The organism is Rhodococcus sp. KRD162 (assembly GCF_017168335.1).
GTDB lineage: Bacteria > Actinomycetota > Actinomycetes > Mycobacteriales > Mycobacteriaceae > Rhodococcoides.
This window is the reverse complement of record NZ_JABFAU010000003.1, coordinates 869590-927260: the sequence shown is the minus strand read 5'-3', so window position 1 is coordinate 927260 and position 57671 is coordinate 869590. Positions and strand designations below refer to the sequence as shown.

Below are 57671 nucleotides of genomic sequence, written 5' to 3'. Positions count from 1 at the left end.
CTGCAATCCCGATGCATCGGATTCGGTGTCCCTGGACGAAGTACTCGAACTACTGCATCTGGGTGGGCGCAGTGTGCCCCACGTGGTCATGATGATGGTGCCCGAACCGTGGGAGAACCACCGCACGATGGACCCGCGGGTGCGAGCGTTCTACCAGTTCCACTCCTCGATGATGGAGGCATGGGACGGGCCGGCCTGTGTGACGTTCACCGACGGTAGCTACGTCGGAGCGGTTCTGGACCGCAACGGTCTTCGGCCAGGGCGGTGGTGGCAGACGGTCGACGGGCGAGTGATTCTCGCAAGCGAAGCCGGTGTACTCGATGTGCCGCAATCCGAGGTCGTGGCCAAGGGACGCCTCGAGCCCGGAAAGATGTTCCTGATAGATACCGCCGCGGGCCGATTGGTTCCCGATGACGAGATCAAGCTCCAATTGGCAACCGAACACCCCTACCAGGAGTGGCTGCATGCCGGCCTGCTGGAAATCAAGAGCTTGCCCGAGCGCGCACACGTCCAGTACAACCACGAGTCCGTGGTTCGTAGGCAGGTCGCATTCGGATACACCGAGGAAGACCTTCGCGTCGTACTGACGCCGATGGCCGCTTCCGGGGGAGAACCACTGGGTTCGATGGGTACCGACACACCTTCTGCGGTGATGTCGCAGCGCTCACGCCAGCTCTACGACTACTTCATCGAACTGTTCGCCCAGGTCACCAATCCACCGCTCGATTCGATCCGTGAGGAGATCGTGACCTCGCTCTCGCGGGTAATGGGTCCGGAGCAGAATTTGCTCGAGCCCACCGCGGCATCGTGCAGGCAGATCGTGTTGCCGTGGCCGGTGCTCGACAACGACGAGCTCAACAAGATCATTCACATCAACGAGGACGGGGACCATCCCGGACTGTCGGCGACGGTACTGCGCGGCCTGTACGAGGTCGAACGCGGCGGTGACGGTCTCGCCGAGGCGATCGAGGAGCTGCGCGCCGGGGCATCGGAGGCGATCGCCGCCGGATACCGCACGCTGATCATCTCCGACCGCGATTCGGACCACACTCGGGCACCGATCCCGTCACTGCTCGCCACCTCGGCGGTGCACCATCATCTCGTTCGCACCAAGGAGCGCACCAAGGTCGCCCTCGTCGTCGAATCCGGGGACGCGCGCGAGGTCCATCACCTGGCGCTGCTCATCGGATTCGGTGCCGCAGCAGTCAACCCGTATCTGGCGATGGAGTCGATCGAGGATCTGGTGGGTGAGGGCGAACTGACCGGGGTCGAGCGGACCGTCGCAGTGCGCAACTACCTGTACGGGCTCGGCAAGGGTGTGCTGAAGGTGATGTCCAAGATGGGCATCTCGACTGTCGGTTCGTACACCGGAGCCCAGGTTTTCGAAGCCGTCGGTCTCGACCGCGAGGTGGTGCGCGAGTACTTCAAAGGAACTGCGTCCAAGCTCGGCGGCGTCGGTCTCGACGTGCTCGCCGAGGAGGTCAAGGTGCGCCATCGGCGGGCATACCCCGAGAATCCGACCGACCGTGTGCACCGTCGGCTCGAGATCGGCGGCGAGTATCAGTTCCGGCGCGAGGGAGAGCTGCATCTGTTCACACCCGAGACGGTGTTCCTGTTGCAGCACGCCACGCGGACCGGCCGATACGACGTATTTCAGAAGTACACCGACGAGGTGGATCGGCTCGCCCGTGAAGGAGGTGCCCTGCGCGGCATGTTCGAGTTCAAAGACGGTGTGCGGCCTCCGGTGCCCCTCGACGAGGTGGAGTCCGTCGAGTCGATCGTCACCCGGTTCAACACCGGTGCGATGAGCTACGGATCGATCTCCGCCGAAGCCCACGAGACGATGGCCGTTGCGATGAACAACCTCGGCGCGCGATCCAACTCGGGCGAAGGCGGCGAGGACATCGATCGCCTCTACGACTCGAGTCGCCGGAGCGCTGTCAAACAGGTCGCCAGTGGTCGGTTCGGCGTCACCAGCGACTATCTCGTCAATGCCACGGATATTCAGATCAAGATGGCGCAGGGTGCCAAGCCCGGTGAGGGCGGTCAGTTGCCCGGCTACAAGGTGTATCCGTGGGTGGCGAAGACCCGGCATTCGACGCCGGGCGTCGGGCTGATTTCGCCGCCCCCGCACCATGACATCTATTCCATCGAGGATCTCGCACAGCTGATTCACGATCTCAAGAACGCCAACGAGAACGCACGCGTGCACGTCAAGCTCGTCAGTTCCGTCGGCGTCGGGACCGTGGCGACCGGTGTCAGTAAGGCGCACGCCGATGTCGTGCTGATCTCCGGATACGACGGTGGAACCGGCGCGGCTCCGTTGACCTCGCTCAAACATGCCGGTGCTCCGTGGGAGATCGGGCTTGCCGACGCCCAGCAGACGCTGGTCCTCAACGGCTTGCGTGATCGCATCACCGTGCAGTGCGACGGAGGACTGCGGACCGGTCGAGACGTCATCGTGGCGGCACTGCTCGGTGCGGAAGAGTTCGGCTTCTCGACGGCTCCACTGATCGTGGCGGGTTGCATCATGATGCGCGTCTGTCATCTCGACACGTGCCCGGTGGGCGTTGCGACGCAGAACCCGGAACTACGCAAGCGGTTCACCGGCAAACCCGAGTTCCTCGAGGACTTCTTCAAGTTCATCGCCGAGGACGTGCGAAAGTACCTCGCGCAGCTCGGATTCCGCAGTATCGACGAAGCAGTCGGCCACGCCGATGTGCTCGAGACTGCGGCAGGGGTTGCGCACTGGAAGAGCAAGGGGCTCGATCTGGCTCCGATCTTCGCGATGCCCGTCGACCGACAGGGCGCACCGATGACGCAGCGTCGACGCCTACGCGAGCAGGACCACGGCCTCGATCTCGCGCTCGATCGGACGCTGATCCAGTTGGCCGAGGGAGCGCTGGAGGACTCGCATCCGGTTCGCCTCGAGCTTCCGGTACGTAACGTCAATCGCACCGTGGGCACACTTCTGGGCTCCGAGGTCACTCGACGCTACGGTGCGGGTGGTCTGCCGGACGACACGATTCACATCGCCTTCACCGGATCGGCCGGACAGTCGCTGGGAGCATTCCTGCCGCCGGGCATCACCTTGGATCTGGTCGGCGACGCGAACGATTATGTGGGCAAGGGCTTGTCCGGGGGCCGGATCGTCGTGCGACCCGCTCCGGATGCGCTGTTCGTCGCCGAGGACAACGTGATCGCAGGCAACACCATTCTGTACGGAGCGACGTCGGGCGAGGTGTACCTGCGGGGCAAAGCAGGGGAGCGGTTCGCGGTCCGGAACTCGGGAGCGGTGGCGGTGAACGAGGGGGTGGGCGACCACGCTTTCGAGTACATGACCGGCGGCAGGGTCGTCGTACTCGGACCGACCGGCCGCAACATGGCGGCGGGGATGTCGGGCGGCATCGCGTTCGTCCTCGGTCTGGATCCGGCCGACGTGAACATGGCGATGGTCGAACTGCAGGTCCCCGACCCGGACGATCTGATGTGGCTGCGCGAGACCGTCGACAAGCATCGACGATGGACGGGCTCCACTGTCGCGACCTCGTTGTTGGCCGACTGGCCCCGCCGGTCTGCACTGTTCACCAAAATCATGCCCGTCGACTACCAGCGGGTGCTGGAAGCGACTCGAATGGCGCGTGCCGAAGGGCGCGACGTCGATGCTGCGATCATGGAGGCTGCACGTGGCTGATCCACAAGGATTTCTCAAAGTCGTCAAACGCGATGCTGCCAAGCGTCCGATCAGTGAGCGGGTCAAGGACTGGAACGAGGTGTACTCGCACCAGCCGACGAGCGAACGTGCAGCGGAGGTCTCCGATCAGGCGCGTCGGTGTATGGATTGCGGAATTCCGTTCTGTCACTCGGGAACTGCAGGTTGCCCACTGGGAAATCTGATTCCCGAATGGAATGATCTGGTGCGCCGTGGTCGCTGGGATGCGGCGAGCGATCGACTGCATGCGACCAACAATTTCCCGGAATTCACCGGCCGGGTGTGCCCCGCACCGTGCGAATCGGCGTGTGTGCTCTCGATCTCCGAGGCGGCCACCGGTGGCAGCGTCACGATCAAGCGGGTCGAGCAGACGATCGCAGATCTGGCATGGGAAGAGGGCAGTGTCGTCCCACAGCCGCCGACGATCTCGACCGGTAAGCGGGTTGCTGTCGTCGGATCGGGGCCGGCGGGATTGGCTGCGGCGCAACAACTCACGCGCGCGGGCCATGACGTCACCGTGTACGAGCGGGATGATCGCCTCGGCGGACTGCTCCGATACGGCATTCCGGAATTCAAGCTCGAAAAATCGGTACTCGACCAGCGTCTGATGCAGATGCGAGCCGAGGGAACGCATTTCGTCACCGATTGCGAGGTGGGTATCGACTTCACGGTCGAACAGCTGCGCACATCGTTCGACGCGGTGGTGCTCGCCGTCGGAGCTCTCCGGGCCCGCGACAATACCGAGGTGATCGGCCGCGGCCTGGACGGAATTCACCTGGCGATGGAGCACCTGGTGCCGTCGAACAAGGAGTGCGAAGGCGACGGACCCACGACGATCTCCGCTGCGGACAAGCACGTGGTGATCATCGGCGGCGGTGACACCGGAGCCGACTGCTTGGGTACCGCTCACCGGCAAGGCGCGGCGTCGGTCACCCAACTCGACTACAACCCGGCGCTACCGGGGGCGCGAGACGACAGTCTCTCACCGTGGCCCTCGTGGCCCCTGGTGCTGCGCACGTCACCCGCGCACGCCGAGGGCGGCGTCGTACGTCATCAGGTTGCGGTTCAGCGATTTCTCGGCGACGAGCGCGGGCATGTTCGCGCCATGGTGCTCGCCGAGGTCGAGGTGCAGCGCGACGCGGACGGTCGACGGATCGTCACGCCCATCGGTGAGGAGGTCGAATTGCCCTGTGATCTGGCGTTGTTCGCCATCGGATTCGAGGGTGTCGAGCACGGTCCGCTGCTCGAGGAGTACGGCCTGACGCCGACCAAGCGGGGTGCGCTCTCGTGTGGTCCCGATTGGCAGACCACGGCACCCGGGGTGTTCGTCTGTGGAGATGCGCATCGCGGCGCTTCGTTGGTCGTATGGGCGATCGCAGAAGGTCGATCGGCGGCCCACGGTGTCGATGCTTTTCTCACCGGGCACTCGGAATTGCCGTCGCCGGTGCACCCGACTGCCCTGCCTCTCGCGGTGGTGTGACTCCCGTCTCTGAACCGGTACAGGCGGCTTCAGCAGCATCGCAGCGAGGCTACCGATCGGTAGTATTCAGCTGGACGTGTCTGCGATAGAGAACGCGGCCTCCAGCGGCTAGGCTCGCTTTCGTGAGCCGACGTACGAAGATTGTCTGCACCCTTGGACCCGCAACCGCAACCACAGAGCGCATCCGCGAACTCGTCGAGAGTGGAATGGATGTCGCACGACTGAATTTCAGCCATGGCGATCACCCCGATCACCAAGCCAACTACGAGAGGGTCCGGGCCGCCTCGGACTCCACCGGCAAAGCGGTGGGCATTCTTGCCGACCTGCAGGGACCGAAAATTCGTCTCGGCCGCTTCGCCGAGGGCTCGACCACGTGGGCGAGCGGTGAACTCGTCCGCATCACCGTCGAGGACTGCGAAGGCACTCACGACCGGGTGTCGACCACGTACAAGGAGCTGGCCCAGGACGCCAAGGAAGGCGATCGCCTTCTCGTCGACGACGGCAAGGTGGGCCTCGTGGTCACCGGCGTCGAGGGCAACGACGTGCTGTGCCGTGTCACCGAAGGCGGACCGGTCAGCAACAACAAGGGCGTTTCTCTGCCCGGTATGGACGTATCCGTTCCAGCTATGAGTGAGAAGGACATCGCGGATCTCGAGTTCGCGCTCGCTCTCGGTGTCGATTTCATCGCGCTGTCGTTCGTGCGTTCGCCCGCGGATGTCGAACTCGTGCACGCCGTGATGGATCGCGTGGGTCGTCGAGTTCCCGTCATCGCCAAGCTGGAGAAGCCCGAAGCGGTCGACAATCTCGAAGCGATCGTGCTCGCGTTCGATGCGATCATGGTCGCTCGCGGGGACCTCGGCGTCGAGTTGCCACTCGAACAGGTGCCGCTGGTGCAGAAGCGCGCGATCCAGATCGCCCGCGCCAATGCCAAGCCCGTCATCGTCGCGACTCAGATGCTCGAATCGATGATCGAGAACTCTCGTCCCACGCGCGCCGAGGCGTCCGATGTCGCCAACGCGGTGCTCGACGGCACCGACGCGGTCATGCTCTCCGGTGAGACCTCGGTCGGCAAGTACGTCATGGACACGGTGCGGACCATGGCCCGCATCGTCGAGACAGTCGAGACCGAGGGCGACAGTGTGCCGCCGTTGACGCACGTCCCGCGCACCAAGCGTGGAGTGATCTCCTACGCTGCCCGCGATATCGGTGAGCGCCTGGACGCGAAGGCACTCGTGGCCTTCACCCAGTCCGGTGACACCGTTCGACGGTTGGCTCGCTTGCACACCAAGCTGCCGTTGCTTGCGTTCACCTCCATCTCCGAGGTACGCAGCCAGCTGTCGCTGAGCTGGGGAACCGAAACGTTCCTCGTTCCCGACGTCGGATCGACCGATGCGATGGTCAAAGAGGTCGACAAGGCGCTTCTCGAGCTCGGTCGATACAACAAGGGCGATCAGGTCGTGATCGTGGCCGGTGCGCCTCCCGGCACAGTAGGCTCGACCAACTTGATCCATGTGCACCGAATCGGAGAAGAGGACCGGTAAGTGGTCGAAGCGGGGGGAAACGGCGGCAGCGAGAGCGCGCCGAGCAGTACAGCGGTGAAGACTGATCTCGAGACACTCCTCGATCTCCTCGCACTCGAGGAGATCGAGGAGGACGTGTTCGTCGGTGTTCACCCGGAGAAGGTGGGGAGCCGAACGTTCGGGGGGCAACTGGTCGCTCAGGCCCTGATCGCGGCAGGCCGCACCGTGTCCGGCACCTCGCGCGACGTCCACGCGATCAACGCGCACTTCATTCGCGGTGGTGACGTCCACAAGCCGATCGAGTACCGCGTCGGTCGTCAACGCGACGGCCGCGCCTTCGCCAACCGTCAGGTCACCGCAGTGCAGGACGGTAACGAGCTGTTCGTGATGCTTGCTGCCTTCCAGGACTTCGGGAAAGGCCTGGAGCACAGTGTCGAGGTTCCCGAGGTTCCGTACCCCGACGCGCTGCCACCCCTGGGCGATCATTTCGTCGGCTACGAGGATCGACTGCAGATGTTCGTCGACGCCCTCAAGCCGATCGACATGCGATACGCGAATGATCCGGCGTGGATCATGCACGGCACCGGGGAGAAGCTCAATCACAATCGGGTGTGGATGAAGGCCGACGGGGCTCTACCCGACGACCCGATCTTTCACGCCGCGACCATGGGCTACGCGTCGGACACCACGGTGCTCGATTCGATCATCACCACCCACGGACTGTCATGGGGACTCGATCGCATCGTCGCGGCGACGGTCAACCACTCCATCTGGTTCCACCGGCCCTTCAGATTCGACGAGTGGGCTCTCTACGCCACCGAATCACCGGTCGCTGCCGGTTCTCGTGGCCTGGCCACGGGTCGATTCTTCTCGATGGACGGTCAGTTGCTGGCCACCGTCGTGCAGGAAGGGCTCATCCGGCACTTCCCGAAGCGGGTGCGGGCCTGAGCGCAGCCGACCATGCGCGGATTTTCGCATCGCCGCTCAGTGCGGCATGCGCAGGACTGGTCGACGGCAGGCGGGTGAAGCTCACGTGGGGAAGCGTTTCCGGTTTCCCCACGTACCGGCGGTAGCTCTCGGCCGCTTTGGCCCCGTTGAAGAACACCCTGTCGATACTCGCGTACTCCGCGAACAATCCATCGAAATCGTTGGTGACGATGGACGATTCGACTATCGCCGAGTCGAGACTGCCCTGGCGCGTGCACAGCTTCAGCACGTCCCAGACGGCGATCCCGTGGCTTCGAAGTCGCGCGGTGCGCGCGTCGTACGGGAGATCTAGGCCGGCACCGAACAGGCTTCCCATGATCGGCCAGAACGCACTTCGCGGATGGGCGTAGTACTGCTGCGCCTCCAGCGACGCGACACCGGGCATGGAGCCCAGAATCAGGGTTGTGGCGTTCCGGTCGACGATGGGCGCGAAACTGTGCACGACGTTCATGGCGCGATTACAGCAAACCCCTGGCGAGGCATCGGAGAGGGGGCCACAATGGAGGTCATGTTGGATCCACGTGTACTCGACAACAACGAACTCGAAGCCGAACTCGCTGCATTGCGCCGCGGGCGTGACGCGTCGATGGACGAAGGTGCCCGGAACGTCTCGACCGCCGACACCGATCACCTCATCGCGCGGTTCGAGGAAGAAATCCGTAAGCGGCACCAGGATTCGGAATCGGATCAGCCCAACGCCGATCTGCCCTGACCCAGGATCAGCGCGGCGCAGGCCCCCGCCGCGGCGACGGTGCGGACGTTGTTCCACAGAACCCACTTCGTGGTGAACCCTTCCCACGTCGCCACTGCTGCTGCACTGGACGAATCGGCGGCAGCCAAGGCGTCGTTCAGCGGCACGTTCAGCGTGACCGTCACCGCGAAGCAGCCCACCACGTACAAGACGGCACCGGCGACGATCAATGCCCACCGGCCGCTGTCGGTGAACGGACTCAGCACGGCTGCCACCACGCAGGACAGCGCGGTGCCCATGAAGAGGATCAGAAAGAGCGGATTGAGGATCGCGGAATTGGCGCTCTGCATCGACGCCATTGCGATCGGAACCGGAAGGGTTTTCAATCCGGGCAGCACACTGATCGAGAACGCCAGCAGTACTCCCGCCATCAACGCTGATCCAATTGCGCCGAGAAGTGTTGTTGCCGAGGCTATTCGGTCGATCATGGCACGGGAACCGGTGCCGGGATCGAGTTCGCGAACTCGTCGAAGGAGGGCTCGGCGCTGTTTTGTGTCTCGGCGACGTGAGATCCAACCCGATCGGTCGCTCCCGGAATCGTGATCATGACGGCGTTCCTTCCGTTCGGCTCCTGTGGTGACTCCATCCACTCTGAACGTGCGCAGCTGGATGAACAATGATCTTTCGGCTCGAAAAGATGTCCAATCGTCCAGGCTGTGGGACGATCGATACATGCGAGGACTCGACCCGTGGAAGTCGCCCGATCGTCTCGGGGAAGCGCTGCACTTTCTGCGAATGACCGGATCGTTCTACTGCAGATCCGAACTGGCCGGGTCGTGGGGCTTGGAATTGCCGGCCATGGAGGACGCGCTCTGGTTTCACACCGTCGTCAGCGGTCGTTGTCGGTTGTCGGTGCCCGGCAATCCCACTCGCGATCTCGTTCCCGGTGACTTCGCGCTGGTTCCGCACGGCCGCGGGCACGTGCTCGCCAGCGATGACGATGCTGCGGAGAGTGCACCTGTCGTCTACGACCTTCCGCACGACTATGTCAGCGATCGATATGCGGTCATCCGCAGCGGCACCGGCGAACCGAGTGCGACGCTCATGTGCGGCGCAGTGCGACTGGACCATCCGGCGGCGCAGCAACTGATCGGAGTGTTGCCTGCGCTTGTCGTCATCGAGGCGGATTCGGGCCCGCGGCAGTCGCGGATGCAGTCGCTGCTGGCCATGGTTGCCGACGAGGCGACCTCGCTCGAGCCCGGGGGAGAAGCGATCATCACCAGGCTGTCCGATGTGCTGGTGATCCAGGCTCTGCGGTCGTGGATGGCGGACGACGAGCGGGCACGGTCCGGATGGCTCGGCGCACTCACGGATTCTCGGATCGGGGCCGCGCTCGCCCTCATTCATCGAAACCCCGACGCGCAGTGGACGGTTGCCGCGCTGGCTGCCGAGGTGAAGATGTCTCGTTCGGCCTTCTCTGCTCGATTCACCGAGCTGGTCGGTGAATCGGTGATGCGCTACCTGTCGATGTGGCGGATGCAGATCGCCCAGGACAGCCTTCGGTCGGGCGATGTTTCGGTGGCCGAATTGGCACGGCGTAGCGGATATCTCTCGGAGGCGGCGTTCAGCAAGGCATTCAAACGCGAAACCGGGGTCTCCCCGGGGAGTGTGCGTCGTCGTCGGGAGGGCTCGCTGACGGCAGGCTGACCGACGGGCTGTGGTCAGTCGAACAAGTGGCGTAGGTAGCTGTTCGGATCATCGAGATAGCGTCGCCAATGCTGCACCAATTCCAGCTCGTCCCAGGTGCTTCGGCGTAGTCCGTGCTCGCCCACTTCGACGATGTCCGCGCCCGGTGTGGACGCCAGGATCGGGGAATGAGTGGCACACACGATCTGTGCGCCTTCCTCGCCGAGCTCGGACATCAACGCAATCAACTGCAGGCAAGCAGTGAACGACAGCGCTGATTCGGGTTCGTCCAGAACGTAGAAACCGGGCTCGGCCAACATGGCACCGAACATGGCCAGAAAGCCTTCGCCGTGACTCATCTCGGCCGTGTTCTCGTCCCAGAATCCCGGCACGCCGCCGAGGTGTTCAGCCATGTCGAATGCGGTCTCGGCGCGGAGAAAGAAGCCGCGCTTGTGCAGTCGTGGGCCGCGTAGCATTCGCGAACCCCGAGGCGTCGTCTCCAGCTCGAGTACCTCACCGAGGGCGCTGGTCACCTCATCCGGTCGACGCGATTGCTGCGCCGCCCGTCCGCCTCTGGCATCGATTCCGAAACCCTCGGCGATCGCCTCGACGAGGGTCGACTTACCGGAACCGTTGTCGCCGACCACAATCGTGACCGGTGCCAGGAATTCGAGTCCGTTGCGAGCAAGGTCGGCAACGGCAGGCACAGTGAAGGGCCAGCCCGCCCCGATGTCCTCGGCGTCGACATAGGCGCGTTCGACGAACATGATTCAGGCGGTGACCAGGCGGTCGACGTAACCGGTCTCATGGCTGGTGTCGGCGCTGCAGGTGTAGTACACCCACTGGGCGGACCGGTCCGCCGAGTCACCGAAGCGATGGTCGACTTTCTGCGCGCACAAGCTGCCCGCGCTGGTGTCATGGCATCGGAGACTGCTGGGTATGTACATCACCCCACTGTAGGCGCGATCGAGGGCGGCGATGACCGCTCCCCGGCCTTCCGAGTTGTCGTGGTGCCCTCGGTGAGACTCGAACTCACACTGGACGGGTTTTGAATCCGTTTCCTCTGCCAATTGGGATACGAGGGCTGGCGTCTTTCAAGCAACGATTGACGAGTTTAGAAGATGCGCTTTCGGAGCCGTGCACCGGTACCCTTCAGATGCTCGACGGCCCTGATGGGCAACGACTGTCAAAGGAGACCGATACAGATGAATGCTCCTGGTGCGCACGGTACTGGCAAGCCCCCGCTTCGCGTGGTGGTTGCGGAGGACGAATCCCTGATCCGGCTCGACCTGGTGGAGATGCTCCGCGAGGAGGGCTACGACGTGGTGGGTGAAGCGGCGGACGGTGAGCAGGCGGTGGAGTTGACTGTCGAGTTGCGCCCCGATCTGGTCATCATGGACGTCAAGATGCCGCGCCGCGACGGCATCGACGCGGCGTCGGAGATCGCCGAGAAGCGCATCGCGCCGGTCGTCATTCTGACCGCGTTCAGTCAACGAGAACTCGTGGAGAAGGCCCGTGATGCCGGGGCCATGGCGTATCTGGTCAAGCCGTTCACCAAGGCCGATCTGATGCCCGCGGTGGAGCTTGCAGCCAGTCGTTTCAGCGAGATCTCGGCTCTCGAATCCGAGATTGCGGATCTGCAGGATCGGCTCGAGACACGGAAGCTGATCGAGAAGGCCAAGGGCATTCTCATGGTTTCGCACTCGCTCACAGAACCGCAGGCGTTCAAGTGGATTCAGCGCGCGGCGATGGACCGGCGAACGACGATGAAGGCCGTTGCCGAGGTCGTGATCGAGACACTCGGTACTCCTGCGAACAAGCCTGCGGCAGAGGGCTGATTCGACGCCCAAAGCTACGGCCACGTAAAACTTCGCCTCGGTAGGTCACAGTCAGGTCACGAGCGTCGTTCTAGGCCTTACGGATCGGCTTCGAGCACTACCGTCTGATCCACACGTGAGCCACATGTACCTCAGGTGAGCTTCATCGAAGAGCGATTTCAAGGAGAACCTAGATGGCAATTCGGACCTATGTCCGCACGGCTGCGGTGCTGAGCGTCACCTCGCTCGCCCTGTTCGGCTGTTCGTCGAGCGATGACTCCAGCTCGACCGACTCCGCCGGGGGCGGCGACACGTCGGCCGCCGAGACCGTATCCACCGACTGCACGCCCGAACAGGCGACAGCGGGGTCCACACCGGACACCTCGCCGCTGGTGGTCGGGACCTTGCTGCCCGAGACGGGAACACTTGCCTTCCTCGGCCCGCCCGAAATCGCAGGCGTCCAGCTCGCCATCAACGATGTGAACGGTGCCGGTGGCGTCCTCGATCAGCCCGTCACCCTCATCCCGGGTGACTCGGGCGACACGACGACCGACACCGCGAACACCACAGTGGACCGCCTGCTCGCAGGCGGCGCGGACGTCATCGTCGGCGCAGCGTCGTCGTCGGTCTCGCTGAAGGTCATCGACAAGATCGCCAGCGCAGGCGTCGTCGAGTTCTCCCCGGCCAACACCTCCGATCAGTTCGTCTGCTACCCGGACAAGGGGATGTACTTCCGTACCGCACCCACCGACGTACTGCAAGCGCAGGCGCTGTCGCAGTTGATCGCCAACGACGGTGCCCAGCGCGTGGCAATCCTCGCGCTCAACGATCCGTACGGCACCGGCTTGGCAGCGAACACCGCCAAGAACCTCGAAGAAGCAGGCATCCCGGCGGACCAGATTCAGACGACCATCTACGACCCCAACGCGCAGTCGTTCAACGCGGAGGTCGATGGCGTGAAGACCTTCAATCCCGACGCTGTGGCCGTGATCGGCTTCGAGGAGTCGGCGAAGATCCTCACCCGCATGCACGCGGTCGGCATCGGTCCGTCCGACGGCATGCTCGTCTATGGCGTCGACGGCAACATGGGTAACGCTCTCGGTGAAGCGATGGCTCCGGGTCTGCTGGACACCATGCGTGGCACGACTCCGCTGACCGACGTCGGCACTGCGTTCCAGGACCGGCTCAAGGCTGTCGATCCGGCGTTGGTGGACTTCAACTACGCCGGTGAGTCCTACGACGCGGTGGTCATCTCGGCGCTCGCTGCCGAGCAGGCCAAGTCGACGGCAGGTACCGACATCGCTGCCAACATCAACAGCGTCACCAAGGACGGCACCAAGTGCACCAGCTACGCCGAGTGCCTGCCGCTCGTCAAGGCCGGCACCGACATCGACTACGACGGCATCACCGGCGCACTGAACTTCAGTGATGCAGGCGAGCCCGCTACCGGGTCGTACGGCAACCTGGTCTTCGGACCGGACAACACGCTGACCACGGACGGATACATCGTCGTCGGTCAGTAACAATCGATATCCACTGGGCTCGGGTCCTCGTAGGGGACTCAAGCCCAGTGCTCTGCCAAGAGCCGGACAGCCCAGTGCTCTGCCAAGCGCTGACACGTTCCGTCTGCTCGGGTGAGAAGTCCAACGACAGCGGCCCCGGTTCGATCTCACATCGAACCGGGGCCGTTGTCGCTGTCGTGGAGGCTCTCAGGCCTTTTTCTTCTCTTTGTTTCCCGCCAGAGTTCCGAGGTACAACTCGATCACTTTCGGGTCGTTCATCAGTGCAGGACCGGTGTCGGTATAGGCGTTGCGGCCCTGGTCGAGCACATATCCGCGATCGCAGATCTGCAGGCACCGACGAGCGTTCTGCTCGACCATGATGATCGAGACTCCTGTCGCGTTGATCTTCTTGCAGCGGATGAACACCTCGTCCTGGAACATCGGTGACAATCCGGCCGAGGGCTCGTCGAGAAGAAGTACCGAGGGCTCCATCATCAGCGCCCGTCCCATGGCGACCATCTGGCGTTCGCCGCCGGACAGCGCCCCCGCCTTGACTTTTCGGCGTTCCGACAGCAGCGGGAAGAGTTCGCTGACGAACTCGAAACGCTCACCGAACTTCTTGGGTCGCAGATAGATGCCCATCTCGAGGTTTTCCTCGATCGTCAAGGACGGGAACACGTTCTGAGTCTGTGGCACATATCCGACACCCTTGGTGACCAGCACGTGCGCCTCGGCGGACGTGATGTTGTCGCCACGTAGACTCACGCTGCCCTCACGGACCGCGACCAGCCCGAACAGAGTTTTGAGCAGTGTGGACTTGCCGGCTCCGTTGGGGCCGATGATGCCGACGATCTCACCGTCTTCGAGGAAGAAGTTGCATTCGCTCAGGATGTTGACGCCGGGAATGTACCCGGCGACCAAGCCGTCGGCGCGTAGCAGGGCACCCTCGGCCAGGCGTGCGTGCTCGGCGGGTGTCGCGGCGAATTCCGCGGGTGTCAGTGTCTGTTCGCTCATCAGTTGTCCTCCTTGGCTCGGTGTGAGCCACCCTCGGCGACATCGGAATTCACCGGACTGGTGAACTCCGGTTCCGAGAGAGTGCCCCCCGCTTCGAGCTCCTCGACTTCGGCCTTCTTCAGGGTCTCCGCCAATTCGGCTGTGGCACCGACCGGGTTTCCGTCGGCATCGAATTCGAGAGCTTGATCGTGATGGCTGCCGAGATAGGCGTCGACGACGGCACCGTTGTTGGACAGTTCCTCCGGCGTGGACTCGGCGATGATGCTGCCCTGCGCCATCACCACCACCCAGTCGCTGATGTCGCGTATCACGTCCATGTCGTGCTCGACGAACACGACCGTCATGCCGTCGTCGCGAAGCGACTTGATGTGTCCGAGAAGTGACTGTGTCAGAGCGGGATTCACCCCGGCCATCGGCTCGTCGAGCATCACGACCGACGGATCGGTCATCAGCGCCCGCGCCATCTCCAGCAGCTTGCGCTGACCGCCGGACAGCGACCCCGCCAGATCATCTGCCTTGGCGTCGAGCTTGAAACGAGCGAGCAGCTCGTACGCACGCGCCGTGATGTCTCGCTCCTGGGCCTTCCACATCCACGGCATGAACGTATTGAGCATGCGTTCACCGCGCTGGTTCGTCGCTCCGAGTCGAACATTGTCCAGCACAGTGAGTTTGGACAGAGCCTTGGTCAGTTGGAACGTACGCACCACGCCTTTGCGTGCCACCTGGTGCGGGTGCATCTTCCCCAGCTCTTGACCATCCATCGACCATGTGCCGGTGTCGGGTCGATCGAAACCGGTGAGCAGGTTGAACAGGGTTGTCTTACCGGCACCGTTGGGGCCGATCAGGCCGGTGATACAACCGCGCTGAATTTCCAGGTGTGCCACATCGACGGCTTTGAGTCCTCCGAAGGTGCGCGAGACACCGTCGACCACCAGGGTGGCGTCGGGTTTCGCCGAGCCGGGTTCGCCGGCAACGCCGGCGAACAGAGTCGCACGTTGCTCGCTCGACAATGCCTGCGCTGCGCGGGCTTCGAGCGTACTGGCCTTCTTGCTCGGTGCTGCCTTCACGGCCGCATCGTTGTCCGGGTCAGGCATTGAGTTGAACCTCTCGCTTGTTGCCGAGAATGCCCTGGGGTCTGAACACCATCAGTACGGCGATCAGGATTCCCAGGAGTACGAACCGCGTGGCACCGACCTGAGCGCCGCTGAGGCTGAGCACCGGGTCGTCTCCGGAGATCAATTGGCGCAGGATCGCATCGGGAATGGACAGCAGGAACCAGAACAGCATGGCGCCGAGCACAGGGCCGAACACCGTTGCGGCACCACCGAGAATGAGGGCACCGAAGGCGAAGAACGTCTGCGCTGTCGAGTAGAAGTCCGGGTTGATGGATTGGGTCTGCAGTGCGTTGAATACACCGCCCATGCCGCCGATGACGCCGCCGAGAACCAGCGCCTGCAATTTGTAGACGAACACGTTCTTACCCAGGGATCGGGCCGCGTCCTCGTCTTCACGGACGGCCTTGAGAACACGTCCCCATGGGCTGTGGGTCAGCAGGTATACGACCCCGCACAGCAGGAGCACAATGGTCCAGCCGACGAGCATGGCCCACAGGTCGTTGCCGAGGAAGCGCACGCCGAGGAAGCTGTAGGACTTACCCCCCTCGAATGGATTCATACTGGTGAACGGGCCGGCGAAGCCGGTGATCCCGTTGGTCGACTTGGTCACCGAGTCCGTTGCCGTGGAACGAAACACCAACCGCAGGATTTCCGAGGCAGCGATGGTCACGATCGCCAGATAGTCCGCACGTAATCGAAGAGTGGGGATTCCGAGAACCACGGCGAGAAGGCCTGCCGCACCGAGACCGACCAGCACGCCGAGCCACAGTGGCTGTTGGTAGGTGATCGTCATGATGCCGACGCCGTAGCCGCCGAGCAGCGCGAAGCCGATCTGTCCGAAGTTGAGCAACCCGGCGTAGCCGAAATGCAGGTTCAGGCCGATGGCGAGCATGGCGTAGAAGATCGCAGACGGTCCGACCAGCTGCGCGAGGGAAATCTGAAGTGCGCCGATGATATCCATTGCGTGGTCACCCGACCCTTTGTCGCGAGCCGAGGATGCCCTGAGGACGAACGACCAGGATGAGAATCAAGACGAGCAGGCCTCCGATGTATTTGAGATCGGGATTGATGATCAGGGTGGACCACTGGACGAGTAGGCCGACGATGACGCAGCCGAGGAACGCGCCGTATGCCGTTCCGAGTCCGCCGAGCGTGATGCCGGCGAACATGAGCAGCAGCAGCTTGAAGCCCATTTCCCACTGGACGCGTCCGCCGAGTTCGGACATTCCGAACAGCACGCCTCCGAGGGCCGCGAGCCCGCCACCCAGGCACCAGACGAAGGTCACCACACGCTCGACGTTGATTCCGGACGAGGCCGCGAGATCACGGTTGTCCGCCACTGCGCGCATGGCCTTGCCGATCTTCGTGCGCTGCAACATCAATGCCACACCGATCAGCACGACGACACTGATGATGATGCATGCGAGATTGACATTGGTGATCGCCAGCGGACCCCACTCGTTCTGGGTCTGCGCCTGGTAGTCGTTGTACGGCTCGGAACGGTCCGAGAAGAAGATGAGTATCAGGTAGCGCAGCGCGATCGCGAGGCCGATGGTCACCACCAGCTGGGCTATCAGACCCGTTCGACGTTTTCGTAGCGGTCTCCAGATCAGGGTGTTGTTGAGCCAGCCGATCGCCACGCCGACGATGATCGCCAATACGGTGGCAGGAATCAGCTGAATGCCCATGGTGACGTTGAAGATCCAGGCCGCCACCGCACCGAGAGTGACGAGTTCGCCGTGCGCGAAGTTGGTCAAGCCGGTGGTGCCGAAGATCAGGCTGAGGCCGATTGCCGAGATGGCGATCACGAGTCCGAAGCGAATGCCGTCGACCGTCGTCCGAATGAACTGCTCGTAGAACGGGTTGTCCACTGAGGTCCTGGCTTCGCCGAAGGAGAAGATGACGGTGTTGGATCGCCCCGCTTGCACGTCGCGTTCCACCTCACCCTGCACGCTCACTCCATCGGGAAGGGTTTCCTGGACCACCTGAAATGTGTATGTGCCAGGAGACAATTCGAGGGTCCACCGGCCCCCGGCCTCGGAGGTGGTGCGGGCGACCTCGGACCCGCTCGAATCCAGTGCCTGGACGTCGACGCCGACCAACCGCTCGCCGCCGTTGTTCAACGATCCGGCCACACTGACCGCGTCGGCGGGAGGGGGTGCCTGTTCGGTGCTGGTCACGGGACCCGCGCTCGGGGTGGGTTCCTGAGCCATGGCCTGCGCTCCGAACATCAGAGCAGCGATCGAAGCGAGGATGGTGAGAAGGAGTGTTCGCTGGAGGAGCCGAACGGCAGATCTTGCGCGCACCCCTGGCGGTTGCGCCTTTCTGGTCCATCGAACATTTGGAGCCACGCACGTCCTCCGGACGGTTGTCGTTGAGCCACTGAAATGTGGGCTTCCTGCAATTGTCGGACTCTATCGGTTGAAGCGACGCAAAATCGGCGACTGAGATTTCCGGAAAGTATCGGTTGTGTTTCGCGGCTCGAAGTTGTGGCGCGACGGTGATCACCGGGCGCGACGAGCATCCGGCTACGCGTTGTCGGACCCGCTACCTAGACTGGTCAACCGTGAGCCCAGTAACCGAGAACAGTGCAGCGCCCGCCGCCGAGACCGATGCGAAAGTGGGCGAGCAACGGCCCACGTTGCTGCTCATCGATGGTCATTCGATGGCGTTTCGTGCCTTCTTTGCGCTGCCGGCGGACAACTTCAAGACCACAAGTGGTCAGTCGACCAATGCCGTCTACGGATTCACCTCGATGTTGATCAATTTGCTCAGGGACGAGAAGCCGACGCACATCGCCGCAGCCTTCGACGTCTCGCGGCAGACCTTTCGTGCCGAGCGGTTTCCCGAGTACAAGGCCAACCGCAGCAAGACCCCGGACGAGTTCGCCGGCCAGGTCGACATCACCAAGGATGTCCTCGGGGCCATGGGGATCCCGGTGATGGCAGAGGCGGGGTTCGAAGCGGACGACATCATCGCCACTCTGGTGACACAAGCCGAGGCGCTCGGCTTTCGCGTTCTCGTGGTCACCGGCGACCGAGATGCTCTGCAGTTGGTCACCGACAACGTCACGGTGCTCTACCCCCGCAAGGGTGTCTCGGATCTCACCCGGTTCACCCCCGACGAAGTCACCGGCAAATATGGTTTGACGCCGGCCCAGTACCCGGATTTCGCGGCCCTGCGCGGGGACCCGAGCGACAATCTTCCCGGCATCCCGGGCGTCGGCGAGAAGACGGCCACCAAGTGGATCATCGAATACGGATCCCTCGCCGCTCTGGTCGACAACGTGGACAAGGTCAAGGGCAAAGTGGGAGATGCCCTGCGCGCCAATCTGTCGAGCGTGGTGCTCAATCGTGAACTCACCGAAATGGTGCGAGACGTTCCGTTGCCGTACACGCCGGACCAGCTCGAACTCGCGCCCTGGGATCGCGAAAAGATCCATGCCCTGTTCGACGACCTCGAGTTCCGGATCCTGCGCGATCGACTCTTCGAGACTCTCGCCTCGGTCGAACCCGAGGCGGAGGAGGGCTTCGACGTGCGGGGCGGGATCGTCGCGCCGGGCGAACTGGGCGCATGGTTGGACGAACATGCCTCCGACGGCCGACGTAGCGGAGTGTCCATTCTCGGGCCGCGCAGGCCTTTCGAGAGCGATGCGACGTCGGTGGCGATCGCTGCGGCCGACGGGGAGGGCGCATTCGTCACGACGACGGCCCTCGACGAATCCGACGAGCGAGCACTCGCCGCGTGGCTCGAGGATCCGGCGCAGCCCAAGGCACTGCACGAGGCGAAGTGGGCTCTGCATGCCGTGCGCGGTCGGGGCTGGACTCTCGGCGGATTGACCACCGACACCGCCTTGGCCGCGTACCTCGTTCGGCCCGGTCAACGATCGTTCAATCTCGACGATCTGTCGCTGCGGTACCTCAAGCGCGAACTCCGAGTCGAGGATTCGGGCGAGGGCCAGATGTCACTGCTCGATGCCGAGGATACTGCCGACGCCGCGTTCGCCGAGGGCGAGATTCTCAAGGCCCGGGCGGTGATCGATCTGGCCGATGCACTCGACGCCGAGCTCGCCGCCATCGAGTCGACCACGCTGCTGTCCGAGATGGAGTTGCCTTTGCTGACGGTGTTGGCAGAGGTCGAGGGAACCGGTATCGCCGTCGACGGTGATCACCTGCGCGCCTTGCAGTCCGGGTTCGCCGCACAGGTCGAGGAGGCCGCGAACTCCGCATACGGTGTGATCGACAAGCAGATCAACCTCGGTTCGCCGAAGCAGTTGCAGGTGGTGCTGTTCGAGGAACTCGACATGCCCAAGACGAAGAAGACCAAGACCGGCTACACCACCGATGCCGATGCGCTGCAAGGTTTGTTCGAGAAGACCGAGCACCCGTTCTTGAAGTTTCTGCTCGATCATCGCGACGCGACGCGGATGAAGGTGACTGTCGACGGTCTGCTCAAGTCCGTTGCCGACGACGGTCGCATCCACACCACGTTCAATCAGACCGTTGCGGCTACCGGTCGACTGTCGTCCACCGAGCCGAACCTGCAGAACATCCCGGTGCGCAACGAGGCGGGCCGGCATATTCGCGACGGGTTCGTCGTCGGAGCGGGCTACGACATGCTGCTCACCGCCGACTACAGCCAGATCGAGATGCGCATCATGGCGCACGTGTCCGGTGACGAGGGTCTGATCGAGGCGTTCAACACCGGTGAAGATCTGCACAGTTTCGTCGGATCGCGCGCCTTCGGCGTGCCGATCGAGGAGGTCACCCCCGAGCTGCGCCGTCGGGTCAAGGCCATGTCGTACGGATTGGCCTACGGACTGAGTGCGTTCGGCCTCGCCGCGCAGCTCAAGATCTCCACCGACGAAGCCAAGCAACAGATGGAGGCATACTTCGCCCGGTTCGGTGGGGTCCGTGACTACCTGCGCAATGCAGTGGAAGAAGCGCGCAAGGTGGGGTACACCTCGACGCTGTACGGCAGGCGTCGCTACCTACCGGATCTCAACAGCGACAACCGGCAGCGCCGCGAGGTCGCTGAGCGAGCAGCGCTCAATGCCCCGATTCAGGGAACCGCCGCGGACATCATCAAGGTGGCGATGATCGACGTGCAGAGGTCGTTGGCGGAGTCGACATTGAAGTCGCGAATGTTGCTGCAGGTGCACGACGAACTGGTACTCGAGGTCGTCGAGTCGGAGCGCGAGGAAGTCGAGGCCCTGGTGCGCGAGAAGATGTCGTCGGCGATCGAATTGTCGGTGCCGTTGGAAGTCTCCGTAGGCACCGGTCGTAGCTGGGATGCCGCAGCGCATTGACGCCCTACGCCGGCCGAAACCAGTGCGCACCACGCGGCGCGCACCGGTTTCATCGGCGAATCGTCACTCGGCTTCGGAAGTCTGTTCGGCGATCTGCTGGCGTACGACGTCCATGTCGAGTGCCTTGATCTGACCGACGAGGTCTTCCAGGGCCGGGGCGGGAAGAGCGCCCGGCTGCGCGTAGACGAGGATGCCCTCGCGGAAGGCCATGATCGTCGGGATCGACTGGATCTGAGCTGCGGCCGCGAGTCCCTGCTCGGCCTCGGTGTCGACCTTGGCGTGTACGACGTCGGGATGCGCGTCGGACGACTTCTCGAAGGTCGGAGCGAACTGACGGCACGGGCCGCACCAGGAGGCCCAGAAATCGACCAACACCACGTCGTTGTTGGTGACGATGTCGTCGAAGTTCTGCTGAGTCAAGGTCTGAGTGGCCATGCGCTTCCTTTCGTTGATTGCGCTTCTGGACGGTGTCAACGCAGCTGTCGGCCCAAATCATCCCCGCCCGTCAGACAGGCTGGGGTGCCGCCCGGAACGTCCGACGGTACGAGTTCGGAGTGGTGCATCGCAATCTCACGAAATGCTGCCGCAGAGCAGCGGCGTTTCCGAAGCCGACCACCTCGGCGATCGAATCCATCGACAGATCGGAGTTCTCGAGCAACTGCTGAGCCGCGAGGACCCGCTGATCGTTGAGCCATCGCGCGGGCGTGGTGCCTGTCTCGGCCACGAACTTTCGGGCGAACGTACGCGCTGACATGTTCACCCGAGCCGCCAAACGGCCGATCGTCAGCTCGGAATCGAGGTTCTCGGTCATCCAGTCCAGGAGCGGTGCCAAGGTCTCCGTGCGCGTGGTGGGAAGTGGACTGGTGACGAACTGGGCCTGGCCGCCGTCGCGATGCGGCGGGACGACCATTCTGCGGGCGATCCCGTTGGCCACGATGCTGCCTTGATACTTGCGCACGATGTGTAGGCACAGATCGATTCCCGCAGCCGTACCCGCACTGGTCAGAACGTTCCCCGCGTCCACGTACAGCACGTTCGGATTCACTTGTGCCAGAGGGTATTTCGCAGCCAGCGAGGCCGAGTGACGCCAATGCGTCGTGCACGGACGGCCGTCGAGCAAACCGGCTTTGCCGAGGACGAAGGCGCCGTTGCACAGGCTGGCGACCAGCGCGCCGCGGTCCACCGCCGCGCGAAGTTTGGCCAACAGTGGCTCGACGGAGGCGTCGTAGTCGGTACCGCACACGTAGCTGCCGTCGATCGCCGCTTCGGTGCCACCGGCCGGGATGATGATCAGATCGGCGGTGTCGAGTCGATCAAGATCGTGGGGTACGTCGATGGTGTAGCCCACGCGTGTGCGGATCGGTTGGGGGACGGCCGCTATCAGGGAGAAGTCGTAGGTGGGCAAACCCTCGTCCGAGCGGTCGAACCCGAACACCTCGCACGCGACGCCGAGTTCGAACTGCTCGGTCAACGGCATCAGTGCGACGACCACTCGTTTCAGCATGCAGACGAGTATGGCAGAAATTCGCGGACACGTGACATTACTGCCACTCGCGGTCGATCGGCGCAGGTAGGACGCTGATGACATGACATTCGTACTGGTAGTTGTGCTGCTGTTTCTGGCCCTCGATGTTCTCGTACTCGCCGGCTTCACCCCCGACACCCACGCGGAGACGACCCAGTTCGGTGATTTTCGATTCTGACCCGCTGTTCAGCCGATTCGCCACTCCCGCTTGGCTTCTCCGTCCCATCGGCGCAGTGTCACCGCAGATCCGACGAGATCCTCGGTGGTCCCGGACAGCAGGCGCACAGCGTTGCCCGCTTCCTCGGGTGTCAATCGACGGGCCAGCGTCACGTGCGGTGTCCATCGACCGAGACCGAGATGATCGAGCGAATGTTCCCCGACGGCCTCGAGCATCCGTGCGTGCAGGTCGAGTAACTCGCACGTCGGGACGACCAAGCGCGCGAGGGTGATCGTGCGACCTCCGAACACGACGAGACCCCCGAGACGCACATCGAACGGGTCGAAGCGCACGGCCGCACCGTCGTTCACGTCCTCGGGCATCGAGGACGCCACCGCGACGGTGATGTGCGGGCGATTGGACTCACCCCGATGACGGTTCTGGCTCGGAAGATCGGCGTCGGACAGCGCCGCCCACTCACGGCGAACCGCGGAGTCCAGGCCGGAGTCGAGAAGAAGTTCTGCAGACTGCACCATGGAGGCCATGATTGCGCAGAAGGACGACCGGAACGCATCGACGCTACGGATCGGGGCGCTGACCGGCGACGGCATCGGCCACGAGATCGTGCCGGCGACGATCAGAGTTGTCGACGCTGCACTGGCGTCCGTCGGTGGACCGGCTGTCGAGTGGGTACACCTTCCGCTGGGTTTGAGCGCGATGGACGAACACGGAACGCCGATCCCGGAGAGCACGCTCGCTGCTGTGGCCGAACTCGAATGTTGGATTCTGGGACCACACGACAGCGCGTCGTATCCCGAGCCGTTCCGCTCGCAACTGACGCCCGGCGGACGGATCCGCAAGGACTTCGATTTGTTCGCCAATATTCGACCGGCGAAGGCGCTCACGGGCGTGCGGGCGCTGTCGCCGCAGATGGACCTGGTGGTGGTGCGGGAGAACACCGAGGGTTTCTACGCCGATCGCAACATGAGCCTCGGCAGCGGCGAGTTCATGCCGACCCCCGATGTGGCGCTGGCAGTGGCGGTGTTCACTCGCCGAGCATGCGAGCGCATTGCTCGCGAGGCGTTCACGCTGGCCGACCGACGCCGAAGAAAGTTGACGATCGTGCACAAGACCAACGTGCTGTCCATGACCACGGGTCTGTTCCGCGATGCGTGCCGAGCGGTGGGGGAGCAATTCCCGCAGGTCGAGATCACCGAGGAGCATGTGGACGCACTCGCAGCACATCTGGTCCGGCGGGGACAGGACTACGACGTGATCGTGGCCGAGAACATGTTCGGCGACATACTTTCCGATCTGACGGGCGAGCTGTCCGGGTCGTTGGGCACGGCACCGTCGATCAATTCCTCGGAATCGAAGGCCATGGCCCAGGCCTCGCACGGCTCGGCACCGGATATCGCGGGCAAAAACCGTGCCAACCCCACCGCGCTGTTTCTCTCGGCTGCGATGCTGCTCGAATGGCTCGCCCCACGGCATCGGGACGAACGGCTGGCAGCGGCAGCCGGCAGGATCAGACATGCCGTTGACGCCACGGTCGAATCCGGCGTCGCGACGGCCGACCTGGGTGGGCAGGCATCGACCAGCGCGTTCACCGAGACCGTCGAGGCCCGCGTGCATCGGCGCTGATCGACCACAGGCTCAGGGCGATTTGCGACTGCAGAAGATCGCGGTGCCGGGAAAGAGTTGGCCACGAAGCGGGCTCCATTGCCCCCACTCGCGGTCGAGCCATTCCGGCCAGTCCGGCTCGACGATGTCTCGCACCTCGAGGCCCGCGGCGACCAGTTCGCGCACCCGGTCACCGATGGTGCGGTGATGTTCGACGTAGTTCGGGATGCCGTCCGCGTCGTATTCGACGTACGGAGTTCGGTCGAAGTACGGAATCGTGGCGGTGAGCCCGCCGACCCCGGGATCGTCGGGAAATACCCAGCGCATCGGATGGTTGACGGCGAAGACCCAGATTCCACCCGGTCGCAGCACACGTGCCACTTCGCGCATCACGTTGGCCGAGTCCGCGACGAACGGAACGGCACCGAAGGCCGAGCACACGATGTCGAACCGCTCATTGCCGAACGGCAACGACTCGGCACTGGCCTGGACGAGTGGAACCGTCGACCCTCCGGCATGCATGGCGTCGAGCCCGCGCTGCAACATGCCCATCGAGATGTCCAGGCCGATCGCTCGTGCTCCCTGAGTGGCGAGCCAACGGGCACACGGAGCGCTGCCGCAGCCGACTTCGAGAACATCCTTGTCGGCAACCTCACCCAACAGGTGCACGTCGCCCTCGTGCAATCCCTCCGGGCACCAGACGAACTCCCCGGACGCGGTCGATGCACCCAGAAACGCACCGTGCGTACGGTGGTAGTTGTCGGCGTCGAAGTCCCACCAGAGCCGACTGGCGCGGTCGCTCGTAGCCGAATCGAGTCTGCCGCGGCCGGGGGTGGACGTCGGGACGGAAGGATCGTTCACGCGTCGACTCTAACCAGGTTTGTGCTGGTACTGCGGCATCGCGTACCCTGTTCAACGCGAGTGTGTTCATGCTGCGCCCAGGTCGGGTTCACCCCGGCGTCGGTGCTGCGGAATCGGCAGCGACGTTGCCGACAATGCTCGTGCTGCACATGTTCTACAGGTCCGACCGAACATCCATCAACCGATACCCAACCCGTCCGGAGCAACTCAACACATGCCCTCAACCACAACCTCACCGCAGGTAGCCGTCAACGATATCGGCTCCGCAGAGGATTTTCTCGCCGCCATCGACGCCACGATCAAGTACTTCAACGATGGTGACATCGTCGAGGGCACCATCGTCAAGGTCGATCGTGACGAGGTTCTGCTCGACATCGGTTACAAGACCGAAGGCGTCATCCCTTCCCGTGAGCTCTCCATCAAGCACGACGTCGACCCCAACGAGGTCGTCTCCGTGGGCGATGAGGTCGAAGCTCTCGTCCTCACCAAGGAGGACAAGGAAGGCCGCCTGATCCTGTCCAAGAAGCGAGCTCAGTACGAGCGCGCCTGGGGCACCATCGAAGAGCTCAAGGAGAAGGACGAGGCCGTCAAGGGCACCGTCATCGAGGTCGTCAAGGGTGGACTCATCCTCGACATCGGTCTCCGTGGCTTCCTTCCCGCCTCGCTCGTCGAGATGCGTCGTGTCCGCGACCTCCAGCCGTACGTCGGCAAGGAGATCGAGGCCAAGATCATCGAGCTTGACAAGAACCGCAACAACGTGGTCCTGTCGCGTCGCGCATGGCTCGAGCAGACTCAGTCCGAGGTTCGCAGCGAGTTCCTGCACCAGCTGCAGAAGGGCCAGGTCCGTAAGGGCGTCGTGTCCTCCATCGTCAACTTCGGTGCCTTCGTGGACCTGGGTGGCGTCGACGGCCTCGTGCACGTCTCCGAGCTGTCCTGGAAGCACATCGATCACCCGTCCGAGGTTGTCGAGGTCGGCACCGAGGTCACCGTCGAGGTGCTCGACGTCGATCTGGACCGCGAGCGTGTTTCGCTCTCGCTCAAGGCAACTCAGGAAGATCCGTGGCGCCAGTTCGCTCGCACCCACGCGATCGGCCAGATCGTGCCCGGAAAGGTCACCAAGCTCGTTCCCTTCGGTGCATTCGTGCGCGTCGAAGAGGGCATCGAGGGCCTCGTGCACATCTCCGAGCTGGCCGAGCGCCATGTGGAGGTTCCGGACCAGGTCGTGGGTGTCGGCGACGACGCACTCGTCAAGGTCATCGACATCGATCTCGAGCGTCGTCGTATTTCGTTGAGCCTCAAGCAGGCCAACGAGGACTACGCGGAAGAGTTCGATCCGTCCAAGTACGGCATGGCCGATTCCTACGACGAGGGTGGCAACTACATCTTCCCCGAGGGCTTCGACTCCGAGACCAACGAATGGCTCGAAGGCTACGAGAAGCAGCGTGAAGAGTGGGAAGGTCGCTACGCCGAGGCGGAGCGTCGCCACAAGATGCACACCGCTCAGATGGAGAAGACGGCCAAGGACGAAGCTGCCGAAGCTGCCAACGCCAACTACTCCTCCGAGTCGGGCCAGGCTCCCGCTGATGCAGAAGGCGATGCTCCCGCAGCGTCGGCTCCCGCGTCGACCGGTGGATCGCTGGCCAGCGATGCGCAGCTCGCTGCACTTCGTGAGAAGCTGTCGGGCAACGCCTGATAGATGTCGTCCGCCCGTGAGGGTGTGACTGCAGCCCCGGTTCTCGTCACGAGAACCGGGGCTTTCTCGTTCGAAGACCTGGTCCGTCGGAACGTCCCGGTACAGGAGCCGGCGAAACGACGATGGACCCGGTTCGAGTGAACCGGGCCCATGGTGTGAGGGGGAGTGCGAACTACGCGGCGGTGGCTGGACTCCACTGGCCGACGCTCGCTGTGCGCTTGCGCATGGTGGCGAAGCTGTGGCGAGCGGGAGTCAGAAGATTGGTGAACCAGTTACGCCGGTGGTCGGCCAACGCCGAGGCAACTTCCGGAATGAGAACGCAATGAACGCCTGCATCCATGCCAAGGCGGTGCCGACCCGGTTGGATCTGATTGCTTCGCATGGGTGTCCTTTTCGATAGCAGTGGGTCGGCACATCGTGGTCGCGCTCGTCGAAGATAACCGACACACCTCCGAAAACGGTGCATTTGAGGCTGGTGTGCTTCGGCGTGTTCGAGTGACAGACTGGGTGCATGCTGAGACTGGGACTGACAGGTGGAATAGGCGCCGGAAAATCGACTGTCGCGAAAGTGCTGACCGAACAGGGGGCCGTTCTCGTCGATTCCGATGTTCTCGCCCGCGAAGTCGTGGAGCCGGGAACGCCTGGGCTGCAACAACTGACGGACACGTTCGGCCCCGACATACTCGAACCCGACGGCACCCTCGACCGGCCGGCCCTGGCGGCCAAGGTCTTCGGCGACGAACAATCGCGTCGGAAACTCAACGCGATCGTGCACCCCTTGGTCGGCGCACGTACGACCGAGATCATCGATGGTGCGGCCGCGGATGCCATAGTGGTGCAGGACGTTCCGCTCTTGGTCGAAGGATCGATGGGCCCGTTCTTCCAGCTGGTGGTCATCGTCTGGGTCGACGCCGAAGAACGGGTACGCAGACTCACCGGTCAACGAAACATGGTGGAGGCGGACGCACGAGCCCGAATCGCAGCCCAGGCCACCGACGACGCGCGTCGAGCGGCAGCGGACGTGTGGATCGACAACACCGGAGCTCCGGGCAGTATCGACGAGCAGGTACGTGCGCTGTGGAACGAACGCTTGATTCCGTTCGAGCGCAACATCAGAGAGGGCGTCGTTGCCCGGATACATCCGGAACTGGTGACCGCCGACCCGGCATGGGAATCGCAGGCCCGCCGAATCATCGGTCGCCTCGCCCTCGCCTGCGGCGACAAGGCCGTGCGGATCGACCACGTCGGCTCCACTGCTGTGCCCGGGCTCGATGCCAAGAACGTCATCGATATTCAGGTCACGGTCCGCGCACTGGAGGATGCCGATGCGGTAGGCGACCAGTTGCGCTCGGCAGGATTTCCCGGTGTCGAGGCCAGCAACTACGACGATCCGAAACCCGCATACGGCATCGGTGGTGAAGCCGATCCAGCGGTGTGGGGCAAACGTTTTCACGGCAGCGCCGATCCCGGTCGACCCGTGAACGTTCATCTTCGAGTGGACGGTTGGCCGAATCAGAAGTTCGCTCTGCTGTTTCGTGACTGGCTCCGTGCCGAGGCGGGAGCAGCCACGGAGTACGAGGCAATCAAGCGACGTGCCTCCGAGGCGGCTGCCGGAATCGCGGACTTTTCAGCGGCCATCGTGGCCTACGAGGACGCGAAGGCCCCATGGTTCGACGTGGCATACCGTCGAGCATGGCAATGGGCGGCGGACACCGAATGGTCGGCATGACGGCTTGGCCTCTGGCTCGGCGGCGATTGAAGTAGCGGCACCCCGGGGTATGCGCACAGCCATGACCGCGAAGAAGCCCACGGCAGACACGAAGAAGCCGCGCCCAGAAACGAAGAAGTCGCCCGCAGATTCCCAGCCCTCCGATGCGGGAGACGGGTTGGGCGGCGGCACAACGGCGTCTCGGTTCGAGGCCTTCCGCGATCTCGCTCAGGCCAGAGCCCGGGGCCAGATGGTGTTTCTTCCGCGTCACCTCACTGGTCACGAACGGCGCAGGCATGTGCGTCAGACCATTCGCGAGGATCATGAGAAGCGGATTGCCAACAAGGACGAAGAGGCCGTCGCCAAGTTCGACAAGCTACACAAGAGCGTCTTTTCGTTCTTCCGCGGAACGTGCCTGCTGTTCTACCGCGATATCGCGGGCGAGGACGCGTGGATGCCGACGGTCCTGACTCTCGGCGATGTCCACCCGGAGAACTTCGGAGTGATGCCGAGCGTGGACAACGTACCGATCTTCGGCCCCAATGATTTCGATGAATCGTTCTACGCACCGTTCACCTGGGACCTCAAGCGTGGTGCGACGGCGTTCATGATCGGGGCGGGGGCCGAGGGCGGAAAGGGCCGCAAGAAGCAGCGGAGGATCGCTGCCTGCTTCGTGAGTGGCTACATCGACGCCATGGAGCAACTCGCCGCAGACTCCAGCGAGCAATACCAGCAGATGCGCCAGGACAACGCGCCCACACTGATCAGAAAGCTGATCGAGGACTCGCTGGAGGATCGATCGCACTGGTTGGCCAGGAAATATCACGACGAGTACAGCTGGGGTTTCAAAGCCGACGACGAGCACGTACCGATCACCCACCGGTTGCCCGAGTTTCAGCGGGCACTCGAGCGTTTCGTCGAGGACAACGGCGTCGAAATACCGGATCGCGCCGGCGAACTTCGGGTCAAGGATGTCTGTAAACGGCTCGGGCAGGGCACCGCCTCACTGGGCCTGCCTCGCTACTACCTGAAAGTGGAAGGCCCGCGTCAGGACGGGACAGATGACATCATCATCGAGTTCAAGCATGCCCGTCGTTCTGCTCTGGACGGTCTGACGCCACCGTGCGACTACGTGGTCGACGGTGATGCCGGCCGCATCTCCCATGCGCAGGCGGTACTACTCGTCGGCGGCGACCGCTTCTACGGTGCGGCCGAGGTCGACGGCGTTGCGTTCATGGTTCGCGAGCGCGCTCCGTTCCGCGACGACATCGATCTGGACGACCTGTCCGGCAAACAATGGAAGAAGTACGCCAGGATCTGTGGCCGCTCGCTCGCCCAGGCCCACGCATTGTCCGACGAGGCGGGTTTGGTCGACCACGACATCGAGCCCGAGATTCTCGCCTCCATCGGTCCGCGCGAGTTGTTCGTCGACGACATCATTTCCTTTGCCGACGATGCAGCGCAGCGAGTACGCGAGGATCACGAGCACTTCCGGGCCGATCACGAACTGGGGGCGTTTCGGTTCATCGACCGGGTGTTCCGGTGACGGAAGAATCAGGACGGTTTGCCCCGCCACTCGGTCGGCATCCCGACCGAAGCCAACCACGCGTCGAGATCGTAGTCGTGCCGTGTCAATCCCTCGATGGCCGTGATCGATCGGGTCAACGCGCGCTCGGCCGTCGCGGTGTCCAGGTGCTGTGCGACCCGCGCGTCGAACAATTCGTCGACGTCGAGTAGGTCGTAGTCTCGGCCGGTACGGACGCTGAGGTCGAGGTAGTGGTCTATCGATGACCACCGAGTGGCGCCTGCCGTGTACTCGCCGATGTCGACGTAGTAGTCCTGATCGCGGGCGTGCGCGGGAAGGTAGTGGAACACCGAGGCTCGGAGCCCGAGCGTCGGCAGCAACCAGGACTCCAGATAGTCGAAGTGGGCGTGGTCGGAGGGGCGTGCCATGTACAGCCCCCACGGTTCGACGCGGTACTCGTCGACGACGCGCACGAACCCTTTGGGGTCGATGTTGGTCTTGGCAACGAGGTCGAAGGTCTCGTGTTTGGGAGGGTGAACGACGGTGTGCGCACCTGCGGACCTGTGAGCGACCATGCCTGTAGAAACTACCGTGAACCGACGCGGTGGGTCGGCCCTCTGAACTTGTCGGTGGGCGCGTCTACGCTTGTGAAATGGCGTTTGCATCCGAACATCCCGTTGTCGCGCACTCCGAACACCGGCCGGTGGGCGCGATCGAGCGCACCGGGCCGGCCTTCGAGGTCGTCAGCGATCATGTGCCGGCCGGTGATCAGCCCACCGCCATCGCCGAGTTGAAACGGCGAATCCAGGCGGATGAGAAGGACGTCGTGCTGCTCGGTGCCACGGGTACCGGTAAATCCGCTACGACGGCGTGGCTGATCGAGAAATTGCAGCGTCCGACGCTGGTGATGGCTCCGAACAAGACATTGGCCGCGCAGTTGGCAAACGAGCTTCGCGACATGTTGCCCAACAACGCAGTCGAGTATTTCGTGTCCTACTACGACTACTACCAGCCCGAGGCGTACATCGCGCAAACCGATACCTACATCGAGAAGGACTCGTCCATCAACGACGATGTCGAGCGTCTGCGGCATTCCGCTACGGCATCGTTGCTCTCGCGACGCGACGTCGTCGTGGTGGCCTCGGTGTCCTGCATCTACGGTCTCGGTACTCCGCAGTCGTATGTCGACAGATCGATCGAACTCGAGGTCAACGTCGAGGTTCAGCGCGATGCACTGCTTCGACTTCTGGTCGACGTGCAGTACACCCGCAACGACATGGCCTTCACCCGCGGGTCGTTCCGGGTCCGCGGCGATACCGTCGAGATCATTCCCTCGTACGAGGAGTTGGCGATCCGCATCGAGTTCTTCGGCGACGAGATCGAAGCGCTCTACTACCTGCATCCCTTGACCGGAGACATCGTCCGGCAGGTCGATTCGGTTCGCATTTTTCCTGCCACGCACTACGTCGCCGGGCCCGAACGCATGGAACGCGCGGTCAAGGACATCGAAGCCGAACTCGAGGACCGTCTGGCCGAGCTGGAGAGCAAGGGCAAGCTACTCGAGGCGCAGCGGTTACGGATGCGGACCCAGTACGACCTGGAGATGATCAAGCAGGTCGGGTTCTGCTCGGGAATCGAGAACTATTCCAGGCATATCGACGGTCGCGGCGCGGGGACCGCACCGGCTACGTTGATCGACTACTTTCCGGAGGACTTTCTGCTCGTCATCGACGAGTCGCACGTCACCGTCCCGCAGATCGGTGCGATGTACGAGGGTGACATGTCGCGCAAGCGCAACCTCGTCGACTTCGGTTTCCGTCTGCCGTCCGCTACCGACAACCGTCCGTTGACGTGGGAGGAGTTCACCCAGCGAATCGGCCAGACGGTCTACCTCTCCGCGACCCCGGGCAAGTACGAGCTGGGGCAGACCGGGGGAGAGTTCGTCGAACAGGTCATTCGTCCGACCGGGCTCGTCGACCCCAAGGTCGTCATCAAGCCGACCAAGGGGCAGATCGACGATCTCGTCCATCAGATCCGTGAGCGCGCGGACAAAGACGAGCGCGTATTGGTGACCACACTGACCAAGAAGATGGCGGAAGATCTGACCGACTACCTGCTCGAGCTGGGTATTCGCGTCCGGTACCTGCACTCCGATATCGACACCCTTCGGCGGGTCGAGCTGCTCCGCCAACTTCGATTGGGCGAGTACGACGTGTTGGTGGGCATCAACCTTCTTCGTGAGGGACTCGACCTCCCCGAGGTTTCGTTGGTGGCAATCCTCGACGCCGACAAGGAGGGGTTCCTGCGCAGCGGCACCAGTTTGATCCAGACCATCGGTCGCGCGGCGCGAAACGTCTCCGGCGAAGTACACATGTACGCAGACAAGATGACCGACTCGATGACCTACGCGATAGAGGAGACCGAAAGGCGTCGCGAAAAGCAGATTGCGTACAACAAGGAAAGGGGTGTCGATCCGCAGCCGTTGCGCAAGAAGATCGCCGACATCCTCGACCAGGTGTACGAGGAAGCAGACGACACCGAGTCCGTCGTCGAGGTCGGTGGATCCGGTCGAAATGCGAGCCGGGGACGCCGGGCGCAGGGCGAGGCAGGCCGGTCGGTGAGCTCGGGTGTCTACGAGGGGCAGGACGTCTCGTCCATGCCGAGAGCAGAACTGGCAGATCTGATCAAGAACATGACCGACCAGATGATGAACGCCGCACGCGAGTTGAAGTTCGAGCTCGCAGGTCGTCTCCGGGACGAAATCCAGGACCTCAAGAAGGAACTCCGCGGCATGGATGCAGCCGGCCTGAAGTAGACCGGCGGCAGAGTTCGATACGGTTCGGAGATGGACGCAACAACCGCAGGGCGCACCTCGCGTGCACTCGAACTCATCCACTCGACCACGTACTTCCTGCCCGAAACGCAGGAGGCCCTCGTTGCCGCTGGATTACCGCCGCGAGCCTGCTATTTCGCGGGCCGCGCAGCGCCTCTGGGGCGGGTGGGTGCCGGTGTGGTGACTGCTACGTTCTACAACTTCAACCGTGAACTGATCGCACCGTTGATCCCGGCGGCCTGGGACATCGCCTCGCCCGAGGCGATCATGTCGATCCGGTACGAGACTCTCGATGCCGCCTTCACTCGACTACTCGGCCCCGAGGTGGTGACGTCTGCGGACATGGCCGAGGCCGCAGACCTCGCGTCGATCGCCGCCCGGGGAATCCCCGGTGACGACGGTCGGCCCCTGTACGCCGCATATGCCGAGTTGGACTGGCCGACTGCGCCGCATCTGGTTCTGTGGCACGCCTTGACGCTGATCCGCGAGTACCGCGGTGACGGGCATATCGCCGCGCTGCAGACCGCGGGCTTGAACGGTCTCGACGCGCTGATCACCCATACCGCCACGGGATACGGATTCGAGAAGGAGTTCGCGCGCACGCGTCGGGGGTGGTCGACGGAGCAGTGGGATTCGGCTGTGTCCTCGCTGTCCGATCGAGAACTTCTCTCGGCCGACGGTTCGCTGTCCGAGGACGGCAGAGATCTCCGCAAGCTGGTCGAGGACATCACCAACGATCTGGCTACAGCACCCTGGGCGGCGCTCGGCGAGGACGGGGCCGCACGGCTGGTCTCGCTCGCGACGCCGTGGCGCGATGCGCTGGTCGGCCACGGCGTCTTTCCAGCGGGCGTCTTCGGACCCGCAATCGCCAAGAAGTAGGTCGGGTCAGCTGGTGATGTCTTTGGTGGCGAAACGCCGCCAGGCGATCAGCCCGAACACTGCCGCGTAGGTCACGGCCGAGAACGAGCCGACCACCATGTCGTTCCAGTCGATACTCGTTCCGAAGGCATCGATCCACGAATTCGCGTAGTGCCCGGGCAGATAGTTTCGAAGCGACCCGAGTGCCGTGATCTGATCGAGGATCTGCATGAGAATCGACGTCATCACCGCCCCGCCGACAGCCCCGAGCGGGGCATCGGTGAGCACCGAGAGCAGCATGGCCAGTCCGGCGACCCACAGCAGATTGATAGCGATGTATGCGGCCGCGATGAGCAGTCGGAGCAGCGAGGTGCCGTACGGAAGTCCTTCACCCAACGGGGTGATCAGCGATTCGGCACCGTACAACACGGTGCCGATCGCCAGGGATACGCCGACGAGCACCGCAAGTGCTGCACCGGACAAGGTGGCCGACACCAGCGCCTTCTGCATCAGCAGCCGGCTGCGGGGTACCGGAATCGCCAGCAGGTATCGCAGACTCGACCAGGACGCCTCGCTGGCAACCGAATCGCCGAAGAACAGCGCCACCACGACGATCAGCAGAAAACCCACCGACATGAACAGTGCGAACACCGTGAAGTTCATGCCGCCCCTGGTGCCGAGTTCGATCAACCCGCCGGCGTCGGAGTCGGCGCTCGAGCTGCCGACGGTGAAGGCGATGGCCAGGATCACCGGGAGCAGGGCCAGAAAACCGATCGCCAACTGAGTGCGGCGTCGGCCGAGCTGCCTGCGCAGCTCGGTTCGGAACGGCAGTGTTCGTCCGCCGGTATAGCCGCTGGCGCGGCCGTCCGTGTGCGTGATGCTCATTGCTGATCCTTGCTGGTGTCGGATCCTGGATTGTCCCGGTGGACGAGGTCGAGAAAGACATCCTCGAGGCGCGTCGATTGCGAGAAGCCACGCACCGAGACGCCTGCGGTCACGAGTTCGGTGATGACGGCGGCGGAGTCCGCGTCGGTCAGGTCGACAGTCACGGTTCCGTCGTCGACGATCACAGCGCCGTCGTGGCCTGCGGCCTCGAGTACAGATCGTGTGCGGGTGGCGTCGTCGACTCTGATTTCGGTCTGCCCGCCCGCTGCGGTCAGTTCTCGGACAGTGCCCGAACTGATCACCGAACCGCGATTCATGACCACGACGTGGGTGCAGGTCTGCTCCACCTCGGCGAGCAGATGACTCGAGACCAGCACCGTACGGCCCGTTTTCGCGTAGTTGATCAGGACGTCGCGCATCGTCCTGATCTGCGGCGGGTCGAGTCCGTTGGTCGGTTCGTCGAGGACCATCAGGTCCGGCAACCCCAGCATCGCCTGGGCGATCGCAAGGCGTTGCCGCATTCCCTGGCTGTAGGACTTGACCTTGCGTTCGATCGCGGTCCCGAGATCGGCGATCTCGAGCGCTTCGTCCAGGTGGGCGTCCTCGATCGGACGCCCGGTCGCCTCCCAGTACAGCCGTAGATTCTGCGTTCCGGTCAGGTGCGGGAGAAAGCCGGATCCTTCGACGAACGAGCCGAGCCTGGACAGCACCGGTGCACCCGGGGTCACCTTGTGGCCGAAGACGCGGATGTCGCCACCGGTGGGTGCGATGAGTCCCATGAGCATCCGCAGCGTGGTGGTCTTTCCTGCGCCGTTCGGACCGAGCAACCCCAGAACCTGGCCCTGCTTCACCTCGAAACTGACACCGTCGACGGCTCGGAAGCCGTTGGAGTACGTCTTGGACAGGTCCGTGATCACCAAGGGTGTGTCGACGAGATCCTCGTCGACCTCTGCCACCGTCCGGCGTCTGGTGCGTACGACTCCGGCGACGATGACACACCCCACGAGGAGGAGCACGACTCCGATGCCGATCAGCGGTGCGATCGGAACCGTGCTGTTCGCGCTTGCCACGGCAGCGACGGTCGGCAGCGCAATGACGTTGTCGGTCATGGCCACACTGAACTGCGCCGGCTCGAGCGGTACGGCGTAGGCCTGGTCGGTGGTGGAGATGCTGAGCTCGAGGCGATGGCCCTGCTGGACGGTGTAGCTGATGCCGGGGAGAACGACCGTGACATCGACGGGGTCGATGCCCTGCGTGTCGGGGAGGCGGATCGCCGAGACGCCGCCGCCGGGGAGCGTTCTGGTGCCGTTCGGCGCGACATCGTAGAGCTTCGCGAACAGCACCGACTGACCCGGCGCAGCGAGCGAGGCCACCCGCAGATTCACCCGTGGCGCGCCGGTGATCGTCACGGACGAGTCGAGAGGCTCGCTGCTGAAGGTCGCAGATTGACCCGGCAGATCAGAGGTCAGAGCTGCGCCCGCTCCGGTCGATCCCAACGCCCCGAGCACCGATCCCAGGCCGGGTATCGACGATATGGCCGACGGTGACGCGCCGGGCGGGCGGATGATCGACTGATTCTCGGCGGTAGCGGTGAAGTCCACCGATCGGGTCCGAGTCGAGTCCGAGTCGGAGGCCAGCCCGGGATAGTCGGGAGCAGTCATCCGTCGATTGCGGTCGCTTCGGCGCTCATCGATCGCACTCTGCGTGGAGTAGACGAAGGGCTCGGCCCCGCTGCCCGACGGCGAGTTTCGAAGTGTGTTGTCGAAGAAGTCGGCGATGGCTCGATCGCTCGCCGCGTTCGTGCCTCCTGCGTCGTGTCCGCCGTCGAACCACCGCACGGTGACGTTGCCACCGGCGGCCGCGATCTGACGGGCCGTCGCATCGGCTTGGTCCACACCGAACAACGTGTCCTGGGTGCCCTGCACCAACAGGGTCGGGGCGGTGATGTTCGACGCCACCGCGACCGGCGAGTGGGCGGTCAGCAGATCGAGCAACTGTTGACTGGGGATTCCCGTCACGGCGGACTGGGTGTACGCCTCGCAGAATTCGGGTGCGAACCTGCCACAGGCCGTCGCGCTCTCGGCGGTACCTGACGGCTCGCCGGCCGAGTTGGCGTCTGTCGTGTTGCCGGACTGTCTGCTCGTCGCGCCGACGCCGAAGAACACTCCGGCCCATCCGCGCTTGAGGACGCCGGGCCCACCGTATTCTGCAGCAGCGGGAGTGGTGATGTTGCCCAGCGCTTGTCGAGCCTCGGCCGAGGTGATCCCGTAGTTGGGGAACAGCGCCTGCCCCAGATCGTTCCACGTGATCGCAGCGGCAATGGAATCGATGCGGGGATCGGTGCCGCCTGCGCTCAGAGCCAGTGCGCCGCCGTACGAACCGCCCGCGACGCCGATGTGCGGATCGCCGGGTCCGTCGAGTTGCACTTCCGGTTGTTCGGCGAGCCAGTCGATGAGTCCACGTGCGTCGGCGACCTCACGATCGGGATCGTTGATCGAGATCGAACCCGTGCTGGCACCGAACCCACGAGCGCTGTACGCAAGGACGGTGTACCCCCGGGAAGCCAGTTCGCGCGCCTGCCCGTCGACCGAGTCCTTGCTGCCGCCGAACCCGTGGGCGAGCAGAACCGTCGGCGCTGGGGTGGAGGCGGGGACGTACAGGCGTGCGTCGATATCGACGGTCCCCGTCGAATCGGGACTTTCCGGTAGCGTGATGCGCGCATCACGGGTGGTCGTATCGGCGCTCGGGTCCTGGGGGAGGAATACGAATGCGAGAGCGGCCAACGCCAAAACTGCGATCACGGCGGTGCCGACGATGACGGCCCGTCTCGACAGGGGCGGGCGGGGAATCGGCATGCAAACCAATGTATGTGAGTGTCGCAGATCGTGTTGTTCCCCAAGTTCACGTGCCGATCGGCCGGTTCCGGCTAATGTCAGCGAATCAGTCCCCGGACCACGCATTTCGGTCCTGTGACTTGCACCAATCGAGTTCGACCAGAAGTGTCACATCTGTGTGTGACCGACCAATGGAGGAATGAATGAGCGCCTACCGCACCGTCGTCGTCGGGACCGATGGCTCCGAATCGTCCCTGCGGGCAGTGGAGAAGGCCGCGGCTCTGGCGGGGGACGCAGATGCCACCCTGGTGATTGCCTGCGCGTATTACCCGGCCGATCCGAAGGACACCTCTGCTGCTGCCGACGCATTGCGCGAGGACGCCTACCAGATCACCGGATCTGCTCCGACGCGCGAGATCCTGCGCACTGCGCGAGAGCACGCTACCAAAGCCGGTGCCAAGAACATCGAGGAAAAGGCGATTGTCGGTGCTCCCGTGGAATCGCTGCTGGCACTCGTGGACGAGGTGAAGGGCGACCTGCTCGTCGTCGGCAACCGCGGTCTGAACTCGTTGACGGGCCGTCTGTTGGGATCGGTCCCGTCGGACGCCGCGCGCAAGTCCACCTGCGATGTTCTGATCGTGCACACCGTCCGCTGATTTCATCGCGCACAACACCCACCGCCTCCGCTGTGATTCGGGCCGGCGGTGGGTGTTGTGCGGTGCCCTAGGCTGCAGGCTCGAACGTCCGGAGGGCCGAGAGCTCAGCTGGCAACGCCTCGACGTGCACCACACCGAGCCTCTGCGTTGCTCGGGTGAGCGCCACGTACAGGTCGTTCATGCCTTTGGCCGAATCGGCCACGATGGCACCGGGTTCGACGATCAGCACCGAATCGAACTCGAGTCCCTTGGCATCCTTGACCGTCGACACGGTGACCAATTCCGATGCCAGGTGGCGGAATCGATCGACGTGGCCTGCGGGCGTCAGCACTGCGCTCAGGCCTGGGCGCGGGTGCTCGGCCACTCGCTTCTCCACCGCGGTGACAAGATCTTCCGGTGCCACCCTCTGAGCCCAAGGAAGTACTCCGGTGCTCCGGATCGACCGCGGCTCGGACTGCTCGGGATCGATGGCTGCCAGCACCTCGTGTGCCACAGCCATGATCTCGGACGGTGTTCGGTAGTTCACGGTCAGTTCGGTGCGCTTCCAGCGCTTGGCCACATACGGTTCGAGAACCGATCCCCATGACGAGGTTCCGGCGGGATCGCCGGTCTGCGCCGTATCGCCCACCAGAGTCATCCATCGATTCGGTATGCGCCGCATCACCATTCGCCACGCCATCGCAGACAGTTCCTGCGCCTCGTCGACGATCACGTGCCCGTAGGTCCACGTTCGGTCACCGGCTGCCCGCTCGGCTGTGGTGAGTCGTTGACCCGAATTCTGCCGTCGCGCAAGCTGATCCGCATCGATGAGGTCGTACGCCATCAGAATCTCCGGATCGAGTTCGTCCTCGAGGTCCTGCGGTGCGGAACCGGTCAGGATGTCCAGGGCACCTTGGGCGTCGGCGATCTGGCCGCGCCATTGACGTTGTGCCTGTTCCCGTTCGGCGGCGTCGTCGACGCCGAGAAGCTCGGCGAGTTCGTCGAGCAGGGGAGCATCGGCCGACGAGAAGCCGTGGCCTCGGCGGACGAGCGCCTCACGCTCTACCTCGTCCAGTGCCGGCGCGGCCGAGGCGATCTTCTCCGGTGACGCGAAGAGATCCCGCAGGACCTGTTGGGGAGACAGATCCGGCCACAGTTCGTCCACGGCGGCCATGACGTCGCGATCCTCGCGCATCTCCTCGCGCATGTCGGCGATGTCGTCGGCGCTGAGCAAGCTGGACCCGTCGACGAGGTTCTGCCCGAGCTTCGCTGCCAATTGGTTGGCCAACTGGTCGATGACCGAGGACACGAACAGCGGCCGAGCCAGGTTGTGCGGTCGCCGGGACGAGCGGGCGCGACCGCGAGCGCGGGTGACGATCTTGCGATCGAGCGTGATGTCGTAGGTGTCGAACGTCAGTCGACGGGGCTGGGAGGGGAGTTCCTGACGGTCGCGTACCGCCTGGGTCAGGACCTCGACCATCGACAGTCTGCCCTTGATCTCGGTAGCCGACGCCGAATCCTCGCGCTGTGCGCGAACTCCCGGGTACAGGTCGCCGACTGTGGACAGCAGCACGCCGGTCTCGCCGAGCGAGGGCAGAACCTGCCCGATGTAGTCGAGGAAGGTCGCGTTGGGACCGATGATCAGCACGCCGCTCTTACCCAGTTGTTGACGGTAGGTGTAGAGCAAGTACGCGGCGCGGTGCAGGGCGACGGCCGTTTTGCCGGTACCGGGTCCACCCTGGACGACCAACACACTGCGATGCTGGGATCGGATGATCGCGTCCTGCTCGCTCTGGATCGTCTCGACGATGTCGTTCATCTGACCGGTACGAGCGGCATCCAGTGCCGACAGCAGCGCACTTTCGCTGGCCACGCCACCGGCCACGGCACCGTCGCCGGACGATCGCGCCGAGTTCAGATCGAGATACTCGTCGGCGATCGACGTCACCCGGCGGCCACGAGTACGAATGTGTCTGCGTCGCAAGACGTTCTCGGGCGCCGCCGGGGTGGCCAGATAGAACGGCCTGGCCATCGGTGCGCGCCAGTCCAGCAGCAGCGTCTCGTAGTCGTTCTTGTCGTCGAGAATCCCGACGCGGCCGATATAGCGTTCGGGACCGTCGTCGATCTTGGGATCGAGCGAGTCCGGATCGAGGTCGATACGTCCGAAACAGAGTCCGTTCTCGGCTGCGTCGTACTTGGCTATGTCCTCGGTGTACATCTGGTTGAACGATTCGCGCTCGCTACGGGCCTGCGGGGTACCGCCGGTCTCCAACAGCACTGCGCGCAATCGGTTGGCTGCATATTCGCGTAACGCGTCGAGCTGGGTGTACAGCCGCGTCAGGTATGCCTGCTCGAAGTCTTCTTCGAGCGGCACACCGGAGCTGCTCGATGTGTGGCCGTCTTCCGGCAAAGGGTCTCCTCGGGAGTTCGGCCGAGGCGAAGATATCGCCTCGAAATCAGCCAGAGCAGTCTACGCCGCACCACGGCCCTGCCGCAGAACCTCGGTTCCGGGGCAGGGCCGTGCAGCCGTGCGTTGCTGATGTGATCAGCGAGGCTTCTCTACTTCGCGTACTGCTGGATCTTCTTGTCCAGGTTCTTCTGAGCCTTGGCGACACGCTTGTCGAGCTTGGCCCGAGCCTGCTCTGTCGCCTTCTCGAGTTCCTTGCTCTGCTTCTCCGCACGCTTGCGGGCCCGCTTGCTCAGCGTCTCGACCCGACCGGACGCCAGGTCGGCCCAGGTTGCTCCGCGCTTGTGCGCCTCGTCGGCAAGGACGGCACCACGGTCGGCGGCGAGCTCGGCCAGCTTGGAGCCACGCTTGTGCGCTACGTCGGCCAGGTCCACACGCCGATCGGCGGCGACGTCGGCCAGCTTGGATCCGCGCTTGTGTGCCTCGTCGGCCCAGTCGCTACCGCGGTCGGCGGCGAGTTCGGCCAGTTTCGAGCCACGCTTGTGGGCCGCGTCGGCCAGATCCGATCCTCGGTGTGCTGCCTTGTCGGCCAGCTTGGATCCGCGCTTGTGTGCCTCGTCGGCCCAGTCGCCGCCGCGGTCGGCGGCGAGTTCGGCGAGTTTCGAGCCACGCTTGTGCGCTTCCTCCGCGAGCTCCGAACCCTTGTCTGCTGCGATGTGTGCCCAGCGGTTCAGCGCAGGCTGCGTCACCTCGGCCAGCTCGGAGCCCTTTTCTCCGGCGATGTCGGCGAGCTTGGCCAACTTGGGCTGGGCAGCATCGGCGAACTTGGCCAATTGCGGCTGCGCGGCATCGGCAAAATCTGCGCTCCGGCTGGCCGCGATCGACGCGAACTCCTTCACGCGCTCCCCGGCTTCGTGGGAGGAATGTCCGGGCAGTGCCGAGACCACTGATTCCTGCGCGCGCCGGGCGGCGCGTCGGCTGCGCCATGCCACGGACGGCTTGCCCTCGGTATCGACTGCCGCGATCAGCAATCCGCCGAGAAGGCTGAGGTTCTTGAAGAAGTGAATGCGCTGGGCGGCCTTGGCCTCCGGATCGGTCTCGTTCCAGAAGGCGTGACCGGCGAGTGTCGTCGGTACGAGGCTTCCCGCGAGAGCGAGTGACGCGATGCGCGGAGCCTTACCGGTAGCCAGCAGAATGCCGCCTGCGACCTGAATCCCGCCGTTGACCCGAACCAGAGTCTCCGGATCGTTGGGCACGTTGGTCGTCACCTCGTTCGGCAACGCGGATTTGCCCTGCTCGATCAGTGGAGCGGCAACCTTTGCCTTGCCGCTGGGATTGCGGAGCGCGTCGACGCCCCCGGCGATGAAGATCGTGGACATCAACGGACGGGCTATACGGCGGACCAGCATGTGACAGCCTCCTGCGTAGTAGTTCTTGTCATCGGCGTACGGAAATCGCACACCGGCCTGATGTTCACCGATGTGCGTCCTTTGTCCCCACCTTCATACCCCGTGATCGGCGCTCTCAAGCGCGCCGGTCGTCACCAGCCCCGTTCACGCCATTCGGCCAGGTGAGGCCGCTCTGCACCGAGAGTGGTGTCCTTTCCGTGTCCGGGGTAGACCACGGTGTCGTCACCGAATCGATCGAACAGTTTTGTCGTCACGTCGTCGAGTAGATGCGTGAAGTCCTCGGCGTCTCCGGTCTTGCCGACGCCGCCGGGAAAGAGTGAATCGCCGGTGAAGAGGTGGGTGCGTGCGCCCTCGGAATCGGTGAGTGCGAGCGCGATGGAGCCGGGGGTGTGCCCGGTCAGATGGATCACCTCGAAGGTGAGCTCGCCCACCGACAGGGTGTCTCGATCGGCCAACAGGCGGTCGGGAGCGACGGGCAGCGGTTCGGCATCGAGTTCGTGCGCGGCAGTCGGCGAAGCCGTGCCTCCTGCGATGTCGGCCAGCGCCTGCCAGTGATCGGCGTGCTGGTGTGTCGTGACGATGAATGTGAGCGTCGGCGCATTCTCGTCGATGAGCAACGAGATGCGTTCGGCCTCGTTGGCAGCGTCGATGAGCAGGGAGTCTCCCGTTGCGGAACACACGACCAAGTACGTGTTGTTGTCCATGGGGCCGACCGACATCTTCGTGATCGTCGCGCCGGGTATCGTCCGCCGCTGCGGCGCCGATCCCTGTGCGACGACACCGGTGTACTCGTCGTCGATGACCAAGAGGTGCTCGTCCATTTCGAGGACGCTACCGTCGGCGGCGACGTGCGGGGCGCTGGGGTCGGGAACGTGGAAAAGTGTGTCGGTGCCTGGACCTACCATTGCTAGCGGTGAGTTTCGTCGCTCACCGAGACAGGTTTTCGACGTGAGGTCCTCGGTTACACGAGCGTGTGGCCGTACGCAGGCACCACACGTCATCACGCGACTCGTACATCGTGCAGCGCTGCGCCCGCAGCAGTGCGGCTGGACGTGCTCGTTCGGAAAGAAGGGAACACAGTGGCGGATCGCCTGATAGTGCGAGGTGCACGAGAGCACAATCTTCGGGGAGTCGACATCGACCTGCCCCGCGATGCACTGATCGTGTTCACGGGCCTGTCCGGCTCGGGAAAATCGTCTCTCGCCTTCGACACGATCTTCGCCGAAGGTCAGCGTCGCTATGTGGAGTCGCTCTCCGCCTATGCACGGCAGTTTCTCGGCCAGATGGACAAGCCGGACGTCGATTTCATCGAGGGCCTCTCACCCGCGGTCTCGATCGATCAGAAGTCGACCAACCGCAACCCGCGGTCGACCGTGGGCACCATCACCGAGGTCTACGACTATCTCCGTCTGCTGTACGCCCGGGCGGGAACGGCTCACTGCCCGGTGTGCGGCGAACAGATCGCCAAGCAGACTCCCCAGCAGATCGTCGATCAGGTCCTGGACATGGAGGAAGGTCTCAAGTTCCAGGTCCTCGCGCCCGTGGTGCGCACCCGAAAGGGCGAGTTCGTCGACCTGTTCGATTCGCTCAACACCCAGGGATATGCCCGTGTACGCGTCGATGGCGTCGTGCATCAGCTCTCCAGTCCTCCAGTGCTCAAGAAGCAGGAGAAGCACGACATCGAGGTGGTCGTCGACCGCCTGACCGTCAAGTCCAGCTCGAAGCAGCGACTGACCGACTCGGTGGAAACCGCGCTCCGACTGGCCGACGGCATCGTGGTCCTGGACTTCGTCGATCGTGACGAGAACGCAGCGGACCGTGAGCGCCGATTCTCCGAGAAGCTCGCCTGCCCCAATGGTCACCCGTTGTCCATCGACGATCTCGAACCCCGGTCCTTCTCCTTCAACTCCCCGTACGGTGCCTGCCCGGACTGTGTGGGTCTTGGTGTGCGCAAGGAGGTCGATCCCGAACTCGTCGTTCCCGACGGCGACCTCAGCCTCGCCGACGGTGCCATCGCGCCGTGGTCGATGGGACAGACGTCGGAGTATTTCGGCCGGCTGCTCTCCGGGCTGGCCGACGCGATGGGGTTCGATCTGAATGCGCCGTGGAACAAGCTGCCGGCCAAGGTCAAACGCGCTGTGCTCGAAGGCAGCGACCACCAGGTGCATGTGAAGTACAAGAACCGCTACGGCCGAACACGGTCGTACTACGCCGAGTTCGAAGGTGTGATGCCGTTCCTGCACCGCAGGCTCGAGCAGACCGAGTCCGAGCAGATGAAAGAACGCTACGACGGCTACATGCGCGACGTGCCGTGTCCCACCTGCAACGGTGCGAGACTGCGACCGGAGATCTTGTCGGTGACCATCGCTGCAGGCGATTTCGGGCCGAAGTCGATCGCCGAGGTGTGCGAACTGTCGATCGCCGAGACCGCCGACTTCCTGAACAGCCTCACCCTGGGACGGCGAGAGGAAGCGATCGCGGGGCAAGTGCTCAAAGAGGTGCAGGCGCGGCTGGGCTTCCTGCTCGATGTCGGTCTGGAATACCTGTCGCTGGCTCGAACCGCGGGCTCGTTGTCGGGCGGCGAGGCGCAGCGAATCCGGCTGGCCACTCAGATCGGTTCGGGGCTCGTCGGCGTGCTCTACGTCCTCGACGAGCCGTCGATCGGTCTGCACCAACGAGACAATCGTCGACTGATCGATACGCTCACGCGGCTGCGTGACCTCGGTAACACCCTGATCGTGGTCGAACACGACGAGGACACCATTCGTACCTCGGACTGGGTCGTGGACATCGGTCCGTTGGCGGGTGAGCACGGCGGACGGGTCGTTCACAGCGGATCCTACGAGGATCTACTGACCAACGAAGAATCGCTGACCGGCGCATATCTCGCGGGGCGCCTGGAGATTCCACTTCCGGACACGCGTCGTGTCGTCGACAAGAAGCGCCAGGTCACCGTGGTCGGTGCTCGCGAACACAACCTGCGAGGTATCGACGTCAGTTTCCCACTCGGTGTGCTGACCTCGATCACCGGTGTATCCGGCTCGGGCAAGTCCACCCTGGTGAACGACATCCTCGCGACCGTGATGGCAAACAAGCTCAACGGGGCCCGGCAGGTTCCCGGCCGACACACGCGGATCAACGGACTCGACCAACTCGACAAGCTCGTTCGCGTCGACCAGTCGCCGATCGGACGTACCCCCCGGTCGAATGCGGCCACGTACACCGGGGTGTTCGACAAGATCAGGACGTTGTTCGCGGCCACCACCGAAGCCAAGGTTCGTGGCTATCAACCAGGACGGTTCTCGTTCAACGTCAAGGGCGGCCGGTGTGAGGCGTGCTCGGGAGACGGCACTCTCAAGATCGAGATGAACTTCCTGCCGGACGTCTACGTTCCGTGTGAGGTCTGCGAGGGTGCGCGATACAACCGCGAGACGCTCGAAGTCCATTACAAGGGCAAGACCATTGCCGAGGTTCTGGACATGCCGATCGAGGAGGCCGCGGACTTCTTCGAGGCCATCACCTCGATTCACCGGTACCTCAAGACGCTGGTCGAGGTCGGCCTCGGCTACGTCCGTCTCGGGCAGCCCGCGACCACGTTGTCCGGCGGGGAGGCGCAACGCGTCAAATTGGCGGCAGAGCTGCAGAAGCGGTCCACCGGGCGCACGGTCTACATTCTCGACGAACCGACCACCGGCCTGCACTTCGAGGACATCAGGAAGTTGCTCGGCGTGGTGAACGGTCTGGTGGACAAGGGCAACACCGTGATTGTCATCGAGCACAATCTCGACGTCATCAAGGTGTCCGACTGGATCATCGACATGGGCCCCGAGGGCGGCTCGGGAGGTGGAATGGTTGTGGCACAGGGTGATCCGGAGTCCGTCGCGGCCGTGCCGGAAAGCTACACGGGTAAGTTCCTGCAAGAAGCGCTCACCCGGGAGTCGGTTGTTTCGGCCCCGGTGAAGAAGCCGGCGAAAAAACGCAGGCCACGCAAGGTTGCTGCGGTCTGATCCGAGCTGGGAGTCAGATCACCCGCGCGAGCAGGCCACCCACGCGAGCAGGCCACCCACGCGAGCAGGCCACCCACGCGAACGAGGACGCCGCATCCGGTCATTGCCGGATGCGGCGTCGCGTTTGTCTCTCGTCCTCTGTGCTCTGCCTCTGCGCTTTCGCCTCAGTGCACCGGCCCGGTGTACTTCTCGCCGGGGCCCATTCCTGGCTCGTCCGGATGGGCCGATGCTTCTCGAAATGCGCGTTGCAGTGCCTGCAGCCCATCGCGGATCGGGCCGGCATGGGGGCCGAGGTATTCCACAGAAGACGTGACCAAGCCGGCGAGAGCGGTGATGACACGCCGCGCCTCGTCGAGGTCCAGATACGGACTTTCGCCGGGATCGGCCTCGGAGAGCCCCAACTTCTCGGCCGCCGAACTCATCAACATGACCGCAGCGCGGCTGATGACCTCGACCGCGGGGACGTCGGCGAGTTCACGGACATCGGGCTCGGTGCCGGCGGGGTCGGTACCCGTGGGATCGGCGTCGGCTGGAGTGGGGGAGCTGGTCATGCCTATGAGAATCCCACGCCGCACGTAGCGACGGGCACTGGGTGTCGACGATGTCGAGTGCTCGGTGCCGATTGTCGATTTCTCGAATCTGCTGGTAGTGTGATCCCACGACCGTCTTCGGCGTGCACTCTTCGATGGAATGCACCGCACGGAGGCAGCAAGTGGAGCCCGACTCCCACCGGTAGTGGTTGTAACACGACTTCCGGTCCGGTCGCACGAGGAACGCCCGCACAGGCGTTCGGTGTGCTTCCTCCTCAGGGAGGAGACTGTACGGCGATGGTTGTCGTACAGATCGACCGGTCGACATCGGGCCCTGCTGTCGGTATCCACCGAGAGCAGGGTTTTTTCGTTGCAGTGATCGATGACGCAGCGAGTGTCGAGAGTCGGCGGCAACGGGCTGTGCCAGTGGCAGGCGGTCGGGTTACACACCACACCGCACTACCTAGGAGGCCCCATCAGCACTGAGACCCGCATCAACGATCGCATCCGAGTTCCCGAGGTCCGCCTGGTCGGACCGGGTGGTGAACAGGTGGGGATCGTGCGTGTTGAAGATGCACTCCGCTTGGCTCTCGAAGCCGACCTCGATCTTGTCGAAGTTGCTCCCGACGCACGTCCGCCGGTCTGCAAGATCATGGACTACGGGAAGTTCAAGTACGAGGCTGCGCAGAAGGCGCGCGAATCGCGCAAGAACCAGACATTGACCGTCATCAAGGAGCAGAAGCTCCGGCCGAAGATCGACGCGCACGACTACGAGACCAAGAAGCGCAACGTCGTTCGCTTCCTCGAAGCCGGTTCCAAGGTCAAAGTCACGATCATGTTCCGTGGTCGAGAGCAATCGCGACCCGAACTCGGCTTCCGCTTGCTGCAGCGTTTGGGCGCGGATGTCGCGGAACTCGGTTTCGTGGAGACCTCGGCCAAGCAGGACGGCCGCAACATGACGATGGTTCTGGCACCACACAAGGGTGCCAAGACTCGCGTCAAGGCGCAGGAGAGCGCGGCGGCACCGCCTGCTCAACGTGCACCCGCTCCGGCACCGGAACAGCCCGCCGCGGCAGCTCCGGCCACCCCGGCGCAGACCAACTGAGCTTCGTGCTCGACCAGTAAGACAGCCCACACCGGCTTCCGGGCACCGATGTTCGGGGCCATCGTGATGCTGTGCCATGCACCACCGAAGAGTTAATTCAGAAGAAGAGGATTTCATGCCCAAGCAGAAGACCCACAGTGGTGCCAAGAAGCGATTCAAGGTGTCCGGCAGCGGCAAGATCCTGCGCCAGAAGGCCGGCCGTCGCCACCTGCTCGAGCACAAGCCCACCAAGGTGACCCGTCGCCTCGATGGTGTCGCCGTTGTCAAGAAAGCCGACGAACCGCGGGTCAAGCGCCTCCTCGGCATCTGATCCGGTCCGGTCGCCGACTGATTTCGGTCGGCTTCATCCCATTACCATGCGGGGTTTCACCAACCCCCAGATCGACAGGATTCACCAGTGGCACGCGTAAAAAGGGCAGTCAATGCCCAGAAGAAGCGCCGTTCGATTCTCGAAGCGTCCAAGGGCTACCGCGGACAGCGCTCACGTCTGTACACCAAGGCCAAGGAGCAGCAGCTCCACTCGCTGACCTATGCGTACCGGGACCGCCGCGCGCGCAAGGGTGACTTCCGCAAGCTGTGGATCACGCGAATCAACGCTGCTGCGCGGGCCAACGACATCACCTACAACCGCTTCGTCCAGGGCTTGAAGGCCGCGGGTGTCGAGGTCGACCGCAAGATCCTCGCCGAGCTGGCCGTCTCCGATGCCGAGGCATTCGCAGGCTTGGTCGCCATCGCCAAGGCTGCATTGCCTGCCGATGTCAACGCTCCGGCCGGAGAAGCAGCCTGAGCGAGTCGACGTACGACGACTCAACTCCGAAACGGCCCGTGGATTCGCTGACCGAGCGAACACCACGGGTCGTTTCGGCCGTCAAGCTCGCGCGCGCCGCGGAGCGCAAGAAATCCGGACGGTTCCTCGCCGAAGGGTTCAACGCCGTCTCCGAGGCGGCACGGTCCGGTTTGGTCCGTGAGCTGTTCTTCACCTCCGATGCCCTCGATCGCCACGAGGCGCTCATCGCGTCCATCGAGGGCGGCGGCGCACGAGTCTTCCCGATCACCGATCGCGCCGCGAAGGCTCTGTCCGACACCGTCACACCACAGGGCCTGATAGCGGTCACCGCGCTCGTCGACGTTTCACTCGATCGAGCCTTGGCCGATGGCCCGCGGTTGGTGGCCGTTCCGGTGGAGGTAGCCGAGCCGGGCAATGCCGGAACTGTCATCCGCGTCGCCGATGCCGCCGGTGCGGATTCGGTGGTGCTGCTCGGCGATTCGGTGGACCCCCACAACGGCAAGTGCGTCCGTGCGTCGGCGGGCAGCGTGTTCCATCTGCCCATCGCCCGGGAACGCTCGGTCGAGTCCGGTATCGGAGCATTGCGCAGCGCGGGGTTGACGATCGTGGCCACCGCAGCCGATGGCGAGGTGGACCTCGACGAGGCCGACCACCTACTTGCGCAGCCGACCGCGTGGTTGTTCGGCAACGAAGCACACGGACTCCCTGCGTCCGTGGCCCGTGACGCCGACCACCGCATCCGGATCCCTATCCACGGTCGTGCCGAGAGCCTCAACCTGGCAGCGGCGGCGGCGATCTGCCTGTATGCGAGTGCCCGAGCTCAGCGGCGCTTCGGAAACTCGTGAGCACGGTCGCCTAAGATCGATACCTGTCTGCTTCGCGCAGGAGTGAAGCCTGCGGGAGTGATCCTTCGTGGCAGACACCGACTATTACTCGAGGAGTGCAGCTGTCGTGGCGAAGAAAGATGTCGGACCCGAGCCGGTAGATCCGAGCGTTCTGGAGGAGTCCGCGCTCGGATCCGCAGTGGATTCGGCCGAGCGGGCCTTCGCCGATGCGTCGGATCTCGATGCTCTGACCAAGGTCAAGATCGACCACGTGGGCGGCAAGGCTCCGCTGGCACTGGCTCAGCGTGCGCTCGGTTCGCTCCCCGGTGAGCTCAAGGCCGACGCGGGCAAACGCGTCAAGGCCGCGCGTGATCGAGTACAGGCGGCGTTCGACGCGCGGCGCGGCGTGTTGTCGGCGGAACGTGACGCAGCGATCCTGGTGGCAGAGACCATCGATGTGACGCTGCCGACCGATCGAGCTCCCATCGGAGCTCGGCACCCCATCACGATCATCGCCGAGCAGGTCGCCGACGTGTTCGTGGGTATGGGCTGGGAAGTCGAAGAAGGCCCTGAAGTGGAAACCGAGCACTTCAACTTCGATGCTCTCAACTTCCTTCCCGACCATCCTGCGCGCACGATGCAGGACACCTTCCACATCGCACCCGAAGGGTCGCGGCAGGTGCTGCGCACCCATACTTCGCCGGTGCAGGTGCGGTCGATGCTCTCGCGCGAGCTTCCGATCTACGTGGTCTGCCCTGGGCGGACCTTCCGCACCGACGAACTCGATACGACGCACACCCCGGTGTTCCATCAGGTCGAGGGTCTCGCCATCGACAAGGGCCTGACCATGGCTCATCTGCGCGGAACACTGGATGCGTTCGCGAAAGCGTTGTTCGGCAATGACACGCGTACTCGTATGCGGCCCAACTACTTTCCGTTCACCGAGCCCTCGGCCGAGGTCGACGTGTGGTTTCCGAAGAAGAAGGGCGGCGCGGGTTGGGTCGAGTGGGGTGGCTGCGGAATGGTCAACCCGAAAGTGTTGCAAGCCAGCGGTATCGACCCCGAGGTCTACACCGGATTCGCCTTCGGCATGGGCCTGGAACGGACCCTGCAGTTCCGCAACGACATCCCGGACATGCGCGACATCGTCGAAGGCGACATCAGGTTCACGGTGCCCTTCGGCGTTCAGGCCTGACATCGCGTCACCCCCGCCCCACATCTTCTCGGATACAAGAAAGAGCTGAGTACACGTGCGAGTCCCACAATCCTGGCTGACCGAGGTTCTGCACGCGGGGACTCCCGACTGGGAGGTCTCGCCCGAGGAGCTGGACGCCGGTTTCGTCCGGGTCGGGTTCGAGGTCGAGGAGCTCGACTCTCTGGACAATGTGACCGGACCACTGGTGGTGGGCCGGGTGAGCTCGATCGAGGAGCTGACCGAGTTCAAGAAGCCGATTCGATTCTGCCTCGTGGATGTCGGAGCCGACGACCCGCAGGAAATCGTCTGTGGTGCGCGTAATTTCGCTGAAGGCGATCTGATCGTGGCAGCGCTACCCGGCAGTGTTCTGCCCGGGGGTTTCGCTATTGCGTCGCGTAAGACGTACGGCCGAAATTCCAACGGCATGATCTGTTCGACGCTCGAGCTCGGACTCGGCCGTGATCATTCCGGAATCCTGGTGCTGCCCGCGGGCACTGCTCAACCCGGCGACGACGCCAAGCTCGTTCTCGGGCTGCAGGATTCGGTCATCGAGCTGAACGTCACCCCGGATCGTGGCTACGCCTTCTCGGTCCGAGGACTCGCACGCGAACTGGCGTGCAGTTTCGACCTGCCGTACGTGGACCCGGCTCGCACGGCTCCTACCGAGGTCACCGGCGACGCATGGTCGGTCGCAGTCGAACCGAGCTCGGGCGCATCGCGATTCGCGCTGCGCAAGGTCGTCGGTATCGATCCCACGGCAACGACTCCGTGGTGGCTGCAGCGTCGCTTGCTCCTGGCCGGCGTACGGCCGATCTCTGCGGCGGTCGATGTCACCAATTACGTACTCCACGAACTGGGCCAGCCGCTGCATGCGTTCGATGCTGCCAAGCTGACCGGCGACATCGTTGTCCGCCGCGCGAAGGCAGGGGAGAAGCTGACCACTCTGGACGGCGTCGAGCGGTCGCTCGATCCAGAGGACGTCGTCATCGCCGACGAATCGGGAGCGATCTCCCTGGCGGGTGTCATGGGCGGCGCGTCGACCGAAGTGGACGACACGACCAGTGAGGTGATTCTCGAGGCGGCATCGTTCGATCCGCTCGCTGTGTTCAGAACCGGTCGTCGACACAAGCTGTCGAGCGAAGCGAGTAAGCGGTTCGAACGCACCGTGGATTCTGCGCTTCCCGTCGCCGCGCTCGATCGCGCAGCGCAGCTACTGGTCGAGATCGCGGGTGGCCGGATCGAGCCGGTGCTCACCGATTTCGGCGAGGCAACCGAGTACCCCTCGGTGACGATGGACTTCGATCTGCCGGACCGGATTGCAGGTGTCGAGTACCCCAACGGGACCGCTGCTCGGCGGTTGACACAGATCGGTTGCGCAGTGGAGGTGTCGGTCGACGACGCCGGGCACGGCCAGTTGATCGTCACGCCGCCGTCGTGGAGACCTGATCTGGTGCAGCGCGCCGACCTGGTCGAAGAGGTGCTGCGGCTGGAGGGGCTGGAGAAGATCCCCTCGGTTCTACCGTCCGCTCCCGGCGGTCGCGGCCTCACCGCCGAACAGAAGCGTCGGCGTGCCGTCGGCAAGGCGCTGGCGTTCTCCGGGTACGTCGAGGTGTTGCCTCCGGTGTTTCTGCCCAAGGGTGTGTTCGACACCTGGGGTCTCGACGCGGACGATCCCCGGCGAGTGAGCACCTCGGTGCTCAATCCGCTCGAGGCCGACCGTCCCGAACTCGCGACCACGCTGCTTCCCGGTTTGCTCGAGATGCTCGGCAGAAACATCGCACGCGGTCAGCGAGATGTCTCGTTGTTCGGAATTGCCCAGGTGGTGCTTCGTGACGATGCCACAGCGGCAGTGGAGGCGCTCCCGGTCGATCGTCGACCCACCGACGACCAGGTCGCCATGCTGCGTGGTTCGTTGCCTGCGCAGCCGGTGCACGTGGGTGCGGTGCTCACCGGTCAGCGTGAGTTCGCGGGTCCGTGGGGGCCGGGACGCGCAGCCGAAGCGGCGGACGCGTTCGCGGCGGTGCGAACCATCGCCGAGGCGGCCGGAGTGGATGTCGATCTTCGAGCTGCGCAGCATCTTCCGTGGCATCCGGGCCGGTGTGCCGAGGTGCTGCTCGACGGCGAGGTCGTGGGGTATGCCGGCGAGCTGCATCCGGCAGTGCTCGAGCGCTCTGGCCTACCGCCGCGTACGTGTGCAGTCGAGCTGAGTCTGAGTGCACTCCCAGTGGTCGAATCACTGCCCGCCCCCGAGGTGTCGCCGTATCCGGCAGTGCTGCAAGACGTGGCTGTCGTCGTCGATGCGTCCGTGCCTGCGGCATCGGTCCAGGCTGCGCTCACGATCGGCGGCGGAGACCTGCTCGAGTCGATCCGGTTGTTCGATGTCTACGACGGCGAGCAGGTAGGGGAAGGACGCAAGTCGCTGGCTTTCGCATTGCGGTTCCGCGGGACCGACGGCACTTTGACCGAGGATCAGGCCACCGCTGCACGCGACGCTGCGGTCGAAGCAGCGACGAAGGCGGTCGGAGCCCGACTACGTAGCTGATCGGTCCACCTCCGGGCCGTCGTTTCCGTAGCGTGGAGTCACGAGTGATCGCGATGACGGGAGCTGTGGCAGATGAGTGAATCCGGAGTGGATGGCACGTCCTCGGACCTGCAGGTGGTGAAGGATGTTCTCGCTGCATTGTCTGATCGGCCGCGGCTGGCCCCGATTGCGGCTGCCGCGTCGGCGCTGGCGGCCGAGTTGGGAACCGTCGTGCCCGAACCCGCCGGACCCGACCGCGGTGCCCCGCCGGGAACGGTGCCTGATGTCGACGTTCCTCAGGTCACGAGGCCTCGGATCGATCAGCCGCTCGGGGATCCGCCGGGCGGTACGGTGCCGGGCGTCATCGATGCTCAATTGGTCGACGATGTACCTCTCGGCACAGGCGGTGGATACACCGGCGATGCTGCCGACGGCGTGATCGGCGACTTCACCGAATCCGGAGTGCCCACCTGGGACGGTGTACGCGAGAAAGTGGAGCATCGTTCGGGGACGGCCGTCGGGGCTCAAGAGCTGGACCGAGAGTCCCGCGCCGGCCAAGACCTGGACAAGCAGTGGAACGAGCGTCAGGAAGCCGGCCGCAAGAAGCTCGACGAGATCCGTAAGTCCATGGGCGGCAACTGACAGCTCGGAGCCGGACATGACACACCCGGTCATGAATGAGCTTGCATGATGCTGCATAATAAACCGCATGACTATTTCGGAGTCCACGCCGAGGCGTATCGCGGTGGCGGGCGCAAGTGGCTACGCAGGCGGTGAGATCCTTCGGATTCTGCTCGGGCACCCGGCGGTGCGGGAGGGTTCGCTGGTCATCGGATCGCTGACAGCCGGAGGTAACGCAGGCGCGACCCTGGGCGAATTCCATCCGCATCTGCTGCCCCTGGCAGACCGCGTCCTCGGCCCCACCACCGTCGACGAGTTGGCCGGTCACGACGTCGTGTTCCTGGGTCTTCCGCACGGTAAATCCGCAGAACTTGCTCTGCAGCTGCCCGAGTCGGTGGTGATCATCGACTGCGGTGCCGATTTCCGTCTCACCGACGGCGCAGCATGGGAGAAGTACTACAACTCTCCGCACGCGGGGAGTTGGCCGTACGGATTGCCGGAGTTGCAGGGCTGCCGTGAGCGGCTGGTCGGAGCTACCCGCATCGCGGTTCCCGGGTGCTACCCGACGGTGTCGTCGCTGGCGCTGGCACCCGCCGTCGCGGCGGGCATCATCGAACCGCGCGTCAATATCGTGGCAGTCAGCGGCACCTCTGGTGCCGGTCGTGCGCCGAAGGCTGATCTTCTCGGGTCGGAGGTGATGGGATCGGTGCGGGCGTACGCAGTAGCAGGTGCCCACCGTCATACCCCCGAAATCGTGCAGAATCTCTCGGCTGTCGCCGGAAGTGCTGTCGCGGTGTCGTTCACACCGGTCCTCGCGCCGATGCCGCGCGGAATCCTGGCCACGTGCACCGCGATCACCACAGCCACCGAGGAGCAGGCGGTCGAAGTGTACGAAAAAGCCTACGCGGCAGAACCGTTCGTGCATGTTCTGCCGGCCGGGCGGCTCCCGCAGACCGGTGCGGTCCTCGGATCGAACGCGGTACAGATGAGTGTGTCTGTCGATGCGGAGGCGAGCACGCTCGTCGTGGTGGCGGCAATCGACAATCTGGCCAAGGGCACGGCGGGAGCCGCCGTCCAATCGATGAATCTTGCACTGGGAATCACCGAGACCGAGGGTCTCTCTACCGTAGGAGTGGCGCCATGAGCAGTCTTCGGAGCGAGGAGAAGACCGTCGGCAAGCTGGTCCGCACTCAAGGGGTCACCTCTCCTGCCGGGTTCCGTGCGGCCGGAATTCCAGCTGGTCTCAAGGCAAGTGGCAAATCGGATCTGGCGTTGGTGTTCAACGAGGGGCCCGATTTCGCGGCGGCGGGTGTGTTCACCCGCAACAAAGTCAAAGCCGCCCCGGTGTTGTGGTCACAGCAGGTGCTCTCCACCGGGCGGCTTCGTGCGGTCGTTCTCAATTCCGGTGGTGCCAATGCCTGCACGGGTGCACCAGGGTTTCAGGATGCACACCGCACCGCCGAGGAAGTGGCGTCCGCGCTGAGCAATTGGGGGTCGGAGACGGGAGCGATCGAGGTTGCCGTGTGTTCGACGGGTCTGATCGGTGATCGGCTGCCGATGGACAAGCTGCTACCCGGAGTGACCGAGGTCGTACACGAACTCGCGGGCGGCATCTCCGGTGGTACCGACGCGGCGTACGCGATCATGACCACCGACACGGTGCCCAAGCAAGCCGCTGTTCATCATGCAGACAAATGGAACGTCGGTGGCATGGCGAAGGGTGCAGGCATGTTGGCACCGTCGTTGGCCACGATGCTCAGCGTCATCACCACAGATGCCGTTGCCACTGCCGACCAACTCGACCGAGCGTTGCGCGCGGCGACACGGTTGACCTACGACCGGCTCGACGTCGACGGCGCAACCTCGACCAACGACACGGTGTTGTTGCTCGCCTCCGGTGCCAGCGGAATCACCCCGACGCAGGACGAACTAGACGCCGCAGTCCTTGCGGTCTGCGACGATCTCGCCGACCAGATGATGGCCGACGCGGAAGGCGTGACCAAGAGGGTGAAGATCACCGTCTCCGGTGCGGTGTCGGAGGACGAGGCCGTGATCGGTGCGCGGGCCGTCGCCAGGGACAATTTGACCAAGACGGCACTGTTCGGTTGCGATCCCAACTGGGGTCGGGTGCTCGCCGCGATCGGCATCGCACCGATCGAGCTCGATCCCGATCGAATTTCCGTCTCCTTCAACGGAAACCCTGTGTGCATCGACGGCGTGGGTGCTCCAGGGGCTCGGGAGGTGGACCTGTCCGGTGTCGACGTCGCCGTGAGTATCGATCTCGGTCTCGGGTCCGAGTCGGCGACCATCCGAACCACCGACCTCTCGCACGCGTACGTCGAAGAGAACTCGGCCTACTCGTCGTGAACTCCAGTGCACTCGAACTGACGGCTGCTCAGAAGGCGTTCACCCTCGCCGAGGCGCTGCCCTGGCTTCAGCGCTTCTCGGGTAAGACCGTCGTGGTGAAGTACGGCGGAAACGCCATGATCGACGACACACTCAAGCGGGCGTTCGCGGCCGACATGGTGTTTCTGCGCACCGTCGGCATCCACCCCGTTGTCGTACACGGTGGTGGGCCGCAGATCTCGGCGATGTTGACCAGGCTGGGGCTGGCGGGCGAGTTCCGGGGCGGATTTCGCGTCACGACCCCCGAGGTGATGGACATCGTGCGCATGGTTCTGTTCGGGCAGGTAGGACGCGAACTCGTCGGCTTGATCAACAGTCATGGTCCGTACGCGGTCGGCATCTCCGGCGAGGACGCGCACCTGTTCACGGCAACGCGCCGGACGGTTCTGGTCGACGGTGCCCAGACCGACATCGGTCTCGTCGGCGACGTCACCTCGGTAGACCCGGCGGCGATCTTCGATCTCATTGCGGCAGGCCGAATTCCGGTGGTGTCCACCATCGCTCCCGACCGTGACGGCGTCGTGCACAACATCAATGCCGACACCGCGGCGGCCGCACTGGCCAGTGCCATCGGTGCCGAGAAATTGGTCGTGCTCACCGATGTCGAGGGCCTGTACACGGCCTGGCCGGATCGCAGCTCGTTGACCTCCCGGATCACTGCATCTGCCCTCGACGCTCTGCTGCCCTCGCTCGATGCCGGGATGGTGCCGAAGATGGAAGCGTGCCTGCGCGCAGTATCGGCCGGTGTCCCGTCTGCGCACGTCATCGACGGCCGCGTGGAACATTCGGTTCTGGTGGAGCTGTTCACCGGCGAGGGCATCGGCACCATGGTCACCCCCGATCGCACTTCGACGTCAGGAGTCACAGCATGACCGGCACCGAGTCCACGCTCGATCTGCAACAGCGGTGGTCGAACTCGTTGATGGACAACTACGGAGTCCCGCGTGTGGCGCTCGTGCGCGGCGAGGGCGCTGTGCTGACCGATGCCGATGGCAAGCAGTATCTGGACTTGCTCGCCGGTATCGCCGTGAACATCCTCGGCCACGCCCATCCGGCGGTGATCGAGGCGGTCACCAGTCAGCTGTCCACTCTCGGGCACACCTCCAATCTCTATGCGACCGAGCCTGGAATCGCGTTGGCCGAGCAGTTGCTCGCTCACCTCGGCGCGGGCGCGACCGGTCGAGTTTTTCTGTGCAACTCCGGAACGGAGGCCAACGAGGCGGCGTTCAAGATCGCGCGCCTGACGGGTCGACCCAACATCGTCGCGGCCGAGAAGTCCTTTCACGGGCGGACGATGGGCGCTCTCGCACTGACCGGTCAGCCGGACAAGCGGACCCCGTTCGAGCCGATGCCTGCCGGCGTGCAGCACGTGCCGTACGGCGATGTCGCCGCGCTGGAGGCCGCCGTCGACTCCGACACTGCTGCAGTGTTTCTCGAACCGATCATGGGTGAAGGAGGTGTGGTCGTACCGCCGGAGGGATACCTTCTCGCAGCGCGTGAGATCACCGCGAAGCACGGCGCGTTGCTCGTTCTCGACGAGGTGCAGACCGGTATCGGCCGTACCGGGTGCTTCTATGCCCATCAGGCGGTCGGCATCGTGCCCGATGTCATCACCCTCGCCAAGGGCTTGGGCGGTGGCCTGCCCATCGGGGCGTGCATCGGCATCGGAGCGGCGGGGGAGTTGTTGCACCCGGGTAAGCACGGAACAACCTTCGGTGGCAATCCGGTGTGCGCCGCCGCGGCGCTGGCGGTGTTGCGCACCATCGCGGACGAGGACCTGCTCTCGCACGCCGACAGTGTCGGCAAGTCGATCGCGCACTCCATCGAGAGTCTCGAACATCCTCTGGTGAGCCATGTTCGGGGTTCGGGGTTGCTGCTGGGGGTGGTGCT

General features: G+C 64.0%; 48 protein-coding genes and 1 tRNA gene (2 of these 49 only partly in view). 28 read left to right on the top strand and 21 right to left on the bottom strand.

Going from position 1 to position 57671, the window contains the following annotated elements; genetic code table 11:
* The 4 genes from gltB to J1M87_RS06645 form a co-directional block, all read left to right on the top strand.
* On the top strand, positions 1-3694 hold the 3' portion of the coding sequence (gene gltB, locus J1M87_RS06660; protein ID WP_241256345.1) for a glutamate synthase large subunit. It extends 875 nt beyond the left edge of the window; only the last 3694 of its 4569 coding nucleotides appear in the window; its start codon lies off the left edge, out of view; its stop codon occupies positions 3692-3694.
* Positions 3687-5192: a glutamate synthase subunit beta gene (locus J1M87_RS06655; protein WP_206488703.1), complete on the top strand. Its 1506-nt coding sequence runs from the start codon at positions 3687-3689 to the stop codon at positions 5190-5192. The genes gltB and J1M87_RS06655 overlap by 8 nt, the downstream gene beginning before the upstream one ends.
* A gap of 122 nt (positions 5193-5314) precedes the next feature.
* Positions 5315-6733, top strand: a complete 1419-nt coding sequence (gene pyk, locus J1M87_RS06650; protein ID WP_206488702.1) for a pyruvate kinase — start codon at positions 5315-5317, stop codon at positions 6731-6733.
* A complete protein-coding gene (locus J1M87_RS06645; RefSeq protein WP_206488701.1) occupies positions 6734-7660 on the top strand; it encodes an acyl-CoA thioesterase II in 927 nt (308 codons plus the stop codon).
* On the opposite strand, the gene J1M87_RS06640 is transcribed toward J1M87_RS06645, so the two are convergent.
* A complete protein-coding gene (locus tag J1M87_RS06640) occupies positions 7626-8150 on the bottom strand; it encodes a DNA-deoxyinosine glycosylase (RefSeq protein WP_206488700.1) in 525 nt (174 codons plus the stop codon). The genes J1M87_RS06645 and J1M87_RS06640 overlap by 35 nt on opposite strands.
* A gap of 57 nt (positions 8151-8207) precedes the next feature.
* Between J1M87_RS06640 and J1M87_RS06635 the strand changes: the two genes are divergently transcribed.
* A complete protein-coding gene (locus J1M87_RS06635) occupies positions 8208-8411 on the top strand; it encodes a hypothetical protein (RefSeq protein WP_206488699.1) in 204 nt (67 codons plus the stop codon).
* Here the strand turns inward: J1M87_RS06635 and J1M87_RS06630 are convergent.
* Positions 8387-8878 (bottom strand): DUF1772 domain-containing protein, encoded by a 492-nt coding sequence (locus J1M87_RS06630; RefSeq protein WP_206488698.1) that lies wholly within the window; start codon positions 8876-8878, stop codon positions 8387-8389. The two genes, J1M87_RS06635 and J1M87_RS06630, sit on opposite strands and share 25 nt — an antisense overlap.
* A gap of 244 nt (positions 8879-9122) precedes the next feature.
* Here J1M87_RS06630 and J1M87_RS06625 point away from each other — a divergent pair, with 244 nt between their 5' ends.
* On the top strand, positions 9123-10097 hold the full coding sequence (locus tag J1M87_RS06625) for an AraC family transcriptional regulator (protein ID WP_206488697.1): 975 nt from the start codon (positions 9123-9125) through the stop codon (positions 10095-10097).
* A 14-nt stretch (positions 10098-10111) separates the two neighbouring features.
* Here the strand turns inward: J1M87_RS06625 and J1M87_RS06620 are convergent, their stop codons facing one another.
* From J1M87_RS06620 to J1M87_RS06610, 3 genes are all read right to left on the bottom strand, one after another.
* Positions 10112-10843 (bottom strand): AAA family ATPase, encoded by a 732-nt coding sequence (locus tag J1M87_RS06620; RefSeq protein ID WP_206488696.1) that lies wholly within the window; start codon positions 10841-10843, stop codon positions 10112-10114.
* A 3-nt stretch (positions 10844-10846) separates the two neighbouring features.
* Positions 10847-11023: a hypothetical protein gene (locus J1M87_RS06615; RefSeq protein WP_206488695.1), complete on the bottom strand. Its 177-nt coding sequence runs from the start codon at positions 11021-11023 to the stop codon at positions 10847-10849.
* Positions 11024-11084: 61 nt separating this feature from the next.
* Positions 11085-11161: transfer RNA gene (locus J1M87_RS06610), tRNA-Leu, on the bottom strand.
* Positions 11162-11281: 120 nt separating this feature from the next.
* Between J1M87_RS06610 and J1M87_RS06605 the strand changes: the two genes are divergently transcribed.
* Positions 11282-11914: an ANTAR domain-containing response regulator gene (locus J1M87_RS06605; RefSeq protein ID WP_206488694.1), complete on the top strand. Its 633-nt coding sequence runs from the start codon at positions 11282-11284 to the stop codon at positions 11912-11914.
* Positions 11915-12087: 173 nt separating this feature from the next.
* Positions 12088-13416, top strand: coding sequence for an ABC transporter substrate-binding protein (locus J1M87_RS06600; RefSeq protein WP_206488693.1), 1329 nt, complete (start codon positions 12088-12090; stop codon positions 13414-13416).
* 186 nt (positions 13417-13602) lie between these two features.
* Here the strand turns inward: J1M87_RS06600 and J1M87_RS06595 are convergent, their stop codons facing one another.
* Genes J1M87_RS06595 through J1M87_RS06580 form a run of 4 tightly spaced genes read right to left on the bottom strand, consistent with a single transcriptional unit; the run spans position 13603 to position 17755 of the window.
* Positions 13603-14409 carry an ABC transporter ATP-binding protein gene (locus tag J1M87_RS06595; RefSeq protein WP_206488692.1) on the bottom strand — a complete coding sequence of 269 codons (807 nt, stop codon included), beginning with the start codon at positions 14407-14409 and terminating at the stop codon, positions 13603-13605.
* Complete coding sequence (locus J1M87_RS06590; RefSeq protein ID WP_241256344.1) at positions 14409-15503, bottom strand: ABC transporter ATP-binding protein; 1095 nt, start codon at positions 15501-15503, stop codon at positions 14409-14411. Before J1M87_RS06590 ends, J1M87_RS06595 begins: the two co-directional genes overlap by 1 nt.
* Positions 15496-16485: a branched-chain amino acid ABC transporter permease gene (locus J1M87_RS06585; RefSeq protein WP_206488691.1), complete on the bottom strand. Its 990-nt coding sequence runs from the start codon at positions 16483-16485 to the stop codon at positions 15496-15498. Before J1M87_RS06585 ends, J1M87_RS06590 begins: the two co-directional genes overlap by 8 nt.
* Before the next feature lie 7 nt (positions 16486-16492).
* Positions 16493-17755, bottom strand: coding sequence for a branched-chain amino acid ABC transporter permease (locus tag J1M87_RS06580; RefSeq protein WP_241256517.1), 1263 nt, complete (start codon positions 17753-17755; stop codon positions 16493-16495).
* Positions 17756-18090: 335 nt separating this feature from the next.
* Here J1M87_RS06580 and polA point away from each other — a divergent pair, with 335 nt between their 5' ends.
* Complete coding sequence (gene polA / locus J1M87_RS06575; protein WP_206488689.1) at positions 18091-20832, top strand: DNA polymerase I; 2742 nt, start codon at positions 18091-18093, stop codon at positions 20830-20832.
* Between the two features lie 63 nt (positions 20833-20895).
* Here polA and trxA read toward each other — a convergent pair whose 3' ends face one another.
* The 3 genes from trxA to J1M87_RS06560 form a co-directional block, all read right to left on the bottom strand.
* Entirely contained in the window at positions 20896-21267 is a 372-nt protein-coding gene (gene trxA, locus J1M87_RS06570) for a thioredoxin (RefSeq protein WP_206488688.1), read from the bottom strand.
* 70 nt (positions 21268-21337) lie between these two features.
* Positions 21338-22336: a helix-turn-helix domain-containing protein gene (locus J1M87_RS06565; RefSeq protein WP_206488687.1), complete on the bottom strand. Its 999-nt coding sequence runs from the start codon at positions 22334-22336 to the stop codon at positions 21338-21340.
* A 207-nt stretch (positions 22337-22543) separates the two neighbouring features.
* Positions 22544-23050, bottom strand: coding sequence for a 2'-5' RNA ligase family protein (locus J1M87_RS06560; RefSeq protein WP_206488686.1), 507 nt, complete (start codon positions 23048-23050; stop codon positions 22544-22546).
* A gap of 7 nt (positions 23051-23057) precedes the next feature.
* Between J1M87_RS06560 and J1M87_RS06555 the strand changes: the two genes are divergently transcribed.
* Positions 23058-24158 carry an isocitrate/isopropylmalate dehydrogenase family protein gene (locus J1M87_RS06555; protein WP_206488685.1) on the top strand — a complete coding sequence of 367 codons (1101 nt, stop codon included), beginning with the start codon at positions 23058-23060 and terminating at the stop codon, positions 24156-24158.
* 12 nt (positions 24159-24170) lie between these two features.
* Here the strand turns inward: J1M87_RS06555 and J1M87_RS06550 are convergent, their stop codons facing one another.
* Positions 24171-24998: a class I SAM-dependent methyltransferase gene (locus J1M87_RS06550; protein WP_206488684.1), complete on the bottom strand. Its 828-nt coding sequence runs from the start codon at positions 24996-24998 to the stop codon at positions 24171-24173.
* A 214-nt stretch (positions 24999-25212) separates the two neighbouring features.
* On the opposite strand from J1M87_RS06550, the gene rpsA reads away from it, so the two are divergent.
* Positions 25213-26691: a 30S ribosomal protein S1 gene (gene rpsA / locus J1M87_RS06545; RefSeq protein ID WP_206488683.1), complete on the top strand. Its 1479-nt coding sequence runs from the start codon at positions 25213-25215 to the stop codon at positions 26689-26691.
* Between the two features lie 172 nt (positions 26692-26863).
* On the opposite strand, the gene J1M87_RS06540 is transcribed toward rpsA, so the two are convergent.
* Entirely contained in the window at positions 26864-27073 is a 210-nt protein-coding gene (locus J1M87_RS06540) for a hypothetical protein (protein ID WP_206488682.1), read from the bottom strand.
* Positions 27074-27202: 129 nt separating this feature from the next.
* Between J1M87_RS06540 and coaE the strand changes: the two genes are divergently transcribed.
* Together coaE and J1M87_RS06530 are read left to right on the top strand one after the other, a co-directional pair.
* Positions 27203-28420 (top strand): dephospho-CoA kinase, encoded by a 1218-nt coding sequence (coaE, locus tag J1M87_RS06535; RefSeq protein ID WP_206488681.1) that lies wholly within the window; start codon positions 27203-27205, stop codon positions 28418-28420.
* Positions 28421-28481: 61 nt separating this feature from the next.
* The gene (locus J1M87_RS06530; protein WP_206488680.1) at positions 28482-29945 is read left to right on the top strand and encodes a DUF2252 domain-containing protein; all 1464 of its coding nucleotides are present in this window, start codon (positions 28482-28484) and stop codon (positions 29943-29945) included.
* Positions 29946-29953: 8 nt separating this feature from the next.
* On the opposite strand, the gene J1M87_RS06525 is transcribed toward J1M87_RS06530, so the two are convergent.
* Positions 29954-30499, bottom strand: coding sequence for a DUF402 domain-containing protein (locus J1M87_RS06525; protein ID WP_206488679.1), 546 nt, complete (start codon positions 30497-30499; stop codon positions 29954-29956).
* A 77-nt stretch (positions 30500-30576) separates the two neighbouring features.
* Between J1M87_RS06525 and uvrB the strand changes: the two genes are divergently transcribed.
* Together uvrB and J1M87_RS06515 are read left to right on the top strand one after the other, a co-directional pair.
* On the top strand, positions 30577-32739 hold the full coding sequence (gene uvrB, locus J1M87_RS06520) for an excinuclease ABC subunit UvrB (protein ID WP_206488678.1): 2163 nt from the start codon (positions 30577-30579) through the stop codon (positions 32737-32739).
* A gap of 30 nt (positions 32740-32769) precedes the next feature.
* The gene (locus J1M87_RS06515; protein ID WP_206488677.1) at positions 32770-33636 is read left to right on the top strand and encodes a hypothetical protein; all 867 of its coding nucleotides are present in this window, start codon (positions 32770-32772) and stop codon (positions 33634-33636) included.
* A 6-nt stretch (positions 33637-33642) separates the two neighbouring features.
* Here J1M87_RS06515 and J1M87_RS06510 read toward each other — a convergent pair whose 3' ends face one another.
* Together J1M87_RS06510 and J1M87_RS06505 are read right to left on the bottom strand one after the other, a co-directional pair.
* Positions 33643-34500 carry an ABC transporter permease gene (locus J1M87_RS06510; protein ID WP_206488676.1) on the bottom strand — a complete coding sequence of 286 codons (858 nt, stop codon included), beginning with the start codon at positions 34498-34500 and terminating at the stop codon, positions 33643-33645.
* Positions 34497-37355, bottom strand: a complete 2859-nt coding sequence (locus J1M87_RS06505) for an alpha/beta fold hydrolase (RefSeq protein WP_206488675.1) — start codon at positions 37353-37355, stop codon at positions 34497-34499. The genes J1M87_RS06510 and J1M87_RS06505 overlap by 4 nt, the downstream gene beginning before the upstream one ends.
* A gap of 182 nt (positions 37356-37537) precedes the next feature.
* Here J1M87_RS06505 and J1M87_RS06500 point away from each other — a divergent pair, with 182 nt between their 5' ends.
* On the top strand, positions 37538-37990 hold the full coding sequence (locus J1M87_RS06500; RefSeq protein WP_032378962.1) for a universal stress protein: 453 nt from the start codon (positions 37538-37540) through the stop codon (positions 37988-37990).
* 67 nt (positions 37991-38057) lie between these two features.
* Here J1M87_RS06500 and J1M87_RS06495 read toward each other — a convergent pair whose 3' ends face one another.
* The 3 genes from J1M87_RS06495 to J1M87_RS06485 all read right to left on the bottom strand — a co-directional run bounded on the left by J1M87_RS06495 (position 38058) and on the right by J1M87_RS06485 (position 42606).
* The gene (locus tag J1M87_RS06495) at positions 38058-40379 is read right to left on the bottom strand and encodes an ATP-binding domain-containing protein (protein ID WP_206488674.1); all 2322 of its coding nucleotides are present in this window, start codon (positions 40377-40379) and stop codon (positions 38058-38060) included.
* A 149-nt stretch (positions 40380-40528) separates the two neighbouring features.
* Entirely contained in the window at positions 40529-41785 is a 1257-nt protein-coding gene (locus J1M87_RS06490; protein WP_206488673.1) for a DoxX family protein, read from the bottom strand.
* 131 nt (positions 41786-41916) lie between these two features.
* The gene (locus tag J1M87_RS06485) at positions 41917-42606 is read right to left on the bottom strand and encodes an MBL fold metallo-hydrolase (protein ID WP_206488672.1); all 690 of its coding nucleotides are present in this window, start codon (positions 42604-42606) and stop codon (positions 41917-41919) included.
* A gap of 258 nt (positions 42607-42864) precedes the next feature.
* Between J1M87_RS06485 and uvrA the strand changes: the two genes are divergently transcribed.
* Complete coding sequence (uvrA, locus tag J1M87_RS06480) at positions 42865-45792, top strand: excinuclease ABC subunit UvrA (protein ID WP_206488671.1); 2928 nt, start codon at positions 42865-42867, stop codon at positions 45790-45792.
* A gap of 164 nt (positions 45793-45956) precedes the next feature.
* Here the strand turns inward: uvrA and J1M87_RS06475 are convergent, their stop codons facing one another.
* Positions 45957-46343, bottom strand: a complete 387-nt coding sequence (locus J1M87_RS06475; protein WP_206488670.1) for a DUF1844 domain-containing protein — start codon at positions 46341-46343, stop codon at positions 45957-45959.
* 361 nt (positions 46344-46704) lie between these two features.
* Between J1M87_RS06475 and infC the strand changes: the two genes are divergently transcribed.
* From infC to J1M87_RS06420, 11 genes are all read left to right on the top strand, one after another.
* Positions 46705-47427: a translation initiation factor IF-3 gene (infC, locus tag J1M87_RS06470; RefSeq protein WP_241256343.1), complete on the top strand. Its 723-nt coding sequence runs from the start codon at positions 46705-46707 to the stop codon at positions 47425-47427.
* A gap of 115 nt (positions 47428-47542) precedes the next feature.
* Entirely contained in the window at positions 47543-47737 is a 195-nt protein-coding gene (rpmI, locus tag J1M87_RS06465) for a 50S ribosomal protein L35 (RefSeq protein ID WP_206488669.1), read from the top strand.
* A gap of 87 nt (positions 47738-47824) precedes the next feature.
* On the top strand, positions 47825-48214 hold the full coding sequence (gene rplT, locus J1M87_RS06460; protein WP_008715924.1) for a 50S ribosomal protein L20: 390 nt from the start codon (positions 47825-47827) through the stop codon (positions 48212-48214).
* A gap of 38 nt (positions 48215-48252) precedes the next feature.
* Positions 48253-49059: an RNA methyltransferase gene (locus J1M87_RS06455; RefSeq protein ID WP_206488668.1), complete on the top strand. Its 807-nt coding sequence runs from the start codon at positions 48253-48255 to the stop codon at positions 49057-49059.
* A gap of 106 nt (positions 49060-49165) precedes the next feature.
* Complete coding sequence (gene pheS / locus J1M87_RS06450) at positions 49166-50233, top strand: phenylalanine--tRNA ligase subunit alpha (RefSeq protein ID WP_206488667.1); 1068 nt, start codon at positions 49166-49168, stop codon at positions 50231-50233.
* 55 nt (positions 50234-50288) lie between these two features.
* Positions 50289-52775 carry a phenylalanine--tRNA ligase subunit beta gene (gene pheT / locus J1M87_RS06445; RefSeq protein ID WP_206488666.1) on the top strand — a complete coding sequence of 829 codons (2487 nt, stop codon included), beginning with the start codon at positions 50289-50291 and terminating at the stop codon, positions 52773-52775.
* Positions 52776-52847: 72 nt separating this feature from the next.
* Positions 52848-53396, top strand: a complete 549-nt coding sequence (locus J1M87_RS06440; protein ID WP_206488665.1) for a hypothetical protein — start codon at positions 52848-52850, stop codon at positions 53394-53396.
* Between the two features lie 67 nt (positions 53397-53463).
* The gene (gene argC, locus J1M87_RS06435) at positions 53464-54519 is read left to right on the top strand and encodes an N-acetyl-gamma-glutamyl-phosphate reductase (protein ID WP_206488664.1); all 1056 of its coding nucleotides are present in this window, start codon (positions 53464-53466) and stop codon (positions 54517-54519) included.
* Positions 54516-55742, top strand: a complete 1227-nt coding sequence (gene argJ / locus J1M87_RS06430) for a bifunctional glutamate N-acetyltransferase/amino-acid acetyltransferase ArgJ (RefSeq protein WP_206488663.1) — start codon at positions 54516-54518, stop codon at positions 55740-55742. The genes argC and argJ overlap by 4 nt, the downstream gene beginning before the upstream one ends.
* Positions 55739-56653, top strand: a complete 915-nt coding sequence (gene argB / locus J1M87_RS06425) for an acetylglutamate kinase (protein WP_206488662.1) — start codon at positions 55739-55741, stop codon at positions 56651-56653. The genes argJ and argB overlap by 4 nt, the downstream gene beginning before the upstream one ends.
* A protein-coding gene (locus J1M87_RS06420) for an acetylornithine transaminase (RefSeq protein WP_206488661.1) crosses the window boundary here: on the top strand, positions 56650-57671 show its 5' portion. The gene runs 184 nt beyond the window's last position; 1022 of the gene's 1206 nt are visible here — the first part of the coding sequence; the start codon lies at positions 56650-56652; the stop codon falls past the right edge of the window. Before argB ends, J1M87_RS06420 begins: the two co-directional genes overlap by 4 nt.

Bases quoted from the DNA above. Each gene is read 5' to 3' on its own strand.
- J1M87_RS06640 (WP_206488700.1), bottom strand. From the start codon at position 8,150: ATGAACGTCGTGCACAGTTTCGCGCCCATCGTCGACCGGAACGCCACA.
- J1M87_RS06635 (WP_206488699.1), top strand. From the start codon at position 8,208: ATGTTGGATCCACGTGTACTCGACAACAACGAACTCGAAGCCGAACTC.
- J1M87_RS06630 (WP_206488698.1), bottom strand. From the start codon at position 8,878: ATGATCGACCGAATAGCCTCGGCAACAACACTTCTCGGCGCAATTGGA.
- J1M87_RS06625 (WP_206488697.1), top strand. From the start codon at position 9,123: ATGCGAGGACTCGACCCGTGGAAGTCGCCCGATCGTCTCGGGGAAGCG.
- J1M87_RS06620 (WP_206488696.1), bottom strand. From the start codon at position 10,843: ATGTTCGTCGAACGCGCCTATGTCGACGCCGAGGACATCGGGGCGGGC.
- J1M87_RS06615 (WP_206488695.1), bottom strand. From the start codon at position 11,023: ATGTACATACCCAGCAGTCTCCGATGCCATGACACCAGCGCGGGCAGC.
- J1M87_RS06605 (WP_206488694.1), top strand. From the start codon at position 11,282: ATGAATGCTCCTGGTGCGCACGGTACTGGCAAGCCCCCGCTTCGCGTG.
- J1M87_RS06600 (WP_206488693.1), top strand. From the start codon at position 12,088: ATGGCAATTCGGACCTATGTCCGCACGGCTGCGGTGCTGAGCGTCACC.
- J1M87_RS06595 (WP_206488692.1), bottom strand. From the start codon at position 14,409: ATGAGCGAACAGACACTGACACCCGCGGAATTCGCCGCGACACCCGCC.
- J1M87_RS06590 (WP_241256344.1), bottom strand. From the start codon at position 15,503: ATGCCTGACCCGGACAACGATGCGGCCGTGAAGGCAGCACCGAGCAAG.
- J1M87_RS06585 (WP_206488691.1), bottom strand. From the start codon at position 16,485: ATGGATATCATCGGCGCACTTCAGATTTCCCTCGCGCAGCTGGTCGGA.
- J1M87_RS06580 (WP_241256517.1), bottom strand. From the start codon at position 17,755: ATGTTCGGAGCGCAGGCCATGGCTCAGGAACCCACCCCGAGCGCGGGT.
- trxA (WP_206488688.1), bottom strand. From the start codon at position 21,267: ATGGCCACTCAGACCTTGACTCAGCAGAACTTCGACGACATCGTCACC.
- J1M87_RS06565 (WP_206488687.1), bottom strand. From the start codon at position 22,336: ATGCTGAAACGAGTGGTCGTCGCACTGATGCCGTTGACCGAGCAGTTC.
- J1M87_RS06560 (WP_206488686.1), bottom strand. From the start codon at position 23,050: ATGGTGCAGTCTGCAGAACTTCTTCTCGACTCCGGCCTGGACTCCGCG.
- J1M87_RS06555 (WP_206488685.1), top strand. From the start codon at position 23,058: ATGATTGCGCAGAAGGACGACCGGAACGCATCGACGCTACGGATCGGG.
- rpsA (WP_206488683.1), top strand. From the start codon at position 25,213: ATGCCCTCAACCACAACCTCACCGCAGGTAGCCGTCAACGATATCGGC.
- J1M87_RS06540 (WP_206488682.1), bottom strand. From the start codon at position 27,073: ATGCGAAGCAATCAGATCCAACCGGGTCGGCACCGCCTTGGCATGGAT.
- coaE (WP_206488681.1), top strand. From the start codon at position 27,203: ATGCTGAGACTGGGACTGACAGGTGGAATAGGCGCCGGAAAATCGACT.
- J1M87_RS06530 (WP_206488680.1), top strand. From the start codon at position 28,482: ATGACCGCGAAGAAGCCCACGGCAGACACGAAGAAGCCGCGCCCAGAA.
- J1M87_RS06525 (WP_206488679.1), bottom strand. From the start codon at position 30,499: ATGGTCGCTCACAGGTCCGCAGGTGCGCACACCGTCGTTCACCCTCCC.
- uvrB (WP_206488678.1), top strand. From the start codon at position 30,577: ATGGCGTTTGCATCCGAACATCCCGTTGTCGCGCACTCCGAACACCGG.
- J1M87_RS06515 (WP_206488677.1), top strand. From the start codon at position 32,770: ATGGACGCAACAACCGCAGGGCGCACCTCGCGTGCACTCGAACTCATC.
- J1M87_RS06510 (WP_206488676.1), bottom strand. From the start codon at position 34,500: ATGAGCATCACGCACACGGACGGCCGCGCCAGCGGCTATACCGGCGGA.
- J1M87_RS06505 (WP_206488675.1), bottom strand. From the start codon at position 37,355: ATGCCGATTCCCCGCCCGCCCCTGTCGAGACGGGCCGTCATCGTCGGC.
- J1M87_RS06500 (WP_032378962.1), top strand. From the start codon at position 37,538: ATGAGCGCCTACCGCACCGTCGTCGTCGGGACCGATGGCTCCGAATCG.
- J1M87_RS06490 (WP_206488673.1), bottom strand. From the start codon at position 41,785: ATGCTGGTCCGCCGTATAGCCCGTCCGTTGATGTCCACGATCTTCATC.
- J1M87_RS06485 (WP_206488672.1), bottom strand. From the start codon at position 42,606: ATGGACGAGCACCTCTTGGTCATCGACGACGAGTACACCGGTGTCGTC.
- J1M87_RS06475 (WP_206488670.1), bottom strand. From the start codon at position 46,343: ATGACCAGCTCCCCCACTCCAGCCGACGCCGATCCCACGGGTACCGAC.
- infC (WP_241256343.1), top strand. From the start codon at position 46,705: ATGACGCAGCGAGTGTCGAGAGTCGGCGGCAACGGGCTGTGCCAGTGG.
- rpmI (WP_206488669.1), top strand. From the start codon at position 47,543: ATGCCCAAGCAGAAGACCCACAGTGGTGCCAAGAAGCGATTCAAGGTG.
- J1M87_RS06440 (WP_206488665.1), top strand. From the start codon at position 52,848: ATGAGTGAATCCGGAGTGGATGGCACGTCCTCGGACCTGCAGGTGGTG.
- argC (WP_206488664.1), top strand. From the start codon at position 53,464: ATGACTATTTCGGAGTCCACGCCGAGGCGTATCGCGGTGGCGGGCGCA.
- argJ (WP_206488663.1), top strand. From the start codon at position 54,516: ATGAGCAGTCTTCGGAGCGAGGAGAAGACCGTCGGCAAGCTGGTCCGC.